We start from the raw sequence: 56,970 nt of genomic DNA on the forward strand, positions 1-56,970 counted from the left end.
AGGCGCAGCCGATCTTCGATCGGACATGTCAAATCGAGGCCGCGTTGGCCGCGCCCACTTCCTATGCCCGAATGGATGGCAGCAATGGCCACATCGACCGTTTGGGCATTGCCGGGCCAATGCGACAAGTCCGGTGAGCGTCGCCGAACTTTCCTTCTCGATGGCGGCTCCGGTTTTCAATCTGGCACATGTCGCCCATGCTTGCTCGTATCCGCAAGAATGACCTGTTGCTGATGCAGGACGCATAAGGGCCAGTCGCAGCAAAACTGGCTCGCGCCCGCACGGAACAAGATCGCCTTCGCTTTCCTCCCGAACGGTCAATCCGCGCTGCCCGGATTCAGATTTTGGGAGCAGTACCAAAGGACGCTCTAAAAAGAGAGGGGCGCTATTACACTGCCTCCCTCGTCGCGCAGGCATCCGCCCTTGGCTGAAGACCGTGGAGATAATTGACCGCCCGCTGCGCATGCGCGGCCGCCTGGAAAATTGCCCGTTTGTCGTTGGCCAGCACCGAGATCCATGACTGCAGATAGGACGCGTGATCCGGCCGCGGCTCAAGTTCCGGCGCGATACCGAGGTCAGCGCAGAGGAAGCAACTGCCAAGTTCGGCAATGAGTTCTTCCCGCGCCCGCTCCGTCCGGTCCTTGGCATAGCGCGACAGGTCACGTCCCACGCGATGTTCTGCCGCCGTCCAGTGGGTCGCCTCATGGCTGAGGACTGCCGCATACCCGGCGGCATCGCGGAAGGCTTCGAACGGTGGCATCTGGATATAGTCCATGGCCGGAGAATAGTATGCCTGGTTGCCGCCGTGCCGAATGACTGCGCCGGTATTGCGGAAGAACTCGTCGGCGTGACCGATGCGCTCGATCGGGCTCAGGAGCGGTTCGGGTACGCCATGATAGTGGTCAGGCAGGCCGTCGATCTGCGCTACGTTGAACACCGTGTACGATTTAAGGAACGGAATATCGCGCTCCACCTCGCCGCCATTACTGTCGGTCTCCGACTTGGTGAAGCGGCTTGCATAGATGACCGTCGTTCCGGTCTCGCCCTTGCGAACAGCTCCATCCAGCTGCAAGGCCTGTTTGAACGTCATCCATGTCGGCGAGACATAGCCCCTCGCTGTGCTCTCCGACCACAACAGCAGCACGTTGAGACCGCTATAGGCTTCGCCGTTGTGGCGCAGCGGCCGGGTGATCCGTCCGGTCGTATTTGCGGCCGACCAGGGCTTCATCCACGGACGGACGCCTTTTTCCAGATCCGCAACGATCATGTCGGTGATCCGCGCATAGAGATCGGCGCGCTCGCCCTGCCCTTTTCTTTTCATATCCTTCAACCTCCGTTTTCGGAGGTCGCGACCATCGCGACCCCGTCACGTCGGTCAAAAGCCGGGGAGATCAGGGATGAGCGCACGCGGAACGCGCCGTAACAACGTGAAGGAGGGCGAAGCCCTTGCGCGAGACCCTCGGCCCGGCAGACCGAAGGCGGGACGGGGTAGCAATGGACAGATTACCGATCTTCATCCGCAGCCAATGCAGGGGCTTCGCCAGCAAGACCACTTTCTGCCGCACGGCAGCCGACGGAATCTTAGCAACGGCGCGGTTGAGGTTGGGACCTTCTGTCGACGCATTGAAGTCGCGTCCCGTCGTTGATCCGAGGCGGTGGCCGGCACAGGCCCTCGTGACTTCGAGCTGACGAGAACAGGGCACCTTCGTCTACGTGAACAAAGGCGGGGCAGGAGCCCCGCCGTGATGGATGTTATTCGAAGGCTGACAGCTGGATTGCTGCTGCCTTGCGGTCGAGCGTCTGGCCGGGATTTTCGACCGGCCGGTCGAAGGGCTTCCATGTTTCGCCGACCACCTGCTCATAGGCTGCGACAGCGCCGACGGCCGCCATTCTGAGCGCATGTGCCTGGATGCCCATGTCGGCTGCGAATTCGCGCTTGCGCTGGGCGACGCTCTCATAGCCGACCGGACCGTCGAGATCCTCGTCGCGGGCATCCGCAGCGCTCTTGGCGGTGGCGTCCCGCGCCTCGGTGACGGCGCGGGAGTAGAACTGGCCGGCGCCATGGGCCGATCCGACATAGGCCCCGACGATGCGCTGCAGATGGATCTGCATCGCCCGGTCGCCAAGGCCATCGGAAAGTGCGGTGGCGGTTTCGACGATCAGGCGCTCGTGCATGTCACGGATGCCGTCGCCGTCGACAATGGCGGTCCCGAAGCTTTCGGCGATCCGAAGCGCCTGTGTTTCATCGGGGCATGAAAGGCGGACCATTTCGAGGGTGGCGCCTCTGCGCAGCGGCACGACGCGGGCGGATTGGCGGATTGATTGACGGAATTGGGTTGCTGACTTTGCCATGGTGGTCTCCATTGCTTCGCCGAAGTGTCGGCCCCCTGGCCGTTCTGTCCTTCGGTGCGGTCGAAAGGAACAGGCGCAATCCGGGCGGATCATGGCCCGGGCAGGCCAGATCGAGCGAAGCAGGCAGGCGGTCAAGCAGGGGTGACAAGCCCTTGCGAAGCCCGCGTGCCTGCTTTGTCGAGAGCGGCATGACCGGCCGCCCCGCGGCGCGACAGCGGCCTTGAACCGAACGGGCGCCGGTTCAGACACCACGAAACCGAAGGACAGAACGGCCAGAGGCAAACCTCGGATGCCGAAGCTGAGAGGAAACCACGCCAGACCCGCGCCAGGCCGCGCCGATCCAACGTCCAAGCCGCAGCTTGCCCAGTCGTCACAACCGCCGACGTCACTATCGGCTCGTGGTCCCGTTTGGCCTGAGCCACCCGGCAGATGTGCACGGGCACGCAATGATGCGATTGCATCCTCCTGTCGCGCGAGCTTTCACGAAAGTCCATCGACGGAGGGATTATGCCGCAGAAACGCGATAATCGTCCGCAGTGCTCGACCAGATATGTTCCAGCTTCTCGTCGTGCGTCATCGCTCGGGAGGGCCTGGATTCGCGTTCAATGATAGCGCTTCGCATGCGTTCGGGCGAGCTCTTGTCGGCCAGGTCGCAATAACCGCGGAGGTGCCGGAGGCACCCGTCGACCGACAGAGAGAAGAGGATGCTGGTGACCAAACCGGTCGGGAATTCGCGCATAGCGAATATCCCGGCCTTGATCGAGAGCAGCGGCAGTATCTCAAACGTGTAGTCGTGGGATGCATCGGCGATCTTGAACCATTCGCCGCTGTAGAGCGCGCTGTCGTCCCACTCCCATACATGCTCAGCCTCATTCGGTAATGATCGCGCTGATGTGGCACCCATGGCTGCACGCCAACTCTACTGTTTTCCCAAAAAAATGCTGCGGGGGGCCCTCGAGGGACGCCAAGCGGTGCGGCTCCCGGGATAGCGAAAAATCACTGAAAATTCCTACTCTTCACCTTCAGCGTATCGATATGGAGATCGGGTGTGAACATGTCCCGCGGGACAACAGGCTTTTGTCGATCGCGAGAATCCGGCCCGCCGCCGCCGTGGGCAAACTCATCGCCCCGCCCGGCCGGCAGCCTGAATTCGACATCCCGATCAGCCAGACCGACAAGGTCCGCTGACAGGTCGAAGAGTTGCTGCGAGACAAGATGCACGACCTCCCCTTCCCGCTGAATCCGCCCATTGATTGCCATCATCGAAGATCCGAGCACCACGCTCCTGCGCTTCTCGAACAGTGACGGCCAGACGACGATGTTGGCAGGGCCTGTTTCGTCCTCGATGGTGATGAACATGACACCCTTGGCAGACCCGGGCTTCTGGCGCACCAGCACCAAACCTGCAGTATAAACCCATCGCCCATCCCGAGCATTCATCGCCTCCGCACAAGGGATGATGTTGCGTGCCGACAGGTCCCTGCGCAGGAACGCAACTGGATGCTGCCGTAGCGTCAAGCCCGTATGGCTGTAATCCTCGATGACGTTGTGCCCGTCCGTCATCTGCCGAAGGGCGACCTCCGGCTCCTGCTGCTCAGCAATTGCCGCCATCTCGCGCTCAGTCGCGGCGGCAAACAACGGCAATGGCTCATCACGCAGCGCCTTGATGGCCCAGAGCGCGTCGCGCCTCTCGAGTTTGAGCGATGGCAGAAAGGCATCGGCCTCTGCCAGCTGGACAAGGGCCTCCGTCGGCACGCTGGACCGGCGCCACATGTCATCGACGGATAAGAAAGGACTATTCATGCGTGCCGTCACGATCCGCGCTGCGTCAGCGACAGCCAGTCCCTTTACCTGCCGAAATCCAAGCCGGACAGCATGCCGATCGGTGCTGCCGATCTTTTCAAGAGTGCAGTCCCAGCGCGAGCGGTTGACGCACACAGGTCGCACCTCGACGCCATGCTTGATCGCATCGCCGACGATCTGGGCGGGCGCATAAAAGCCCATCGGCTGACTGTTCAAAAGCGCCGCGCAAAAGACATCCGGATAGTGGCATTTGATGTAGTTCGATGCATAGGCGATCAGCGCGAAAGATGCCGCGTGACTTTCCGGAAAACCGTAGCTGCCGAAACCTTCGAGCTGGGAAAAGGTCTTTTCGGCGAACTCCGCCGAATAACCGTTCTTGACCATGCCGGAGACGAGTTTTTCCTTGAAGCGGGAGACCCCGCCGGTGAACTTGAAGGTGGCCATCGACTTGCGCAGCTGGTCGGCCTCGCCACCGGTAAAACCGGCGCAGACCATGGCGACGCGCATGGCGCTCTCCTGAAACAGCGGCACGCCCAGCGTCTTGCCGAGCACGGCCTCAAGCTCGGGTGTGGGATATTCGACCGGCTCCTTTCCCTCTCGGCGGCGAAGATAGGGATGCACCATGTCGCCCTGGATAGGACCGGGCCGGACGATCGCCACCTGCACGACCAGATCGTAGAAGGTGCGGGGTTTCAGGCGCGGCAACATCGCCATCTGCGCGCGGCTTTCGATCTGGAACGTCCCGAGCGTATCGGCTTTTCGGATCATTGCGTAGGTGGCTGCGTCTTCCTGCTGGATCGTAGACAGATCGAGATCCTCGCCCTTATCCTCACGGATGAGATGAAACGCCTTTGCCATGCAGGTGAGCATGCCGAGTGCGAGCACATCCACCTTCATGAACTTCAACGCCTCGACGTCATCCTTGTCCCACTCGATGATCTGGCGGTCCTTCATCGTTGCCGGCTCGATCGGCACGAGATCGTCCAGCCGGTCATGGGTGAGGACAAATCCTCCTGGATGCTGGCCCAGATGGCGCGGAGCGCCCATCAGCTGCTGCGCCAGTTTGAGGGTGAGCGCCAAACGGCGGTCGTCAGGATTGAGATTGAGTTCGCGGATATTCCGATCCGGGACCTCCTCCGACCAGGACCACATGCCAGATGATAGGGCCTTGATCACGTCCTCCGGCAGACCGAGTGCCTTGCCGACATCGCGGATCGCTCCCTTGGCACGATACCGCGTAACGGTGGCGCAGAGGGCTGCCTTGTCATGTCGGTAGGTCTTGTAGATCCATTGGATGACCTCCTCGCGCCGTTCATGCTCGAAGTCGACATCGATATCCGGCGGTTCGTCGCGCTCCTGGCTGACGAAACGCTCGAACAGTAGATCATTGGTCGACGGATCGATCGAGGTAATGCCGAGAATGTAGCAGACGGCACTGTTGGCCGCCGATCCCCTGCCCTGACAGAGAATGCCCTGGCTTCGAGCAAAGCGCACGATCGAAAACACAGTCAGGAAATAGGGAGCATATTTCATTGTGCGGATGAGATCGAGCTCGTGCCGCACGGTTTTCAGGACATCCGATGGCGGTCCCTCTGGATAGCGGTCGGGCACACATTCCCAGACGTAGTGCTCCAGCGAGGCCTGGGCGTCCTTGCCCGGCACGATTGCTTCCTCCGGATATTGATAGGTCAGCTCCTCAAGTGAAAACGTGCAGCGGCGAACGATCTCCAACGTTCGTGCCAATGCCTCCGGGTATCGGGGAAACAATCGCTGCATCTCCTCCGGCGGCTTCAGAAATCGGTCGGCATGCCTCTCGCGCTCGAAGCCGACATCATCGATCGTGGTGTTGTGCCTGATGCAGGTGACGATGTCCTGCAACTGCCGCCGGCCCGGCTCATGAAACAGCACGTCATTGGTGACGACGGTTTTGACCCTGAACCGTGCCGCCATGTTGGAAATCTCATGCAGCCGCATCTGGTCATTCGGTCGCCTGCGGAGGGAGAGCGACACGTAAGCACGATCACCAAACAGCTGCGCCATCTTTCGAAGCTGCGCGGCGCATGTCGCGTCCGGCAAATCTGGCACGAGAATGCCGATCATGCCTTCCGAATAAGCGATGACGTCATCCCAATGCAGGATGCAGTTGTTCTTGCCGCCGCGCGATTTGCCGAGCGTGATGAGGCGCGTCAACCGCGAATAGGCAGCGCGATCGATCGGATAGACCAGCACCGACATGCCGTCGGCGAGATCGAGACGGCAGCCGACAACGAGCCGAATGCCTGTTGAACGTGATGCTTCAAGCGCCCGGACGATGCCTGCAAGAGAATTGCGATCAACGACGCCGATCGCACTGATCCCAAGGAGTTTTGCAGTATCAAACAACTCCTGCGCCGACGAGGCACCACGCAGAAACGAAAAATGTGTCGTGACCTGAAGCTCGGCATAGCTCATGCGAATATCCCGTGGCAGAACCAGCGGTGTGACCCGGTTTCCGGATCAATACCGTCGCCGGAGCGGAACACCCACAAGCGCTCGCCTGCTTCATCCTCAATGACGAAATAGTCGCGCACGGCGTCCATTTCGGCATCTCGCTGCCACCATTCCCCGAAAATGCGTTCCGGGCCGTCGGCACATTTGACCTTGCGGCGTTTGCCACGCCAGACGATGGAGACTGGGGGCCGGTCCGGCATCAGCGCGATCGCCTCGATCAACTCAGGTCTCGGCAAGAGACGAACGGGGCGGCGCCAATGGCTGACCCAGGCAACGGCGATCGGTTCGGCGACGGGGCTGATGCGCTGGACAGAGCGTTCCGGCACATCGGAGGCGACCGGTGCGACGCGATAGACCCTCTGCCCCCGGTTTCCATAGAGGTCGATCAGCGGCGTGACATCAGTGACCTCATCCTCGACCAGAGCAGAGGCTTTCTGAGCCTCCTCGAGAGGCTCGGCTATCACGGCGAGCAGGATCAGCTTTTCGATCCCGAAGCCCGGCTCGATCTTTTCCGTCCGGTCCCGAAACAGTTTTGTCAGCCAGGCGACATCGCGGGCGGGCCTGGCGGTTCCGGCGCGGATGGCCTGCCTCGTGCCATCGACCTTCTCGACGATCAGGTCGGCACGGCGAACGCCAAGCCCGCGCTTCTGGAGTTCGTCAACGAGTTGGACGACCAGACGGCCAACATATTTATTGATTGTTTCCGCAGCCCCGATCGGTTCGGCGAAGGCCTTGGAGACTTCAACCAGCTCTGCGGTCCGGATCGGTTCGACCGGCTCGGCGACACGACAGAGCATCTGGTCGAGACGGCGGCCGACCTCCGGACCGAGGCGCAATGTCAGCGGGGCCCGCGGGGTGTTGGCAAGCTCGCCGATTGTCTGGAAACCGAGAATGCGCAGATCAGAGACGATCTTTGACGGCAGGCGCAGAAGCGAGATCGGCAGTTTTTCGACGGCACGGGCCGTCTCGCCCGGAGGAACGACAATCGTTTCGCGATTGATTGCGCGGGCGCAAGCATGGGCAGCACCCCAGCTGTCGGCAACCGCCACGCGCGCCGTCAGTTTTCGGGCAAGAAACTGGTTGGCGATCTTCGTCACCATCGGCAGTTCACCACCCTGCAGATGATCGGCGCCTTCCGTATCCATGACGATACCATCAATCCCGTCGACGGCGACGATCGGCGAATAGATCGTCAGCGCCCAGAGCGTGATGCGCTCGAGCGCGGCTCGATCGGCTTGCGGATCTGCGTCAACCAGCATCAGGCCGCGAAACAGCGACTGCGCCTTTGCCGCCGCCATGCCGGCATGCACGCCCGCCTTTCTGGCAGCCGGATCGGCGGCAGACACCCATCGCTTCGAACCGCTTCTCGCGATCACGGCGATTGGCTGTTCAGGCGGAATAGACGGATCGGCCCGACGAATGCGATCCGTCGGCAGATCCGGAAGATAGACCGAGACGACCCTTGTCATCGCACGCCCTCACGAGAAACTCAGCACACTCACCCGCTTTCACGCGCATCAATTCCAGAAACCATTGAGGCCTGCCCACCCCCGGTACCGGCAACTCCTCTGACGGCATCACGCTGACACGCCATCGTGTGGTCGAGGCCGTCGGCTGCCCAAAGTCATTGGCCTCCGTCTGTCGCCGCCATCGGCGGACCGCGAGCGCCATGGTCCCGGTTCGCTCGGCTGCAAGCTGCAGGCGGCGGGAACTGACCATAGGCAGGCGAACAAGTTCACCGACGACGGCGCCAAGTCCGCCGAAGGAAAGGCCCTCCTCCATATTGGCCAGCACATCCTCTTCCTTGTCGGATTCAACAAAGATGACGCGGTCGGGATGCAGACCCACATGGGCAAGAGCTGGAAAAAAAAGATCCGGCCGCGTCAGACACCAGATGACGGGGCCTTTTGTTCGTGCGGCAATGCCGGCAACACAAAGGGCGGCCGCTGCACCATCGACAGTACCGGAGCCACCGCCTGCAAACTCGTGCAGCGCGCCATAGGCGAGGCCCCCGCCAGGCAAGGCCGCATCGATCTCGGAAACGCCAAAAGAAAGTGTTCCGGCCCGCTTCGCGGATACCCCTTCCATCGACGCGATGCGGTCTCGCAAGTCGCAAATCACCCTCTGACGGGCAGCAGTCATCGTTCACGGCTCCCTTCAAGGTCGTGTTCAAAGGATCGACATTATGTCGTACGGGCATGTCGTACGGGCTATATGTTCATTGTTTGTTCTCGTAATACAAAAGAGTCAAGCACCACAAAGTTGAGGAATATTATCCCAGTATTAGCAAAGTCGAAGATTCGAAAAGGATTCAAGGAGGTAAGGGGAAACAGAAATTTTTGCAGCCCTTGCGTCCGTCGGGTTCAAAATGGTGGATAGCGGGGATAGATGAACGGCGTCACAATCTTCTTAAGGTTTTCGTGCTGAACTCGTTTGCATGACGAAGCCACCGAGATCAAAGCCCCTCCTTCGTGATACCGAAGCTCCGCTACGGTCAAAGCCGCGTCGGAAGCGCAATCCCGCACAGCCACAGCTGCTGTTTGATCCGATGCCCGATCGCGTCGAGCCGGCACTCGCCCAATTGAAGGCGCGTCCTCCACAAGGCGACCAATGGAGCTGGGAGCTGAAATGGGATGGCTATCGCCTGGCTATCCATATCGAGCCGACAGGGGTCCGCATCCTCACGCGTAGCGGCCATGACTGGACGCACCGGTTTCCGGCGATCGAGCAGGCTGCCCGGGCGCTTGGTCCGGCAACGATGATCATTGATGGCGAGGCGGTTGTGCTTGACGATGAAGGGCGGCCGGATTTCGGACTACTGCAGAAATCGTTGGGTGCGTCTGGAAAGACGGCTGGCAACCGAGCTTCGGACGCCATCCTCTACGCGTTCGATCTTATCTATCTCGACGGCCATGACCTGCGCAACGTGGAGCACCGTTCGCGCCGGCATCTTCTCGAGGATACGCTGAAGGGGCACGACGGCGCGATCCGCCTTTCGGAAACCATTGACGCCGATCCCGCGATCCTGCTGGAACACGTTGGCAGCCTTGGTCTCGAGGGCATCGTCGGCAAGCAATTGGATCAACCCTATCGCTCCGGCCGGACCGGCGACTGGGTCAAGATCAAGTGCGTTAAGAGCGAAGCCTTCATGGTTGTTGGCTACGAGCCATCGGCGGCATCTCCCGACGGCTTCGGCTCTCTGGTGCTTGCTGCCTATCGCGGTGACGAGCTCGTTCATGTCGGGAACGTCGGGACGGGCTTCACGCAAGCCGAGATGAACAGGCTGCGCAAGATGATCGACAAGCTGCGCTGGAATCGGAAACAGCCGCCTGTTCCCTATGCCGAAAAGGCAGACATCATTTGGGTCGAGCCGACTTTGATTGCCGAGATCGAGTTTCGGGCCTGGACGGCCGACGGCAAGCTACGCCATGCTTCCTATAAGGGCTTGCGGGAACGGCAAGACAATGCCGACGTTTACAAGCTCGACTAGCGACGCAGGCGGAACTCACCACACAACTGCATTCGGTCGCAAAGGAGGAATTGCTGCCATGTGCAATCTATATCGGATGGAAGACAAGGACTGGGTCTCGAAATGGGCTCAGGACGCCGAAAGCTTGATCAACCTGATGCCAGCCTATCAGATGAACCCCGACCAGATGGGGCCGATCGTCCGCAACACGGCTGACGGAAAGAAGCAGCTTGTGCATGCGCGATGGGGCCTGCCCTCGCCGATTTTCGTCCAGAAGAAGGCCGCCGAAGCTCGAGCAGATAAACTCAAGGCCAAGGGCAAAGCCGTCGATATCAACGAACTCATTCGCATGGAGCCGGACCGTGGCGTAACCAATGTCCGCAAGCTCAACCTGCCTCCCTGGACGAGATGGTTCGGCGTCGAGCACAGGTGCCTCGTCCCGGTCACAAGTTTTGCCGAACCGGATCCGGCAAGCAAAGAGGACGGTGGCAATGTGCCTAACGCCTGGTTCGCTCGCGACGAGGCAAAGTCGCTGATGTTCTTCGCCGGTATCCACGTGCCGCAATGGAAAAGCGTTCGCAAGGTGAAGGATGGAATGACCACGGACGATCTCTATGGCTTCCTGACCACGGATCCCAACGATCTCGTGAAGCCGATCCACGAAAAGGCCATGCCTGTTCTGCTGCTGACAAAGGAAGAGACCGACGTTTGGATGCAAGCACCTTGGGATGAGGCTAAACATCTCGCCCGCCCACTTCCAAACAATGCGCTCATCATCCTGTCACGTGAGCCTTATGGCTCATCGATCATGTCGAAATCTGGCGAGCCGGTGGAGCAAGGCAGCCTGCTGTAACCCGCCTGCGCTCCCGAAGGGCGTCGGCTACTTCGTCTTCCGCTTCTTCACCCGCTCGTCCTGCAGCTCTATCCAGACGGGCGCATGGTCGCTGGTGTGCTCCCATCCGCGCACATGCCTGTCGACCTCTCCATTAGAGAGCCTTGCCGCGGCTTCGGGACTCAGCAGGAAGTGGTCGATCCGCAACCCCGCATCGCGTGCATAGGCATTGCGGAAATAGTCCCAGAACGTGTAGATACGTTCGTTCGGATGAAGATGCCGCAGCGCATCGGTCCAGCCTTGATTGAGCAGCTTCCTATAAGCCTTCCGAACTTCCACACGAAACAGCGCGTCGTTCATCCAGCGCTCCGGCTTGTAGACGTCGATCTCTGTCGGCATGACGTTGTAGTCGCCTGCGAGCACGACCGGAACTTCCAGTTCGAGCAGTTCAGCCGCATAGTCATGTAGCCTCTTGAACCACCGGAGTTTGTAATCGAATTTCGGCCCGGGGTAAGGATTGCCGTTAGGGAGATAGAGCCCGCCGATTACGATGCCGTTGACGATTGCCTCGATATAGCGGCTGTGTTCGTCTTCCGGCTCACCGGGCAGACCTTTTCTCGTGAGGTGAGGCTCCTGATCCTTGGCAAGGATTGCGACGCCGTTCCAGGATTTCTGGCCCTGCCAGACAGCACCATAACCGGCGGCTTCGATCGCTTTGATCGGGAACTTATTCTGGGGCGCCTTCAGTTCCTGCAGGCAAACGACGTCCGGCTCGGCTTCATCCATCCACCTGAGCAGGACTTCAAGCCGGCCGTTGACGCCGTTGACGTTATAGGTCGCGAGCTTCACCGATCACTGCCGGCCGATTTCCGCTTCCACCTTTTTGCGAGAATTACCGGCGCTCTTCACGGCTTTCTTTACCGTGTCCTTCGAAACGCCCTCCTTCTTCGCCTCATAGCGGACTTCATGCTCCTGTCCGGCTGCGACCTTGGCTCGATCCTGAGCTCTGCCTCGCGATGTGGTTGCCATTGTCGTTCTCCTTATGGTTTCGGTCACCGGAAAACGGACGCTGATTCAAGAAGTTCCATTCTATTTGTTGCGCGTGATCCTCAGACGAGCGCGTTGCTGAGAGCCACTGGGCACCCGCTGGAGCAACACACCTCGTCACATTTCTCTTAAGGCGAGCATGCTTGATTGTACGACAGCGAGGGTCAATCCCCCGCTCGCCCTGGGAGACCGGTCAGGTCCTGAGCCCACACCAACGCCGAGGAGCACCAGATCTGCGAGCGGGGCCTAAGCTCCTGGCGCTGATTAACCGTCCCCAGTCTGATCCCAACCTGCTCGGCATCTTCATCCTCTCCCGTCGTATAGATGGGCGATCCGCAATCGGAACAGAAAAACTGCAGCCGTCGGCGACCGTTGTCCGCGGTCTTGACATAAAGCCTGGGCTCGCCGGACGTTATCTGAAACTGGCTACGTTGCGTGCTGACGGTCACCCTGTAGGCGGTTCCCGTCAATCTCTGGCAGTCGGTGCAGTGGCAGATCGAGACGTCTTGTGGATCGATCTCGGCTTCATAGGTGATCTTTTTGCATTGGCATGCGCCATCGATGTGCATGTCAGCCCTCCATCCGTGTTGCTGTTTCCGTAAGGGTGCCCCTCTCAAGACGACGTCACTTCTGCCGGCCCTGCACCCCCTGAACCAGTTCTTGATTTCTACTTTTGCGCCTTTCGCGGGATTTTGCCTGCCGTCTTGTCTCGCGCAGTTCGTTCAATGTCGCCTGCCACCATCCGCAGTCATTTTCGTATTCGGACGGCTCTTGGCGCGCGGGCCACGTGTGAACCAACTCCTCCAGCGTCGGTAGACGCCATCCCGCCCAAACATGCTCGTCGCTGGTGTCAGGATAGTGTTCGGCGACCTCCGTCGGGTCGACAAGTTCACCCGTGATTTCGGTGATGACCACGACCCCATAGGCGGTTGTGCCAATCGGCCGATCGAGAGGCGGTAGATTATCGCTCGGGACCGGAAGCCTCTTCTTCCTTCGCTCCAACGTCCGGCGTTTTGCTTCGGCCTCTTCCTCGGTGCCCCTCCTCGCTTCGGCCCTTTTGCGTCGCTCCGAGGGTTCGGCCCACTTGGCAGCATCCTCGATGGCTTCCCACCGCTGCTGCAGCTCGTCATAGGAAGAATAAGGAACCTCCCAGACCTTGTCGTCTCCGTTCCAGCGGGCGAATGGAATCTGCCGGAGTTCGTCGACGACGGTGCGGGAATAGGGGGTTCGGACGCGCAGGCCGCGGTCATGGACCTCAAGGTATGGACTGAGGATCGGCTCGAATTCGAAAGCGTCGCGTCCCTTCGCCTCCTCGAACGGAGTTTTGCGGTCCGCCTCCGACGCCAGCCACCGGTCGATGCGGCGCCGCGCTGTGCTGCCAGGAACCGTCCAGGCCTGAAGGCGGTCGCTCCACCGCGCATTCGGGAAGGTCTCGCGAAACCGCGCCACGGTCATGCGGTCGAATGGAAACGAGACCGTTTCCGACGCCGCGCTGTCCTCGTGATCCTCATCATGTTCGTCGTCCATGGCAAGAAACGATCTAGGATCGACCGAAGTTGCAACTAAGCCAGCGCCTCCGTGAGGAACCTGGGTGCCTTAACCGCGAAGACATAGACAAGATCGAAGAACAGCTCGGCGTAGCTGACCTTCGCATGGTGACCGTCACGGCGGCGAAACAGCGGATGATGGTGAGAAGTGTGATCGGACATGATCCCTCCTCAGCGTGCCAAACGCCAGGCGATGCCGCCCGCAATCACCGCTGGTACCAGGAAGACGACCGCCAGGATTGGCAGTTCGTCACGCACCGAGTGACCGGCCTTCGCCACTCCCACCCACATATTGACGAGCGAGACGATGAGCCACGCCGGGATGAAGAGTTTGGCGGCCATGGCGAGGTCGGGAACGGGCCCGCCCCATAGTCTGCCAAACAGGAAAAACAGGCCGAGCAGCACGAGCCCGGCCCCGATTACCATCGCCGTGTGCATGAATTGGTCTCCCTATGAGAACGCGTGGTTGGGTTATTTCCAGTCTTTGGCTGCGGGGGGCGAGATGCAGCTCGACATCGGACGTATAAACCGACGCCCCGTTTGCGTCGAAAAGCGCCCCGGCAGTCTCGCGATTGCCGGGGCCGATGTCTTATTTCGTGGTGTAGCCGCCGTTGACGAGGATGGTCTGACCGGTCATCCACCAACCTTCCGAGACCATAAAGCGAATGTAGGGCACAATGTCCTCGATATCGGTGAGGCCGGTCTTGGAAAACTTCGACAATGCCGCGGCCGTCTTGTGATAGGCGACAGCATCCGAGCCTTCTGCCGGATAGAAGAATGGCGTGTCCATCGGGCCTGGACCAATCGCCGTTACCGAGATGCCTCGCTGGCCGAACTCCTTTGATGCCGCGCGCGTGAAATGCTCGACCGGCGCTTTGGTGCCCGCATAGGCGGCATAGAATGGCGTAAAGGCACCAAGGAGCGACGTCACGAGCGTGCAAATCTTGCCGTTGTCATTCAGATGCTTGCCGGCCTCCTTGATAAAGAAGAAAGCCGTCTTGGCATTGACTGCGGTCATCTCGTCATATTCGGCCTCGCTGATGTCGATCATCGGCTTTTTCAGAACCTTGCCGACCGTGTTGATGGCGATGTCCGGTTTTCCAATCGCGGCGATCGTGTCGGCAAACAGCTTCTCGACGGCTCCGGCCGTTGTTAGGTCTGCTTGAAACGTGACTGCTTCGCCTCCGGCAGCCTTGACGGCCGCCACCGTTGCCTCGGCTTCCGCCTTGGTGCCTGCGCTGTTGTAGTGGATCGCAATAGCCTTTGCACCATGGGCGGCGAGATCGCGGGCAATCAGCCCGCCAAGGTTTTTCGCTCCGCCCGCGATAATGACGGTTTTTCCTTTGATGCTGTGGTCGGTCATGGTTGGCCTCCTTGCCGAATTTGCGACTACAACCGCGGCCGCTTGAATTCCGGAAGCTTACCGTCTCGAATTTTGTGATAAAGACGATCATTCTGACATCACTTGTCAGAAATTCAGTGCAATGGAGGTTGTCGCCGAGTGGACCGCATTGATCTTTTTCGCATCTTCACACGCGTCGTTGAATGCGCGAGTTTCACCAAAGCTGCCGCTACACTTGGCGTTCCTAGATCCTCGGTATCGGCCGCCGTTATCGAACTGGAGGCGCGTGTTGGCGCAAGGCTGCTTCATCGCACGACGCGTAAGGTATCGCTAACACAAGACGGCGCTGCCTTTTACGAGCGCTGTGGACGCGTCATCGCGGACGTTGAGGATACGGAGAACCTGTTTCGGCAGACTTCGGCAAAACCATCCGGGAGGTTACGAATAGACGTGCCGGGTCGCATCGGCCGACTGGTCATCGCGCCCTCCTTACCCGGCTTCCTCGAACGTTATCCCGAAATCGACATCGAACTCGGCGTCACCGATCGCGCTGTCGATTTGGTGCAGGATGGTGTCGACTGTGTCCTTCGTGTCGGACCGCTTTCAGATTCGGGGTTGATCGCTCGACAAATTGGCAAGTTGCCGCTGATCAATGTCGCCAGCCCCGCATATATCGGCAAGCACGGGACGCCGAAATCACCGAACGGACTCGGCGATCACTGGGCGGTGAACTATGCCTCACCGTCCAGCGGCCGTATCGAGCAATGGGAATGGATGGAAGATGGCGACCTTCGTACAACCACGATGCGCAGTCGCGTGACGGTCAACAGCGCCGAAGCTTATATCGCCTGCTGTCTTGCTGGTCTTGGACTGATCCAAATCCCCGCTTACGACGTGAAGGAGCATCTGGAAGCCGGTGAACTGGTAGAGGTGATGCCGGAGCACCGTGCGGACGACATGCCTCTGACGTTGCTTTACCCGCATCGCCAGCATGTTTCCAGACGACTTCAGGTCTTCGCGGATTGGCTCGAAGTACTCCTCAAACAGCAGATTCTGTGATGTGATATTGCGCGAAGGCGCTACATCTTTTTTTCGGCACAAGTTGAGAAGTCTTGTTCAGATAACGAGTCACCATGGTCCAAACCGGAGCAAAGCGGGCGGCGCCAACGCGTGTTGCAAAGGTCGCCGCCTTGAGCATAACGTGTAGTGGTTTTGTTGAGCAATAGCAGGTGCTTTCAGTGGATGCATACGGTCACTTGCGTGTCTTGGTTAGCCTTATCCTTGGCCTGTCCATCACCCGCGTACTTTCCGGCCTCTCCAGAAGGCTTCAGGGGCCGCTGAAAACCGACCGCATGCATGCGCAGATCGTCTGGTCGATTGCTCTGCTTCTTGGGGCAGTTCATTTCTGGTGGTGGGAGTTCGCACTACGGGAGATTCACAACTGGCATTTCTGGATCTACATTTTTGTTCTGGTCTACACGTCACTGTTCTTTTTAATGTCGACGCTGCTTTATCCCGACCACATTCAGGAATTGTCGGAACGGGAAAGTTTCTTCTTGCGCAGGCGACATGCCTTTTTTGCACTGTTTGCCGCTTCCTTCGTGTTCGATTTGATGGACACCTATATCAAAGGAAAGGAACACTTCGAACAGCTTGGGCCATGGTATCTGGCACGGATAGCGGCAGGGCTCTTCATCGCGCTTGTGGCTATGAGGACTGATAACAGCCGCACAATCATGTGGCTGGGTGTATTATGGCTCTTGCTCGACGCGATCTGGATAACAGCAATCTACAGTGACTTGCTGTAGCCAAAACTTTGTAGAGGCAAATATGCCAACAGGGGTCGGAATCCGCACCGTACAGTCCGCAGACGCGGTCGCGACCTATCGGTTACTAATCTAAGGCGAGCAATCTCGACGCACCTCGGTGCAGACAGGATCAAGGCATCAGTCACTCATCACGACCTGCGAAAAGCACGACGCAATTTCCTTGTTAGCACCCAGTTTACGAGCCCACTTTATCAAAACAGGCCCGTCTCCGTCTTCAGCCATACCACCCCAAACGTCCTTGAACACTGGTGCCCCGGAGGAACTGTCAAAGAAAAAATAGCCTGGGTCAGCAATAGGCGTCGATGCGTATATGACGGTCCAGGTTCCAGAACGAAGGGCCGCATCAATTTCAATGCTCGCGGGCTTCACCTTCTTATCCAGGCTCTTGGCGATAAGCTTGGCATATTCAGCCTTGTTCTGTTTCGTGAGGCTTTGATCGACACCGGCGCAAGGATCAGCAGCAGCCGCAAGCTGGCTGAAGCCAGAAACTGCAAAGAGAACCACTCCGATGGCATATGTTGGCATTCTGTTCATTTAGAACTCCTCGCCGCTGGCTAATGTTAGCAAAGTTATTTGGTTCAGCAACCTTATAGGGATCTAGGCTCGCTAATGCGCTCGGAAACAAAGCCGTCTTTGGACGGGGCTTGAAGCTGGAGCTAGATGGCGTTGTCGCGCAAAGATTTCGAGGAGGCGTCATTCTGGGTCGAATACTCGTATCCTATCGGAGATTGGTCCTAGGGAGGCGCGGAGGATATGGATGCATTGGTGGTCTCTCGCCGCCTGCCGTGACCTTCGAGCGTCATGGCCCCTGTGATGCTTGTGTTCAAGCAATGACCGTAGGTCTTGAAGGTCGCGCTGCTTCGCAAAGTAAGATGGCTTCCCTTGACCCATAAAGGCCAAATTCATTCTCTTTGCCGACGAGGCGGTACGTATCCTCGAAACCCTCCGGCATCTCGGCTATCGCCATGACCGGCGCTACGGCGAAGACCTCTATGACGTTGTCACACGATCGCAACCGCGAAGTTTCAAGCCGACATGTCATTATATCCAACTCACGGGTTCTGCGTCGGGAATTCTGCTATCCAGAGCTCCCTTTTTGAATAGCGTGACCGTTTTCTCATCACCTTCATTATTGTCAAACCCGACCAGTGCGAGGCCTATTTGTGGAGCATAAACAGAATAGTCGTCTTTAAACAATTCTTTTGCGATCTCGTTTAGCCGTTTCAAAACACTTTCTGGGTCCATTTCGAATAACGAGACATCATCGAGTATAAGCGGGTCTCCATGCTTGCTGAAGATAAGTTCTTTCAGTTTATTATCAGCATCAAACGTCAGGACTGGAAATTTTAGGTCTCTATATTCTTGGCGATTGCCGCTGGGTCTAATGATAAAAGTTTCATTTGGGCCAATCCTGCTTTCAGCGTCTTCCGAGCTCATGTCAAAGCTAAGTGGGCCGGCGCCTTCGAAAGGTTTAATAATCCAATCCATATCATTCTCCCGGTAAACTACGGTTACGAAACAGGGGGCTGGGCTGGTGGACCGTCCCCAGGTAACGTCCCTGTATCAGGCTCAAATAACAAGCCGTGTTTTTCCATGCATTTTCTGCAAGCTCCGGCGTCCTTAAAGTATTCAGTGACCCCGATTTCACTTCCTAGGGTCAGGACTCGTTGATCACAGCCAGAAGATGACGGTTGCGGCCAGAGCGAGGGCGGAGAAGAAGACAGTCGGACATCGGTCGTACCGGGTGGCGACGCGGCGCCAATCCTTGAGGCGACCGAACATGATCTCGATGCGGTTGCGGCGCGTGTATCGACGCTTGTCGTATTTGACCGGCAGGGACCGGGATTTGCGCCCGGGAATGCAGGGTTTAATACCCTTCTGCTGCAGGGCATCCCTGAACCAGTCGGCGTCATATCCACGGTCGGCCAGCATCCACTGCGCCTTGGGCAGATCATCGAGCAGGGCAGCTGCGCCGGTATAATCGCTTATCTGACCGGCGGTTATGAAGAAGCTGAGCGGTCGACCATTCGCATCGGCGAAAGCATGCAACTTCGTGTTCATGCCGCCCTTGGTGCGCCCGATTAACCGCCCAAGCCCCCCTTTTTTAATCGCAGGCTTGAGGCCGTGCGATGCGCCTTCAAATAGGTTGCGTCAATCATGACGGTCTTCGGATCTGCGCTCTCGACGGCAAGACCTTCCATCACCCGGCCAAACACGCCCATAACACCCCAACGCTTCCAACGGTTATAGAGCGTCTTGTGCGGCCCGTACTCCCGGGGTGCATCCCGCCACCGCAAGCCATTGCGATTGACAAAAATGATCCCGCTCAGAACACGGCGGTCATCAACCCGAGGCTTGCCGTGGCTCTTGGGAAAATACGGCGCAAGCCGCGCCATTTGCTCATCTGTCAGCCAATAAAGGTCGCTCATGATCAGTCTCCTTGCGGGGCCTGAATCACATCCGACGCATCAAATCAACGGGTCCTGACCCTAGGGGATTGACAACATACCCGATGAACCCAGTGCACCCGTCAGGGTCTGTCTCGTCGGTCCAACTGAGTGTTGCAGGACGGATGTCCGGGTGGGAAAGAAAAGCAACAATCCGCCTGCTGCCATCCGCATAGATGATTGGTCGTCAAGGATGGACGCCGACAATCTCGGCGAGGCGCGCTGCCGTTCCCATGGAGAGCGTCCATCCAAGGGAGCCATGGCCGCAATTCAAAAACAAGCCATCGACCTTGCTGCGGATGACGATTGGCTGGCTGTCGGGGGTCATCGGCCGGAAGCCTGTCCATGCCTTGGGATCCGCGGCATATTTCCGGACAGCTCCCGGATCTTGCCCCGGTTACCTTGTTTCATGCCGACATTCTGCGCGCGGACCCTGAGTTCGAGGATTGGATCGTGTCGCTTGCCCCTTTCGACGCAATTACGTTGTGGTTTACTGGAGCTCATGGCGCTCGTCAGTTCGACACTCTCATGAGTGAGCTGGACATCAACAGCGATCGCGCTCACCGAATGGCTATAGATCTCGCCGCACTCGATCTTGCTGGAGGAGTTTTAGCGGCCGACGGCCGGCTTCACGTCGTCCAGCGCGGAAACACAAACCATCTTCCGACGCTGATGGAGGAAACGAGGGGCGAAATGGAAGCTCTTGCTTCACACGGCCAATTTTCTCTGGTCGATTTGAGAGCTTTCCCATATCGCGAGCCCACAACCGGGCCACGTATTGGATTGGGCAGGGGCGTGAGAGAAGGGTTTGCCTTGTCTGCCATTTTTCGGCGTCAATAAGGCCAGAATTTATGCCATCGCTTCCCACCTTTCTGCAGTTTGACAGCAACCGGCGCCGTATCTACGAGATCATGTGCCCCATACTCGAACATGCTGGCTTGGCACCTCCAGACACTCGAGAGCTTATACTAACCGAGAATTCGATTAGGGAGACGTCCAATTATGAGGACCTCTCACAGGCCATTCTTGGACACGATATCCCCAAAATCAAGACGCCCATTCGGCTTGATCACTACACGGAAGGGCCGGCATTCTGGAACATCGTCAACACCGGGGAGCTGCATTTGCATGCACTTTCGGGTCGTCTCCACGAGGGGGAGTTCTCACCGTTTGCACTGGAGCATGGGCTTCATGGATACGTCGAACCGAGCGGAGAGCCGAAACAGTCCTTATTAGATGCAAGTACCGATTTGTTCTTTGCGTCGTTCAGTTCACCACCGCCGAGCGAGCGCCTATGGGATCGGTTCGGCAATTCGGGAAACGGATTTCGGTTGGGTTTCGAAGTCACCGCAAATTCCGCTGCCGATCTGTGTGCTATTCGATATCCCAAAGGCCCAACGCTTTTAAAGCGGCTTAACGATGCGCTGTCGGAAGAGGGTTGTCCACCGTTTATTCTGAAAGGAGTTTCGCGGATCGGTGCATAGGCATTGCCAAGTTGTTTGATCGACCGGTTGCAGCTATCAGTTCGGCATGAAGATGCCTTGCTCATTACCCCGGCTGAAGGGGTTTCGCTTTCCGCGTGAGATCGTCGCCTATGCGGTCTGGGCCTACCAACGCTTTGCCCTGAGCACGGCCGATGTTGAGGATCTGCTCTCCGAGCGCGGGGTGATCGTCAGCCGGGAGACCGTTCGCCTCTGGGTCAACCGCTTTGGTCGTCATTTTGCCAATTGCATCCGTAGGGATCGACCAAAGGCTGGTGACAAGTGGCACATGGATGAGGCCGTCATCACGATTGGCGGCAGGAAGTTCTGGCTCTGGCGCGCCATCGATGCCAATGGCGATGTTCTCGATATCCTGGTTCAGGCTCGCCGCAATAGCAGGGCTGCGAGGCGCTTCTTCTCCAGGCTGGTCAGGCAGTTTGGTCAGCCGCGGGTGGTCGTGACGGACAAACTGGGCAGCTACGTGGGGCCGATCCAGGCTATCGCTCCGGATGCCGATCATCGGGCGCACAAGGGGCTGAACAACCGAATTGAAAATTCCCACCGGCAGACCCGAAAACGCGAGAAGATCATGGGTCGGTTCAAGTCGACGCGACAGGCACAGCGCTTCCTGTCGGCCCACGATCAAATCAACACGATCTTTCGTCCCCGCCGCTACACTCTGACCGCCATTTCATACCGCCATGCACGGGCTGACGCGTTCAGCCTGTGGGCGCAGTATGCCGCTGAAATGACAGTCTGAAACTGGCGACATGGCGTCGATCGCACCCAACGCCGAACAACTTGGCAATGCCCCCTGTTTGCCATCGAGCGCGACATCAACGGCCTGAGCGCGGCCGAGCGGCTTGCGGTCCGGCAGGAGAAGAGCAAGCCGCTACTGGGCGATATGGAGGAATGGTTGCACACCGAGCGGGCCAGCCTATCGCGCTCATCGCCGGTGGCCGGACCGATCGACTATATGCTGTCGCGCTGGGCTGACTTTGCCCGCTATGCCGACGACGGCAGAACCTGCATGACGAACAACGCCGCGGAAAGAGCGCTGCGCGGTGTGGCTTGCGGAAGAAAAGCTTGGCTCTTCGCCGGTTCCGACCGCGGCGCAGATCGCGCTGCCATCATGCTCACCCTGATCATGACCGCACGGCTGAACGACGTAGACCCGAAGGCTTGGCTCGCCAACGTCCTTGCTCGCATCGCCGACCTGCCGGCCTCGCGTCTGCCGGAACTGCTTCCCTGGGAGTGGAAGCGGATGCGCCAGGCCGAAAGCTCCGCCCTCATGCTGGCAGCTTGACAATGGCAGCTTCTCTGGTCCGTCTGAAGGTCACCCTTGATCATGTCGAACCGATTGTGATGCGGCGCATTGTCGTGCCGTGGCGCATCCGGCTCAGCCGGTTGCATGAGGTATTGCAGGCCGCGATGGGGTGGACGAACACCCACCTCTACGAATTCCAGATCCGTGACGTTGGCTTTGGTTTGCCCGACCAGGAATGGGGGGATGGTCCGCTCGATGCACGCAAGGTCTCGCTCCTGTCGGCAATCCAGGACACCGGTGCGAAATCCTTCAAATACCACTACGACTTCGGCGACGGCTGGACGCACAGCATCAAGATCGAGCGCACGTTCCCCATCGTCGCGCTTGCAGATCCAATGCTGATCGAGGCAACGGGGCGCTGCCCGCCTGAAGACGTCGGCGGTCCGTGGGGATACCAGGAATTCCGCGAGGCGCTCGCCGATCCCGCTCATGAACGGCACGCCGAGCTTGCCGAATGGTCGGGCGCCAAAGACTTCGACCCAAACAATGCAGCCTTCGCTGATCTCAACAGAGCCGTGGAAAACCTGGCTGCGAAATGGGCGCGTAGATCACGCCGGAAAAACTGACCCCCGCTACGCCAAGCATTCCACTCTGAACCAACCTCATAATTATAGGCGATTTGACGTAACTCACGCGTGCTAATGCCGCGGGGCTGCTCGGATGCTTACCGGTGGGCTGCTACCAGGGAATTTTTACTGCATAAGCTCGGTCAATGATAACCTCGCAAATGTGGAGCGCGCCTATGACTCGCCCAACAAAGTCTTGTAGCACGGGAATCTGAGCACGATCAGAACTCCAAGGCAAATCTCGCCTCGTCGTAGTATGCCTTGGCACGAGAAACGGCTTGCGCTCTTGTGTTCAGAAAAGGCATTGCCCGAAATATCCAGTAGTTGGCGCGCCGCCGCAAACCATTATGCTCCGATCCCATATCTATCGTCGTCAATGAAACGAATCTGGCCGAGTCGATGTTGTCAAAGCCTGCGATGCATATGTCTTTCGGCACGCGGATACGAAGCGCACGCGCCTGCATCAAAAGCCCGGTAGCTACATAGGTCGTTGCAACTGGTCGCTGCGTCCAGGCCTCGGTGCGTATGGTAAATCTCCGCCGCTGCTCCCTCCCCTGCCTCAGGAGTTACAGCGTCCGCATCAAATGCAACGACCTCCCCTCCCACGGCCTCGATCGCCAATTTGAGCCCTTGTAGCGTTCGGCGCTTCAAGCCGCCGAGGCTCTAATCGCAGCCGGATGAAAATCCAGTCGCAGGTGAGGTAGACAAAGTAGAATCGCTTGTCACCGGTTTGTAAACGAGTGGCCTCGAAAAAAAATGACCCTGAATATGCGTCGCTCCAGTGATCCTTATTGCATCAGCATGCCATGCGGTTTCTACACCTTCAACTACAATAATTGGGACGAAGCTGGAGGCCAGATCCACAATGTTCTGCAGACTATTGCGTCCATCAATTGATGATCGGATATCGTGCAGGAACGCTTTATCAATTTTAACAATATCAAAATTGATCAACTGGAGGAGACGCGGCGTCGAAAATCCCACCCCAAAATCGTCCAACGCAACCCGGCATCCGACTTTTTGTACCTCTGCAATTGCGTCAACACAAAATGACATGCAACTTATTTCTCGCCCCTCCGTCAACTCCAACACAAGCCTGTGTGCAAGATGAGATCGCTGCCGAATCTGGTTTAGAATTGGGCTCCACGTGTGCCTATTTTCGAGATTATCTGCGGAAATATTACACCCAAGAACTGCAAGCGGATCCGCTTCCAGTAAGTTGAGAACGATTTTTAGCATATGCCGGTCCAGCTCTGGCATTTCACGCGACGCATCAACATCAGGAAGAAATTCACCCGCTGTAAGAACCCGTCCGTCGGGCGCAAATAGTCGCGCAAGGCACTCACCATAAAGTGCTTCGTCGGGATCGAAAACGGATCGAACATCCTGAATTGCACAGCCAACACAATCAGCTTCAATGGCCTTGACAACACTCTTCGCCTGCATCTTGTCCAAATTGCCCTCATGCACGATCATTATGGCTCCTCATATCAGGAGAGATAAACAGGATAATATTCCTAGCCGCTGGAACGCGATCATCTGCGGTGAACGTGTTCGCGGCCTTCCGTCGCTCTGGGATGAGGTCATCCCAGAGTCGCAATAAATCCGTCGGAAGACCATCAACTGAAGAAGAGTGTCGACGCAGCCGGAAGTTCCAGAGGCGCACGTTGCGCACATAACTCAAGCCCTTAGGTTGTTTCATAAATAACATTGTAACCTCAAGTTGGCATCGACACGAAGCATTAGCGGCCAATTCCACGAAGGTTTATTTTCAGGTATGACGCTGGGTATGGGTCAAGAGGTAGGTGAAGATAAAATTTAAAAAATCTTTCGTGCTGGTCTCTAAGTGCGACGAATGTGTCGTCCACGCACTAACCGGAGCAGATCAAGCTATTTATGGAGAAGGTCGATGGGCCAGCGCGAAACCTCGAGAAGCCAGTGAGACGAATAAAGAAAATACGTCGACTTTACACCGTTCCCGGCCCCTGTCTATTTACCGCCAGCGCGATCCTTGCGCTTACGCCCGGCCTCCGAACCTCCGAAAGTGGCAGGACTTCTGCTGCCTAGCTCGGCCTTGTGCCCACGCCGCAGAGCAGTGGCTGCGCGTCGCGCCGGCTCCATCCTGAATACGCGCAAGCTTACCGGCGTCAACGCAAACGACCTTCAGTTGGAACGGTCGCACCCGCAAGTGCTGCTGCGCGGCAAAGGGCGCAGAAACCGCGTCCTCCCCATTCCTCAGGACCGAGCGCGAGCACTGGCAGCCTTGTTGGGCGAACACGGAATCGCGAACCACGAGCCGCGACCGATATTCGTCGGCGCCCGCAACGAGCGCCTGACGCGCTTCGGAGCAACCCACATCGTGCGGCGAGCGGTGGCCCAGGCCGTGACCATCAGGCCGGTCTTGGCCCAAAAGCCTATATCGCCGCACATCTTCCGACGCTCACTGGCCATGAAGCTCCTCCAGTCGGGCGTTGACCTTATGACGATCCAAGCCTGGCTCGGGCACGCACAGGTCGCTACAACCCATCGCTATGCCGCCGCCGATGTCGAGATGATGCGTAAAGGTCTCGAGAAGGCTGGAGCGCCGGCGATCTTGGCGTCCGTTTCCGACCAAATGACGCCGTGCTGCAACTACTGAACAGCATCTGAGTATTATGTGGCGGAGAATTCCAGATTAGACGGGCCTCGGCTGGCGCAGGGACGGATCCGCCACATAATCTCGCCCGGCACATAAGAAGGGATCGAGCCCGCCATCCCGCACCACCATATCGGCAATGGCAATAACGACCGAGCCGCTGCTTACCGTTTCAACGCGCGTGAACTTGATCTGCTTGCCTTTTCCTTCCGTCAGGGGCGCAACAACTCCCGATGCCAGTGCCTTGCAACGCCACCCATAAAGCTGCGAGGGATCCAGGCCTTCAGACCGGGCAACCGCCGAGACATTCGCCCCAGGCTGCAGCGTCGCGGCGACGATCCGTGCCTTTTCGTCATCCGACCAGGCACGCGGCCTGCTCCGTCTTCGCACGGGCTCCGCAGTCAAAATCTCAAAGGTTCGGGGGTGATTCACACTGTCGCTCATAGAATTCTCCGCATGACTCATGCAGAAAATCGCCGATCAGCAGTCCGAAAGATACGTGGGATGGCCTACGCGCTTACTAGATATCACTTTCGCGATCGCCTACGTGAATGCATCGGTCTGGCTGACCGAGAAGCCCGACGGATTGGCGCAGATTTTCGAGCCAGCGGACGCTTTCCCTGGTTTCGATCGGAACACGTGTCGGTTTGATCTTGCGTTTGAGCTGAGCTGTACCCTTGAACTTGTCGCGGCTCCAGAGCTTGACGGCTGCCAACCCCAAGGATAGCCCATCCAAGGTCACCGCCAGGCTCGAATGCATCAATATCCCGCAGACCGTATGGTGGCGCAGCCGCTCCTGTTTGTTACGGCCACTGTTGACGCTCTTCGTAAAGCCGACGACATGTGGATTGCGGCGCTGATAGGTAAATTCAGTCGTGTCCTGCAGCACCAGGATGGGACCTTTGGCAGCATCATAACGCTGAGCGGTCGCGGCGAAATGGCCGTTGAGGATATCGCCCCCCTCAACATTTTGGCTTGGGAAAAACCGATAGGCGGCTTTTGTGTTGGCCCAGTCCTGACAGGCGAAAAGAATAGAGCCGCCCATGTGTCTCCAAGCTGTCGTAATAGTTCGCAGCGTCGGCCAAGGCGAGCATCCTTGAAAGACCCTGCGTCAATTTCCTGCTTGCTCCAATGGCCGCCATTATCAGCCATCACATCATCTCTAATCGACACAAAATACCGCTTAATGCGCGGCGACAATCAAGGTGAGACTCGTCTCATCCTGATCGTCGCGCTATAAGTGATTCTTTCGATTCAAGATTTCAGCGAAAACCTTTCGTAAACGAGTCAGCGACTTATGGATAATTGCAAGCTTCACCGTGGGCTTACACAATACGGTAAACGCAGCGGGAAACAAATTGGTTCTTGCGCCGAACCTAACGTCATAGTCCACCGTTGCGAATCGTGAGGGTCTGTAAGTTGCAGATTTTTTCTCGGACTTGGTTGCTTGTTCGAGTTAGTAAAGTCGGGCAACTACAGATTACAACTAGGTTTGTGCGGTTCCGTCGACCAGCCTCACCTTCCTCCCCTGTCGGGACCGCCGTTCCAGATAGGGGAGGAATGTTCTCAATGCACCGCTCCAGTCGGCATAAGCAGAAAGGCTCAAGCGCAGGCTTGAGGACATGTGTGAACCGCGCCGGGTTTGCCGGAGGCCGTTTGGTTTAAGTTATGCGGCCATGGCTGGTTCGTCCAGCATGGCGTAGTAGCGTTCTTCAGCCTCGGCTGGCGGTATGTTTCCGGTGGGCTCCAGAAGTCGTCGGTGGTTGAACCAGTCGACCCATTCAAGAGTGGCGAATTCCACCGCTTCGAAACTCCGCCATGGTCCGCGCCGATGAATGACCTCGGCCTTGTAGAGACCGTTGATCGTTTCGGCGAGGGCGTTGTCGTAAGAGTCACCGACGCTTCTGACAGAAGGCTCGATGCCCGCCTCGGCCAGTCGCTCCGAATACTTGATCGAGACGTATTGGACACCGCGATCGCTGTGATGGACGAGGCCGCCGCCATGAACGGGACGCCGCTCATGAAGGGCCTGCTCCAGGGCATCGAGGACGAACCCGGCATGCGCCGTCCGGCTCACCCGCCAGCCGACAATCCGGCGCGCGAAGGCGTCGATGACGAACGCCACGTAGACGAAACCCTGCCAGGTGGCGACATAGGTGAAATCCGAAACCCAGAGTCTGTTCGGCCCGGGAGCCTTGAACTGGCGGTTCACCCGATCGAGCGGGCTCTGGGCTGCCTTGTCCGAGAATGTCGTGCGGACCGACTTTCCTCGAATAATCCCCTGCAGGCTCATCGACCTCATAAGCCGAGCGACCGTGCAGCGGGCGATGTCGTAGCCTTCGCGTTGTAACTGCCGCCAGACTTTACGCACGCCGTAGACCTGGAAGTTCTCATTGAACACCCGGCGTATCTCGATCTTCATGCCGATATCGCTGCGGGCGCGAACCGACAGACGATCCACATCCAGGCGCTTGGCGACGTTCTCGTAGTAGGTTGATGGGGCAATCGGCAAAAGCCTGCAGATCGGCTCGACCCCGAACACGCTACGGTGTTCGTCAATGAACGAGATCATCGTTTGAAGGGGCGGTCGAGCTCCGCCATCGCGAAATAAGCAGACGCCTTGCGCAAAATCTCGTTGGCCTGACGAAGCTCGCGGTTCTCCCGTTCCAGAGCCTTCATCTTCTCGGCCGCGTCGCTCGGCAAGCCTGCTCGTTTGCCGCTGTCGACCTCGGTCTTCTTCACCCATTCATGCAGCGTGGCTGGCGAGCAACCGTAACCGATGTTCTATCCCCACATTGCTCGCTTCCGCCTGATCTGTGATCGACATTCCATGGATGAAGAACGGGAGTTTCTCCATGGAGAGTACATTGGAGTTTCTCACAACCAAGAAGCCTGTGCGTGAGGTTCATCGTCAATGGCCTGACGAGATCAAAGCGAAGATCGTTTCGGAAAGCCTGAGGCCTGGCACGACGGTCAATGAAGTTGCGCAGCGCTATGGATTGCGGGCGAACAGTCTTTCCACCTGGCGGACGATGGCGCGGCAGGGCAAGTTGATCCTGCCAGCACCAGAGGATGCGGTAGAGTTCGCGGCGGTGATCGTCGATCCACCTGTTTCGGACCCTCCGTCTAAAGCGGTTGGTCACGCCGAGATTGTCGTGGGCCCTGTCACGATCCGTCTTGAGGAAGGTGCGTCTGCTGCCCGGATCGCCGCCATCGCGCGTGCCTTGGTGGCGGCGACATGATCTTCCCCTCGAACCGCGTGCGGATCATGGTGGCAACCAAACCCGTGGATTTCCGCAAGGGTCATGACGGCTTGGCGGCGCTGGTGAAGAACGAGCTGCACAAGGACCCGTTTACCGGAGCAGTCTTCGTGTTTCGATCTCGCAAGGCAGATCGGCTGAAGCTGATCTACTGGGATGGTTCCGGCATCGTGCTGGCGTACAAGAGGCTGGAAGAGCATAGCTTCACCTGGCCTGGCATCAAGGACGGCCTGATGACATTGAGCCACGCTCAGTTCGAGGCACTGTTCGCCGGGCTTGATTGGAGGCGGGTTCGGGCTGTCGAAACGAGAGCGCCGGTCGCCATCGAATAGCTGCGACACGATGACTCAGCACGATAGATTCCGGAAGCAAAACGGATTTGGTTTTGGTAGGCTCTGGCCATGTTGGACGTTGCTAATCTTCCCGATGATGTTGCTGCCCTGAAGGCGATGCTGATCGCAGCCCAGGCACGCGAGACGGCCAAGGACGTCGCGATAGCCAGTAAGGACGAGCATATCGCTCGCAAGGACGAGCGGATCGAACGGCTTGAGAAGCTGGTCGCAGCCTTCAAGCAGGCAGCATTTGGGCGCAAATCCGAGAAGACCGATCCCGACCAGTTCGATCTGGCATTGGAGGACCTGGAAACGGCCATGGCCGCCATCCATGCCGAGGATGAGGCGGACACTCCTGCTGGAACTAGGACGACCAAGCCACGCACGACCAATCGTGGTTCTCTTCCAAAACATCTTCCCCGAGTGGAAGAGGTGATCGAGCCAGCAAGCCTGATCTGCGCCTGCGGCGGTTGCCTGCATTGCATTGGGGAGGATGTCTCCGAACGGTTGGACGTGGTCCCGGCGCAGTTCCGAGTCTTGGTCACCCGCCGTCCCAAATATGCCTGCCGTTCCTGCACCGACGGCGTCGTTCAGGCTCCTGCTCCAGCGCGATTAATCCAGGCTGGATTGCCGACGGAGGCGACCGTCGCCCATGTTCTGGTCTCTAAATATGCCGATCACCTTCCGCTGTATCGGCAGGCTCAGATCATGAGTCGCCAGGGCGTCGATCTCGACCGGTCCACGCTCGCCGACTGGGTCGGTCGAGCAGCCTATGAGCTGCGTCCCGTCTTCGATGCGTTGATCGCCGACCTGAAGCGCTCAACCAAGCTGTTCATGGACGAGACCCGTGCTCCGGTCCTCGATCCCGGCTCGCGCAAGACCAAAACTGGATACTTCTGGGCGCTGGCGCGGGATGACCGACCGTGGGGCGGCGGTGCTCCGCCCGGCGTCGCCTTCACCTATACGCCTGGTCGCGGGGGTATTCATGCCGAACGGATATTGCAGGGCTTCTCCGGCATCCTGCAGGTCGATGGATATGCCGGATACAACAGGCTGATCGCTCCTGACCGTGTCGGCCCGGACATTCGGCTTGCCTATTGTTGGGCACATGCTCGTCGCAAGCTGGTGGAGATAACTCGCAACGGTTCAGGACCGATTGCCGAGGACGGCGTCAAACGGATCGGCGAGCTGTATCGGATAGAGACCGAATTGCGCGGTTTTGATCCGGAGGCTCGCGTGACCGGACGGAAGGAACGGTCTGCACCGCTCGTCGCCGACATGCAGGTTTGGCTCACGCATAACAGAGCCCGTGTCGCTGCAAAATCCCCGCTCGGCGAAGCCTTGGCCTACATCGCCAAATACTGGGATGGTCTCCAACTATTCCTGACCGACGGGCGCATCGAGATCGACAACAATAGCGTCGAGCGGACCATTCGGCCAATTGCCCTGAGCCGGAAGAACGCGCTCTTCGCAGGCCATGACGCTGGAGCAGAGAACTGGGCGACCATCGCCTCGCTCATCGAGACCTGCAAACTCAATGCCGTCGATCCGCAGGCTTATCTGACCGCAACGCTCGCCGCCATCGTCAACGGCCATAAGCAGAACCGGATCGATGAGCTGCTGCCGTGGAACTATGCTGATAAATAGGCCATCTCGCCGAGACAGCCTACATTTATCATTCTGCTGTCGACTGATTTCTTGTTGAAATATAGTTATGAATGAAAAACGCGAAATGCAGCACAATTGCGAAGCATATCGCGCCCCAGGCGTTGTAGGAAGCATTTTTCCATCCGACAACTGTGTACAAGCCGTTTACGACCTGTTCCCCTTGGCTTCCCCCTACAGAAACACTACTCGCGCTCTGCATCAAAAAAAGCCACGAAGAGCTCAATATAAATGCGTACGAGAAAACTGTATCAGCCAGCATTACAGTGTGGAAGTTCAAAGGAAAATTGTTCTTCGAAGTGATTATTGTGGCTAGAAATGACGCCAGAAAAAGAACGATGAAATAGGCGATTGACCCCGAAATACTGTAGAATAAAACATTGAATATAACCCCATCAGGATTCGTTTTAACGCCCTCCAAGCCGTGAGCCCAGACAGCCGTCAGTGAAATTAAAGAGGCAAATATCAAGAATCTGATGAAAAAAAACTGCATGCGAGGCCGTTTCGTCTAAGCATAACCAGTACGTTTAGTTAGCAGTGCTTGTATGACATGAACATAGGTTATCAATGAAACCGTTAACACCTTCATGAGGTGAGATGTCGGTACTTCATAAAAAACACCGTGGTCTCAGAACGCCGCTTACGAGCAACCGATCTTGCCCGCAATAGATGAAACGGCTGCCCACCGCGACGGGTGCTCTGCCTCGTGATCAAGCACCATACGGATGGCGCGTTGGCGGACTTCAGGTGAAAACTTGTTCGTTGTCTTGCTCATATCGGCTCCACTCTCTCAGAAGTTGGAGCCTCCGGCAAACCCGGCGCGGTTCAAGGCCTTCCGCCCCGCACGACCAGCGAACTCGATCAGCCTACATCTTCGGCGCGATCTGCCCCAAGTTTGGCAAGGCGGCAGCACTCGTAATGCCATGGTGCGACACCCACGCCATGACCCAGCATCTCGCCGAGATATCGCGTCATGTGGCCCATGATGCGCATGCTATCCTCATCATGGATCAAGCAGGGTGGCACATGTCCAACACTCTCATTGTGCCCGAGAACATCACCATCCTCCCATTGCCGCCGAAGTCGCCCGAACTCAACCCGGTCGAAAACCTCTGGCAGTTCATGCGCGACAACTGGCTCTCAAACCGCGTCTTCAAATCCTACGACGACATCGTCGACCATTGCTGCGATGCCTGGCGAAAGCTCGAAAACCAACCATGGCGCGTCATGTCCATCGGGCGACGAGAATGGGCAAGTGGGTTCTGATCATTGAGGGTGCGTATAACAAATATATTCGCCAATTACTCACCCTTCGCTAACGCACTTGCACGATCGAATGCTGCGCCAAATCCCTTTAGAGATACAGTAAACGGGATAACCTGTAGATCGATGGAAACGGCAACGAGCCTTAGAGTTGTAGCTTTACGCATCTCATCAAATGTGTTCCTGTGGAAATTGATCGGGACAATACAGCCCGCCGGAAGACATGTTTTGAAAGCGAACGACTTACTGTTCTGGCCATCATCCAGCTGAACTGTCACGCCCCGAGTAAATTCGAGACCAAATGGCAATGTAAGGTCGCCATTATATACTTCACCTTGCTGCACTGGGCCAAATCGAAGATCGAGTACATGCTGGCCGCTCTGCTCCTGCGTTTGGGTTTGCCACACTACACACTGCGGTTTATCATATGTCGAAGCGCAAAAAACTGTCCAATCCTCAAAAGTTTCGGTTAGCGACGATGCTCCAGAAGGAAGTACTGATCGCCTATCACTTTTCGCATCTTGTGCTCTCGCCAATGTGGCGAGAACAACGAAAATGATTAGATTGAGGATCACAATTCGAACCAAGGTTCGCCCTTTGACGTTCTCTCGAAAAAATATAATGTTCATCATATGCTCCAATTTCATTTCACAATTGCAGCGAAATGCTGACAAACTCCCTTCGGTGCTGACCTCGACAGCACTTGCGATAATGCGCGAGAGATGGGCTATCCTCGCTTATCCCTAATGCGCAACTTAAAGCAGTAAATCTCCCTTGGCGCTTTTGTCGTCATTCGGAAGCGCATAGCGATAATTGAGGTGGTCAATAGCGCGACCATTTATGGATCAGGGGAACTTTATACAGTTCGCTGATGCCTATTATCTGGAGGGGTCACCACTCAGGCCATCCTCACGTGAAGTCGGAAAGTGCGCTGTTTTAAGCTTGATCTTCGATGACTTATGACAGGCCTTCCAAAGCAACCAAATCAAAGTGTAATCTATATTCCCCTCGTAAAGCGGACGGCGTTGCATTTGGAAAAAATAATCGACAAATAGATCTGATCACTTCGCTCCACCGAACCGCCGCCTCCCTTTTCAATCAAGTAATTATTTCGTACACTTTGGGGAAACCTTCTTGGTACGCTTTAATTACATTATTGGACGAAAATGAATATTTACGAAGCGTCCATCTTGTCCGATCCTAATTCCGCACTCCATGCAACCGTGTTCAAAGGAGGCATCATATATATCCAATCCATTTGAACTCACTCCTTTGAAGTCAACTTTTTTTACTGACCCAAACGCCTTCAGGTTTGCATGCAGAGCATCGAAATACACGATCAAGCTCGCTATAAGGGCAGGATGAAACCGGTCATGATCTAAAAAACCCTGCTGACAACTTATTATAAGGCCCTCAACTAATACCGCGCTGTTTTCGATGGGAATTCTGTTCTCTGCTCGCCATGCAATGTGCCTCTCTGTTTCCTTCAAATAAGCTTCATCTACCTTAGGGAGACGCCACTCATGGCCGCTACTGTGTACAGTGACCTCTGAAATGTCATCGTTGGGCAAGCGCGAAAACGTTATTTGAAAGGGCAAATTTTTCGCAAAAAACTTATCGACACTCTCTGGAAACATCGGTAGTTCAGGTGACCCAGTAAGCTGTATGAAAAGCATTCCATTTCTAACAAACACCGATAACACAAGGTCATCAAAGTTGCGGTAGAACCCGGCGTAATCACTAAAGGTCGCAGGATCCAAAGGGACTTCCGTTCTGGGGCGGGATTGTTCATAGCGTTTCCACATTGAACTGGCCTCTATGCCGCTCCCATTGTGTGTATCACGAGCCAACTCTAGGAGATCATCAACCGACAGACTCATTCTATTGTTGATTTTCGCCCTTAAAGAATCAATCATGACAAGGCTTTTATCCGCTTGCTTTCGCGTTTCGGATAAAGAGAAACGTTGAATATCCAACAATTCCTGCAGGTCAGTCGATTTCCCCGTCAGTATTTTCCCAATTTGAGACAGGCCCAACCCCAGGCGTTTTAGAGCGAGAATCTCATTGAGCCTCGCGACCTCTTCCAACCCATAAACTCGCCAATTCTTTTCTGTTCGCCTAGGTCGAACCAAACCGTACTCTTCATAAACTCGAAGTGCACGTACAGTAAGTCCAAGACGCTTTGCACATTGACTCGCGCTAATCCACAATTCTCGCTTCATCTCAAAATGCATACTCCGAAGACTGTGAAGGATCTCTGGGTTTCTGAGGATTTCTATCTAGTAACATCAGGGAAACATCAATTTTGAGATCAGAGATTATCAATCGCTTCGCTGAGGCCTGCCAATGGTGCGCGAATCCGTGTCGGCTTGGACAGTCCCCCAATGTAGAAAATCCCAATTTCTCCTCCCTCATAAATTGCCTTTTTCAATCTCGGCCCCACTTTCTGGTATCCAATGCAGATAGTGCTATCGCAACCGCTAATAGCCAGTTCGACTTTCTGGTGGCCATCAGCAATCTCCAAGAAAATTTGACCAGCATTGCTTACGCCTAAGGGAACTCGAAGGATAAAAAAAGGTCGTCCGTCCTCCGTGGCGGCCAATGTCCAGCTAAATATAGTATTACCAGATGTATCTTCAATGGATTGTGATATATTACAGGTCTTTCTCTTATGGAGCAGATTTTCATCACAAATCATTGTCCAGCTCCGAAACGGCTGTATTATTCTACGATATTGACCGTCGGGAACACCTTCCGGAAGAGTGACTTCGGAGGTGTTCACGACAGTTGCCTGAGTATCAAGTTCACTGTCCCCCGTCTCCCCAAAAACAGCGCCGTGACTTCCGAAAAAGCCCACGACAGCCAGAATGAGGAGGAGTGAAAGGTCGCTTTTACTGGCCTTAAAAAACATGATTAGCGCCCTTAGTTAAGTGTAAAGCTCATCCCGACACCTACGCCCCAATCACCACCACCAGTGGTTGCGGAAACATTGAAGCGCATTTGCTGATCTGGGCTCGTGTATCCTAGACCAAACGCAGCTGCCCCTGCCCCACGCCACATACCTCCTCCTATAGCTGCGCTAAGCTTACCCGGACGGTCGTCGAAACGCAAAGACGCAGCAGCGAGTCCGATAGCTGCCGCCTGATGGGCCTCACGGCGAACGCCGCTGATCTCACCACTTAGCAAGTTGAATCTATCGTTGGTATGCTTCTTAGCTTCGTCTAATATTCCTGTTGATGCATTTTCGACATAGCCTTTAACGTGGGTCTGTACCTGCGATACAATTTGTTGCGACCTTGCATCAGTGTATTCATTTGCAGACGATAAGGTGTCTTTGGAAGAATCTCGCATCTGGCTAAGATTGACAGCGTCGGTATCTTTGCTGCCAACTGCGACATTAGACAGCACGACAGGATTGTTAACGTCTCCGCCTTGGAGGGTTACTGAGTTTCGTCTAGTTCCTCGTTGATCGATATCGTATTGGATCGTGTTGTTCGTTGCGTTCACGACTTGATCTATCTTGCTCCCTACAGCTTCGACCGCCTGATTGGTGGAGAACAGCTGGCTTCCATTTATCGCGTCCGTCGAGGTGGCCGCAACTACACCCGTCGCTACACCGGAAACGGTTCTGTTGCCGGAGGTGCCTGCCATATTGACGTTCGTGCCACCCGTTTCTGCCCCGACTGTCAACTGCGCGTCTGCACCATTCTGGCGGACAAGGCCGATCGCCCCGCTGCCAATAGTCTGGCTCAGATTAGTGACCCGATCATCAACCGTCGTGACCCGGTTACCCAAATTGGTCACGTTGGTGTTTGTGGTGGCAAGGCCGGTTTGCAGGCTCGATATGTCGCCTTCGTTCTTCGTAACCCGGTTGCCTACAGCTTCGACCGCCTGATTGGTGGAGAACAGCTGGCTTCCATTTATCGCGTCCGTCGAGGTGGCCGCAACTACACCCGTCGCTACACCGGAAACGGTTCTGTTGCCGGAGGTGCCTGCCATATTGACGTTCGTGCCACCCGTTTCTGCCCCGACTGTCAACTGCGCGTCTGCACCATTCTGGCGGACAAGGCCGATCGCCCCGCTGCCAATAGTCTGGCTCAGATTAGTGACCCGATCATCAACCGTCGTGACCCGGTTACCCAAATTGGTCACGTTGGTGTTTGTGGTGGCAAGGCCGGTTTGCAGGCTCGATATGTCGCCTTCGTTCTTCGTAACCCGGTTGCCTACAGCTTCGACCGCCTGATTGGTGGAGAACAGCTGGCTTCCATTTATCGCGTCCGTCGAGGTGGCCGCAACTACACCCGTCGCTACACCGGAAACGGTTCTGTTGCCGGAGGTGCCTGCCATATTGACGTTCGTGCCACCCGTTTCTGCCCCGACTGTCAACTGCGCGTCTGCACCATTCTGGCGGACAAGGCCGATCGCCCCGCTGCCAATAGTCTGGCTCAGATTAGTGACCCGATCATCAACCGTCGTGACCCGGTTACCCAAATTGGTCACGTTGGTGTTTGTGGTGGCAAGGCCGGTTTGCAGGCTCGATATGTCGCCTTCGTTCTTCGTAACCCGGTTGCCTACAGCTTCGACCGCCTGATTGGTGGAGAACAGCTGGCTTCCATTTATCGCGTCCGTCGAGGTGGCCGCAACTACACCCGTCGCTACACCGGAAACGGTTCTGTTGCCGGAGGTGCCTGCCATATTGACGTTCGTGCCACCCGTTTCTGCCCCGACTGTCAACTGCGCGTCTGCACCATTCTGGCGGACAAGGCCGATCGCCCCGCTGCCAATAGTCTGGCTCAGATTAGTGACCCGATCATCAACCGTCGTGACCCGGTTACCCAAATTGGTCACGTTGGTGTTTGTGGTGGCAAGGCCGGTTTGCAGGCTCGATATGTCGCCTTCGTTCTTCGTAACCCGGTTGCCTACAGCTTCGACCGCCTGATTGGTGGAGAACAGCTGGCTTCCATTTATCGCGTCCGTCGAGGTGGCCGCAACTACACCCGTCGCTACACCGGAAACGGTTCTGTTGCCGGAGGTGCCTGCCATATTGACGTTCGTGCCACCCGTTTCTGCCCCGACTGTCAACTGCGCGTCTGCACCATTCTGGCGGACAAGGCCGATCGCCCCGCTGCCAATAGTCTGGCTCAGATTAGTGACCCGATCATCAACCGTCGTGACCCGGTTACCCAAATTGGTCACGTTGGTGTTTGTGGTGGCAAGGCCGGTTTGCAGGCTCGATATGTCGCCTTCGTTCTTCGTAACCCGGTTGCCTACAGCTTCGACCGCCTGATTGGTGGAGAACAGCTGGCTTCCATTTATCGCGTCCGTCGAGGTGGCCGCAACTACACCCGTCGCTACACCGGAAACGGTTCTGTTGCCGGAGGTGCCTGCCATATTGACGTTCGTGCCACCCGTTTCTGCCCCGACTGTCAACTGCGCGTCTGCACCATTCTGGCGGACAAGGCCGATCGCCCCGCTGCCAATAGTCTGGCTCAGATTAGTGACCCGATCATCAACCGTCGTGACCCGGTTACCCAAATTGGTCACGTTGGTGTTTGTGGTGGCAAGGCCGGTTTGCAGGCTCGATATGTCGCCTTCGTTCTTCGTAACCCGGTTGCCTACAGCTTCGACCGCCTGATTGGTGGAGAACAGCTGGCTTCCATTTATCGCGTCCGTCGAGGTGGCCGCAACTACACCCGTCGCTACACCGGAAACGGTTCTGTTGCCGGAGGTGCCTGCCATATTGACGTTCGTGCCACCCGTTTCTGCCCCGACTGTCAACTGCGCGTCTGCACCATTCTGGCGGACAAGGCCGATCGCCCCGCTGCCAATAGTCTGGCTCAGATTAGTGACCCGATCATCAACCGTCGTGACCCGGTTACCCAAATTGGTCACGTTGGTGTTTGTGGTGGCAAGGCCGGTTTGCAGGCTCGATATGTCGCCTTCGTTCTTCGTAACCCGGTTGCCTACAGCTTCGACCGCCTGATTGGTGGAGAACAGCTGGCTTCCATTTATCGCGTCCGTCGAGGTGGCCGCAACTACACCCGTCGCTACACCGGAAACGGTTCTGTTGCCGGAGGTGCCTGCCATATTGACGTTCGTGCCACCCGTTTCTGCCCCGACTGTCAACTGCGCGTCTGCACCATTCTGGCGGACAAGGCCGATCGCCCCGCTGCCAATAGTCTGGCTCAGATTAGTGACCCGATCATCAACCGTCGTGACCCGGTTACCCAAATTGGTCACGTTGGTGTTTGTGGTGGCAAGGCCGGTTTGCAGGCTCGATATGTCGCCTTCGTTCTTCGTAACCCGGTTGCCTACAGCTTCGACCGCCTGATTGGTGGAGAACAGCTGGCTTCCATTTATCGCGTCCGTCGAGGTGGCCGCAAGCCTGCCGGCGGCGAGATTGGTCATTGTGCGCGGGGCAGTACTGCTACCGATACTTACCGTACTCGTCGCATTTGAACCCGCGAAACTGTAAGATGCACCGTTTATATTTGTCCCTGTAGTGTTCACCACCAATTGCGTCGTAGAATTGGAGCCGAGAGCAATGTCGCCCACATTGCCATTTGCTGCAGCCGCCAGCCCAATAGCGACTGCACCGTCCCTCGCAGCTAGCGATTGGGGCCCCAACGCAATTGCATTCACAGCTGTGGCAGCGGCTCCAGAGGTATCATTGACGCCAATTGCTATCGCGCCGTTTGCGGTTGCTCGTGTGGAAAGATTGGCTCCTAATTTGGCCGCGCCGCCCCCACCAATTGAAATCGCATTATTGGCGGAAGCAATGCTACCTGTACCGTAAGCGGAACTGGCTTCTCCCGTAGCAACCGACTCGACGCCAACTGCCGTGGCAAAATTCGCGCCCGCTCTCGCACCCAGTCCAATTGCGGTAACACCTGTGAAATTTCCACCATTGGCGAAACTTCCCAAGACAGTATATCCAAGACCGGTACCAATAGTGGCACAACCCGACACCCATCCGTAGGTCCCGGGTCCGCTTCCAGGCATAATACCTCCCGCTGTCGCATTGTTTGTATTGCCATGATTTACGCGGTACACAGTGCCACTCGCTTGGCTAATGCAAGTATTCAAGACCCCAGCTGGAAATGACACGTCAACTTTCGCGGCCCGAACCTCCTCAGGACGGATGATAATACTAGCACAGAAGAGGCTTATAACCGACGAGAAGTGAATGCTGCGCGTAACTAACGGCAGCACCACCCTCGCGCGGTCTGAAACTTTTAATGCAGCACTCGGACCAAAGAGACCTACGCCAAGATGCCTCCTCACCAATCCGATCACACGATGAGCCATTCTGAGCAGTGCAAATAAGCGGCGACGTTGAGATTTACTGACAGCCGGCTCCAATCCCCCATCCAGAACGAATGGTGCGCCGCGATCAAATAATCTGACAGGAAATGCTGGTTTTTTATCAAACATCTAACTCTCCAATTCGCTACTTGACAGCCACAGTCGTGTCACTTCTTTTTGGCTGCTAAGGTATTACGTAGGGTCATAGTCAAGTCTTTTTTGTTCGTTTGGATCTCGCGTTAACGTGGGTGCGGGCGTACCCGTCGTCGCTTTTACTTTGCGATTTCAAACAGCAAAACGTCATATGTCTGTTAGAGTTAGAGAGGTGGCTCGGTTTGTTTGAACAGTTTCGGCGTTTAGTTAAGTAGATTTCCGCCTAGAGCAGATCCTGTGATCGATGAATCGATTGTGAAGTGACGGGGCGAGCGGAAGCTGATTCAATATCCACAGCGAAAGAGGTGGCTGATGGGACGAGCACTGAGCGATGATCTTCGACTACGCGTGTTAAAAGCGTCTGCGGCGGGCATGTCTGCGCGCCAGTCGGCGGCGCGGTTCGGGGTTGGGATTTCGACGGCGATCCGGTGGATCGCACGAGCGAGTGACGGTGAACCTACGTCCCGGCCGCAAGGCTGGCGACGGCCATCGGTCCTTGATGCACATGAGACGTTTGTCGTGGTCATGATCGACGACCGGAAGGACGTGACGCTCGATGAAATGGTCGAGCGTCTGTCTGTTGAGCGGCAGGTAGGTATCAGCCGAAGCGCGCTCGGCGCCTGGCTGCGGGGCCGCGGCTGGACGTTTAAAAAAAGTCCGCACATGCATTGGAGCAAGACCGGCCGGACGTCCTGAAACGGCGGCGAGCCTGGTTTGAAGGGCAGCTCGACCTCGATCCGGAGAAGCTGATCTTTATAGACGAAACCGGCCTCTCGACGAAGATGGCGCGTCTGCGAGGGCGTGCCATTCGAGGTGAGCGTTGCCGAGCTGGCGTGCCGCATGGCCACTGGAAAACAACGACATTCACCGGCGCGCTCCGCCTCACAGGCATGACCGCACCCTTCGTTTATGATGGAGCGATGAACGGCAATGTCTTCCTGGCCTATGTCGAGCAAGTGCTCTCGCCGACCCTTCAGACCGGCGACGTCGTCGTTATGGATAACCTGCCGGCCCACAAGGCAGCCGGGGTGCGCGACGCCATCGAGCGCGCGGGCGCCAAACTCATGTTCCTGCCACCCTATAGTCCCGACTTTAATCCCATCGAAAACGCATTCTCGAAATTGAAAGCTATGCTACGGGCTCGGGCGGAGCGGAAAATCGACGCCCTATGGGATGCCGTCGGCACATTGATCCCCCGATTCACATCGGAGGAATGCGCAAACTACTTCAGGGCTGCAGGCTATGACCCGGATTGAACAGGATCTGCTCTAGATTATGCCGCCACCATCATCGGTGCCAGCGCTTTGAAGTAAGCCTGATCCGGCGTCTGCCGGTCAAGAGATGAATGTGGACGTCGAGTGTTGTACAACACGACGACAGAACACCCACGGGACCGAGGTTCGCGAGCTTTTGTATCCGTGGCATCCCTGGTCGGGGCGGCTCGTTCACGTCCATGAGGCGCTGTCCAAAGGGACGCATATTTTCCGCTGCAGTCTTTCTGGTGCTTCCTCTGATCGACTTCTTGAAGTCCCGTCGTGGATGTTCGACCGATCTGTGAGTGGATCCTGGCGCAGCCTGTCGGTTCCGCACGTCGATCTCGCAGCCTGCATATTTTGGCAAGATTGTTGAAGGACGCTGATGCCTCATCGCAATCTTCGATAATGGGCGCAGCATTGGTCTCTCACGAAACGAGTCGGAGAGATGTCCATGCCTCACCAGCCCATGACATACCAGTTCGATCTGTTCTCGGCCCCGCAGCGGGGAAAGACGGCAGGGATGCCGCAATGGCCGGAGTTGCCGGAGGAAACCCGTCAGGCACTGACGGTTCTCATCGTGCGACTGTTCGTCGATCATGCAAGGTGCGAGCCGGTCTCCCAACAGAAGGAGACCGGCCATGATGCATGAGAAGATCGGGCCGCATCATCTGGAGCGGAAGGCCATCCTGTATGTTCGGCAGTCATCAGCTCATCAGGTTCTGCACAATCGAGAAAGCAGCGCCCTGCAGTACGCCATGCGGGACCGGCTGGCAGCGCTTGGATGGTAACAAATAGACACGGTGGATGACGACCTTGGTCGTTCGGCCGTCGGCGGCGTGACCCGCGCTGGATTTGACCGGATGGTGGCGGAAGTCTGCCTTGGCAAGGTTGGCGCCGTGGCCGCGCGTGAGGTATCGCGCTTCGCCCGCAACAGCCGGGACTGGCAGCAACTTATCGAGATGTGCCGTGTTGTTGATACCATCCTGATCGACCAGGAAGCGGTTTATGCGCCCCGCCAGAGCAACGACCGTCTGCTCTTGGGTTTGAAGGGCAGCCTCAACGAGTATGAGCTCGATCTCTTGCGTCAGCGTTCCCTTTCCGCCCGCTATGAGAAGGCTCGCCGCGGTGAACTCATCGTCAGCGTCCCGGCCGGATTCGTGAAGGCGGGTGACAGGATCGAGAAGGATCCCGACCGACGCATCCAGGAAGCCATCGCACTTGTCTTCGACAAGGTTGCCGAACTCGGCAGTGCGCGGCAGGCTCTGCTATGGTTCCTCGAGCAGGGGCTGGACCTGCCGGTCAGGTACGCCAATGGTGACGTCATCTGGCGCAGGCCAAATTATGCTACCATCCACCGGATGATTGTGAACCCGATCTACGGCGGAGCATACGCTTATGGTAAGAGTCGCTCCGTGCCGGGATATGATGGCCGATCTGGAATTCGCCGCAAGACGCGTGATGAATGGCTTGCCCTGATCCCGGATGCACATGAAGGTTACGTCAGTTGGGAACGGGCGGAGGAGATCCGCAAGATGTTGAGCGACAATGTGCCAGCCAGCCGCCACCACGGGGCGCCGAAGCACGGCGACGCTCTGCTTGCCGGCCTTTTCCGCTGCAAGAGGTGTGGTCGAAAGCTGACCGTCCGCTACACCGGAAACAAGCATAGCATTCCGCGCTATTCCTGCTGGCGTGGTCTGCTCGATAATGGTGAGCCTCGCTGCATTGCTTTCGGCGGTCTGCAGGTCGATGACGCGATCGAAGAGGCACTGCTCGGCGTGGTGGAACCAGGCGCTATTGCCGCCGCAGTCGAGGCGGAACGTACTATGGCCAGCCAACGCGATCAGGTTCAGGATGCCTTTCTGCGTGACCTCCAGGCGGCGCGCTACGCCGCCGATAGGGCATTCCGGCAATATGACGCGGCCGATCCGGAGAACAGGCTGGTGACCTCGGAGCTCGAAGCACGCTGGAACAAGGCGCTCGCTCGCGTCGGGGAGATCGAGGCCAGGATTGCCAAACATCGGACGGTTACACCGCAGCCATTCCCCATGTCCGCCTCACAGGTAAATGCCCTTGCGGGGAACCTTCGCACCGTCTGGACAGCACCGACAACAGATACAAGGCTACTCATCCGCTACCCGATGGCCCATGGATCTTCAGAAACTCGCGACCTCACAAGCACGTCAGATCCTCGATCGCGTCTGGCAGAACCCCCGACACCCCACAGGATCGCATCCAGATCAGGAAAGCTTATTCCCTTCAACAACATAGAAAGATGGGCGTTATGAAACAGGATTGTAAAAGTTCAGATAACGACCGATCCCCGCGCGGGCCTCGGACACGGTCTTGTAGGCGTGAAGGTAGACCTCCTCGTATTTGATCGACCGCCAAAGCCGTTCGACGAAGACGTTGTCCCGCCACGCACCCTTGCCATCCATCGAGATGGCGATTTCCGCCTTCTTCAGCACGGCGGTGAAGTCGATGGAGGTGAACTGCGATCCCTGATCGGTGTTGAATATGTCCGGCTTTCCATAGCGAGCCAGCGCTTCCTCGACCGCTTCGATACAGAAGCCCGCCTCCATCGTGATCGATAATCGCCACGACAGAACCCGATGGCTGAACCAGTCCACGACGGCGCAGAGGTAGACAAAACCACGCGCCATGGGGATATAGGTCAGGTCCATCGCCCATACCTGATTGGGCCGGGTAACCTAACTGGCGAATGGTCGCCTTAACCCGCTTGCCAAGCGTGATGTAAAGCTCAACGGCTCGAAGTCTGTCTGCGTAGGAATACATGAACTACCTCCTGGTGGTCCAAGTTTTCGTCCGCATCCCCGCTCGATGCACGCAGGCAGCCAAATTGACAAACAAAACAAATGACATCAGCCAGGAGCAAGTCTCATTCGGCTCGCGCTTCCTTGACACGAAGCATTGAGCAGAAGCCGAGGTTTCAGCCGCGGCGGCCCGCCTGAAACTCGAAAGGCCAAGATCCTGGGCCGATCTTGAGGAACTGGAGCGGAATCCAGGATATCTTCGCGGCACAGAGGCTATGATCTGGGAGTTTGCAGCATTGTCCAGGTTGCATCCGGACTGCAGTCCGGACGAAATCATGGATCTCGCCTGGCATGTTCGCATAAAGCGGCGCGCGGCATTGAATCTGATGTGAACATTGCTGGCGACGACTATGAGGTACAGCGTCTACCGGATGACACCGGGGTAATGATTGGGCGCTAAACTGGCATTTGCGAGATATCCAGGGTTCCAAGCGGCAGAGTACCACCTGCCGTCGCCGGTCGCAGTCCCCTTCCCTTGCTGCGACCGGCTCTCTCCTGGACGGGCTGCCGACGCTGTTCTTGTTGCGAAGAAAGATTGTGTCGCTGATGAACAGGAAATCAGCCTTAGGTCTTATACAGGGGCCCAATAAAATTGAAGGCCACTGTGAAGGCTAAGGAGCCTGGGTCGAAGCGGCAGGTATGCTTTTCAACATGCTGACGAGAGCGCTCTGCTGGTTTGTGCCGGTTTTGGAAAATATTGCATTCAGATATGCCCGGGCAGTCCCGAACGTTATCCGTTGATTTGCCGCGGAATCGCGAAGCGAGAGCCCGGATGTCAAGGCAAGCGCCAGCCGGGACTCAGCTTTTGTCAGACCGAACAGCCCAGCGACATGTTCGGGAGACGGCAGCCCTCGCGAGGTTGCAACCGGTGTCAGGATCAATATTGCACCCTGTCCGGAGAATATGTGCCGTGCCTCCCGGTGGAGTGGCATCATCTGGATCACGGCCGCGTCGCGGTTCTCGTCTGCCGGTACAGGAATACTGACAGCTTTGGTCCAGGCGAGATCCAGCGCCTGTGAGAAGGCTTTGCGCAAGGCGTCATTGCCCCTCAACTCAATGCGACCAGATGAACCCGAGAAAAGATATCTGTCAGCCTCGCTGAACAGCTCGTTCCTTGAAACCAGCTCGCGGTTGCGGGAGACAAATGCGGCGGCTATCCCTGCGTTGTTGAGCATTTCGATACCGTCACGGATTCTTTCAAAATACAGACGTGACGCAAACAGAACCGATTGTGTAAACGGACGACTTAAGGTGTTCAGTCCGGCAATCAGCTCCCCTCCATAGGCAGGCTTGCCCCGTTCACGTGTGAATTCCAACGTAATGATCTCACCGTTGAAGAGCTCGACGATCGTGCCTGTCTGCACGCCATAGCCCCGCTCGATATGACCAGCTATCCGCTCGTGGAAATCAACAATGTCGGACCAGTCCCCTGCCAGCGGATCAAGCTCTGTAAAACCTGCATTGATCAAGCCTTTGGCACGCACGAAGTTCGTCCACCGCTCCAGGCTTTCGGCTGTCTGATGCCAGTCCGCCCGGTTGGGAAAGTAGCTGGTTGTTATCCCTCTCGGATACGGCCAGTAGACGCCAATGCCGCCGCAGCTCGAGCCGGTCTCCGCCGCCAGTTCATCAAGCAACGACACCCATAGCTCCGGAAACAGCGCTGCTTCATACATCTTCTCGGAAAAATGGATCGTGTCCACGCCAGTGTCTCCTGCTTTTCAGCTGACTACATCTTTCCAAACATTCCTGACTTGCGGCCACGACCATCGTCGGGCCCGACGGGCATAGATTCCATTCCACTTTTGAACCGTCCCACGCTCCCTGAACCCGCAGAGGCTGGGGTTCTCCAGCTTCATTGAGAAGGCGCTGGTACTCTTTCCGGGGTCGTTGTGAGACCGGCACGTTGTTTGTGACACACCATATCATGAACATTCATTGCCGATGTCGATTTGCATTCTGACGAACATCCGCAAGGGGCAGGTGACAATCAGGGCCGGCTGTGTGCCAGCCGGAGGGGTACCAGGCGGAGGAAGCGGTCGACCTTGCGAACCGCGTTTCATCGTGTCGCACAAGTCGAGATATCCAGATGAAATAACTTGCCCAGTGTCCATCGCGTCCTCCCCTACGCCAGAATATATAATCACAGCCATTTTTGCTAAACTCTAACCCATTGAAAACATGGTTAACAAACAACTAAATGAAAGCTATACAGAAGTTAAAATTCATTACTGCGTATGGATCTGGGCTGGGTTCATAACCATCGATAAGTACCAATTATCGATGGTAGTTGATTTCGCGGCGCAAATCGAGGAAAATCGGGGCAAATCACGGTGCCAGCGGCCGCCGAAACCCGCGATTCCGGAGCCTCTCGTGACGAAAGCGAAGACATCACACACGTCCGTCGAGCAGCGCGCCGAAGAGCTCGATACCATCGCGTCCGTTTTGCCGCTCGAACGTCGCGACGAGCTTGCCGAGCTGTTGACCGATGATGACATCGAGACGCTGCGGCATCTCGTCAATCAGGGCATGGGCGACAATACGCTCCGGGCCCTGACGTCTGATCTTGCCTATCTCGAGGCCTGGGGTCTCGCTGCCACCGGACAGTCCCTGCCCTGGCCGGCGCCCGAGGCGTTGCTGCTCAAATTCGTCGCCCATCATCTGTGGGATCCGGAAAAGCGCGCCAGCGACCCCAACCACGGCATGCCTGATGATGTCGACGAAAATCTAAGGCGTCAGGGTTTCCTGAAATCCGTCGGCCCGCACGCGCCTGACACGGTGCGACGCCGGCTGGCCAGCTGGTCAACATTGACTAAGTGGCGCGGCCTTTCGGGTGCCTTCGCCTCCCCTGCCCTTAAATCAGCCATTCGACTGGCCGTGCGCGCCGTTCCGCGAACCCGTGCGCGCAAGAGCGCAAAGGCCGTCACTGGCGACGTTCTGGCAAAGCTGCTGGCGACGTGCGAGGCAGACAGCCTGCGCGATCTACGCGACAAGGCAATCCTGATGGTCGCCTTTGCTTCCGGCGGCCGTCGACGCAGCGAGATCGCCGGGCTACGCGTCGAGCAGCTGACAGTCGAGCCACCGATCGAGGTGACCGACGGTCCTCCCCTCCCCTCACTTGCCATCCATCTTGGTCGAACCAAAACAACGACCGGCGAGCAGGACGACGTCGTTTATCTCACCGGGCGGCCGGTCGAGGCGTTGAATGCCTGGCTGGCGGCGGCCAGGATCGACAAGGGTAGCGTCTTCAGGGGAATCGGGCGCTGGGGTACTGTGTCCCGGCGGGCGCTCGATCCGCAATCGGTCAATGCGATCCTCAAGCAGCGGGCGGAGATGGCGGGGTTGGACAGTGGGGAGTTTTCGGCGCACGGACTGCGTTCGGGTTACCTGACCGAGGCCGCCAATCGCGGCATCCCTCTGCCAGAGGCCATGGAGCAGTCACGGCATCGATCGGTTCAGCAGGCTTCCAGTTACTACAACAGTGCCGCGCGCCGGACCGGCAAGGCCGCCCGCATGCTGTAAGGCCATACACACTCATCTCGTCGGTTGTGTCCGTGCGGTGAGTTTATTCCCGTCCGGATCGCGGAGGTAGGCGACAAAGGCGCCGTTCGGACGTTCCGCAGGCAGGCTCTCGATCGCTGTGCCGCCATACGTGACACCAGCCTTGTGCCACGCTAAAACATGATCCTGGCTCGCCGCGGCGATACCTATCGTCCCACCGTTTGCCGCAGTCGCCGGCTCACCGTCTATTGGCTTCGTGACCATTAGCCGCCCGCCCTCGTGAACGTAGATCAGCCTGCCTCTTGCGTCCATTTTGCCGGGCTCGCCGCCCAGTGCAGCAAACGTGGCATCGTAGAAGGCTTTGCTTCGCTCCAAGTCGTTGCTACCGATCATCACGTGGGTAAACATGCTAAATCTCCAATAAAGTTTCCCTGGTCATCAACCGTGTAGTTTTCGCTGGCTGCTACAACCAACTTCTAAATTCAGATCTCGGCAATTGCGGTCATGGGCAAAACCCGACCCGTACCGCCGAGAAACCAAGGTTCACCGTTTCGCCTCCACCGTTGGTGGCAAATAGGTCGGATATCCCGGGTCCCGCTCTGGGCCCCCAAAATAAACCCGCCGTCCTGCAGGATCGTTCAATCGACCATTTCAGTCGTCAAATAACGGTTGGACTGCTCCGACGATGCACGCAATTCGAAGATGCGGTCAATCGCGCATGTTTTGAAGGACGGAAAGCGTTTGATCAACAGCAGCTGCCGACAGTAAAGGAGAAATCTTTGGCGACGATTCCATCGGACTCTCTCAGGAACCTTACCTCGAATCCGGCAGGCAGAAATTCGCCGGCCGCTCAGACCAGCGGTGCCCAGCCAGTCTTGGCTGTCGACAATGCCGCGGGCCAACTGCCGATACTCGGTTTCAGCACGGAGATTGGGGACTGACGCCGCCCGAGTTGGTAGAGACACATGATGATATCAGGGACTGATCCACGCTCGAATTGCAAATAAGCCTCGCGAACAGAGGCAGAGAGTCGAGCCGTATTGCAAATGTCCTCAAAGATAAGGTCTGCAATGGCCGTTATAGTCACGCCTCGCCATGCCGGTGGAAGGCTGATCAACGTTGCGGTACCTGCAGTGGCCGGTGGCCGTTACCCATAAGGCAGTGGTAGACCAAGCGTGGCGATGTATGGCATGCCTTCCTGACCTCGTAACCAGAGGAAGCGGCTTGCCGTCTCGATTCGTTCAAACTCCGACCCGCCCTTGCCGATGGCCTCGCCCCTCAAGGAGGCGGTCTGCAGCAAGTCTGTGATCGCGCCGAGACAACCGCATCGCAGTTGCAGCAAAACAGTCTGCGACGCCATCAGACGTAAACCGGAACTGAAATAGTCCACTGCGGAAACAATCATCGCAGTTGATCTCGAGGCCAGTCTCGTGCCGGGGGCAGACCACGACTTCTACGCATGCCCAGGACCGTCGGCAGCAGTGATCCCTCCCCTCCTCGGCATCCTCGTCCAGACATGCCGGACAAGTGCCTCAATGCACGGGATCGCTCACGAATGACGCCCTGCTGCACCCGGTATTTGGCAGAGACAGTTGCTCCACATCTGCGTGCCTCAGGCGACAGGCAAGGGCCCCTAAACGGGTTGCGGACTGTTCGGTTGGGACGTCATGGCTAAGGAGATGCGGCTTCGAGGCTCCCGAAGCGCCGCATATCCAGTTCTCAACCTGTCGGAGCGGGCTGGAGTAATGGCTCGCCATCCGCCAACGCCAACAACCGAGAAATTCATCCTCAAATGGTCGTGGGGCGACGGCAGGGAGCCGGACAGGTCGCTGCAGGCACCCTTCAATGCGACGCGCCATCCGCACCAAGCGGCAGGAGAAGGTTGTCACCGTCGAAACTGTGCAAGGTGATCCTCTCCTTCCCATTCCGGACGGCTTCGACCGCAACCGTCTCGAAAAGGCGAAAAATTCGCATCGTACGTCATCGGTCATATCTAACCCTGCGGCGGACCGCAGCGGTGCCAATGGTGCCAAACAATTGCCCCACCGATCGAGGCAACAGCCATCCAACCGAGACAGGAGCGGGGTGCCTCAATGCGCTGGGGCAGAGCAGCGATCACTGAAAGCTGCTGGATCACGGCCTTGAGGCGCCAATGAAAGCGGTGGGGCCGGCGCATTTCCCCGCCCTCAGCGTGGGAATGCCTCAGAGCTGCGTTGATTTGATGGTATCGACACGGACTTCGCCGTCCATCACTCCACTCAACAAACCTTGTCTGCCGTGTTCCACCTCAATCACCGTATAGAGCTTCTCATTTCTGAAGGCACTCGCATTCAACGTCAAAACGTCTTCTGCGAGAAGCGAGTCGACTTCCATAAAATCCAGTTCGGCACCTGCCGCGACACCTCTTGCGTCGCCCGCAGTCCGTGCGGCGACAACGACGGTTCCGGGGGCGGGGGCATTCTGCCAACGTGGGTCGTCCGGTGCAGCGATAGGTTCAAGACGATAAACGTTGAGGCTTTCATCGATGTCCGTTCTGCGCGCTATCTCGGTTGCATTGTCAAACTGGGCCCGGCTTTTAACCGAATAGCCAAGGCGGTTATCGGTCGTGCCGGTGTTTTCGACACGCTCACCGCCCGTTGATTTCGCGTTAGACATGACATCCTCTCCCTTCACGGCTTCACCTGCCTTTCAAATCATGGACCTTGCCGAAATGTTCCAGTGTGGCCCAAAGTTCACGCACCGGCATAACCGCCACGAGTTGTTGTTGCTCATCCTCGTGAGAGATAAACTACGCCTGCCTGCTCGGCGCCATCTTTACATTCGAGAACGGTTGGCTGCCAAGGATGGCTGCGTAACAGGAAATAAAGTGATAAATGGCGGGCGGCACGCCGGTCTGCCATGACCCCCTGCCATAGACGGTGGCGGTCGCAGATCGGATGCGGGAAATGCGCAGCACTAAAACCTTGTCAGCTGACAAGGTTTTTCCGGATCGGAGCATCCACCGATTCCTAGTGACGCGACATTTTGATAATCCACCTGACTTAGGGACCAGATTACCGCGGTGGAACCTTGTCAGCTGACAAGGTTTCCAAGTGAACATAGCTGAAACTGATTTCGAGCTGAGCCTAGGCTCCTCATCAATTGAACTGGACCCAGCAACGCAAGGCAGAGAAGACGCGATTTGCTGACAATCGCAGTCGCTACGGCAGCCTGGTTCATACCCAGGAAGGCGGCGGAAAGGTTCCCGGGGGAGGGGGTAGCTCTTCAACGGTACGCCTGCAACCTTGACGGCGTCGAAATCAGCTCCACTTTCTACCGTCCGCACAAAGCGTCGACTTTAGCCCGACGGGCTGACGCTGTGCCCGGACCTTTCAATCCTCCGCAAAGGTGCTCAGAGAGATTTCGCATCTGCCCGTAATGAAGGACATCTCAGAACCGTTTGAGACTCTCACAGACGACCCTGGGCCACCAGGCCAAAAGCGCGGACCCGCTCTTGCATCAACTTCCGCCATCGTTGACTTTCCATGTCCGAACGTTGGATCACGCACTCAGGACAATGCTTGTGGCCGATAAAGGCAAGATTATCATTGAAGCTTAACACCGAAGCTGGTCGTCGCAAGAGGCAGTTGATCTGCTGGAGACACACAAGATTGACCACGTTTTCGCCGATCCCGCGCCCGTGTAGCCTGCTGAAACCTTCAGCGTGCCCCCACGATGTGTTCGTCTACACGGAAATCCTGAAAGCTACTATTGCGCCTATGGTGACGATGAGATCAGATTCTTTTCCAAACTCGTGGCGCCTGAGGGCTGGTGCGTCTCCGACAACACTGCCTCGAGTGCGGCGATCGAAAATGCTCTAACGATGAAATGCATGCCCGCAGGCCATCCTGTGCGAAAGACACCGGGATGAGGCAGACACACTTGCGATGCCGTTTCCGCGGAAGAGGGGAGGGGAGGGGAGGGGAGGGGAGGGGCGACCTCACGTGCTTGATCATTAAGTACAGAGTTTCCGCAAATCCGTTGCAATGCGAAGCATCACTTCCCGGCACCAAAAAGCTCGCGGTCATCCTCCCGCTCTCACGGGGAGCCAGCCGAGGGCCCAAGCGCGGCAGCCGCCGGTAATGGCAACCTTCAACTCCGGTTCCGCGTATTCGATTATCTGGCCTGGTGAAGAGATCGAAGCTCACCAGCCGTCTGTTCCAAGCGGTTCGCCATCGGTCCAATATATGAGCTCCGACTGTGCTGGACCCTCCTCCAAGGGGCGGCTCGTCACCAGGACCCGGGTATTGTCTTCCGGGGCACTTGCCGTATGACGCCACGGCTGGCCCGTTCTCTTTTTCCCTTTCGACTGCCTCAAGTTTGGCCTCGCCTTGAAAAGCGGTCTTTTTCAAACTTTTGAGATTCCCAACACGGAGCGCTTCGCTTCCAATCCCCGCTGTGATGCGGCGCTCAAGTCTCTCCAGGAAACGAAACAGGACGCAGTTTAAGCAGCTGATCCCGGATGGACCCGACACGACGAACTTGATGGAGCTCCCAAGGGGGAGGGGCACGGCGGATAGCAAAAAACGGTCCAGGCAGCGAATATTAAACGGCCTGTATTGAGGCGCGCTCAACGACTTCGGTTTTCAGGACGACTTTGCGGGCCGCTTGATCTCCTCCATTCAACCGATCCACAAGAAGTTTGGCCGCACTCGCTCCCAGTTCATACACGGGCTGCCTAACAACGGTTATCGGAGGCGTGGTTACGGATGTCCAGTCTGCATCGTGGAACGACACCAATGACACATCGCCCGGAATATTTACTCCCAAATCGCGATGAGCCTTGAATACCTCGATACCGATGATGCTGTCTGATGCGATAATCGCGGTCGGACGGTTTGGCGATTGGAGCATTTCGGTGACTATCCCGTGTGTGCGTTCCGGCGTCACAGCGCCAACCTTCACCCATTTCTCCATGCCCGGGAGGCCCGCCTTACGGCAGGCATCAAGATATCCCTCGATACGACGCCGGACTGAGCCGGTGTTGATGTCCTTTGACGTGTGAAAGCAATGATCCGGCGTGTCGCAGGCGGTGATATAGGCAATGCGCCGGTGGCCAAGCCCGATCAGTCGGCGGGTGACGTTCTCTGCAGCATGACGGTCATCTGCAAGGACCGTGTCCACTTCGAGGGTGTCACTCCCACGATCAAGCAGGGCTAGCGGCAATCCTGAACGAATAACCTCGTGCAGGTGCTCGACATCATTTTCCTTAGCTGGAGAAACAATGAAGCCGTCTACACGCCTGGCAAGCAAGTTACGGATGGCCGCTTTTTCGACCAAAACATCTTCACCCGAATTGATGAGGATGACAGTAAATCCCGCTTGTCGGGCGACATCCGTGATACCGCGAACGCCAAGGCTGAAGAACGGGTTTTCGATATCGCCCACCACGACACCAATTGTGCCGGAGCGGCCCGTCGTCATGCTGCGGGCAAGCTCATTGGGACGATAATCCAGGAAAGCTGCGGCGGCTGTGACGGCCTCACGCACCCGGTCGCTAACGGTTCCGTAGCCGCCGAGCACACGTGCTGCGGTGGCCTTTGAGACGCCCGCCCTGCGCGCAACGTCAGCCACGGTCACGGAAGGAGTTTTTGATAGGCTCTTGTCCATAAACGATAGGCTTACAAGAGAACTTGACGACTGGCAAACGCGAAGATAACAATTGTCAAAATCAAAAGAGACCGGTCTCATACCAAATTGAGACCGGTCTCATTTAAAGAAAAAGACTTCCGACATGCGAACTGCATGGGCCGGGCGGGTGAGGTCATGCCGCCGTCCGGATGGGACCCGTGCGCCTTGAATACATCGCAGACAACGACACCAGAGGAGACGAAACCAATGCGATTTACCGAAGCCTTCACTTGCCCCTTTGCCAAAATCCGCGCCACCGCCATCGCGGTCACGCTCGGTGTCCTTGCAGGCGCGGCGACGCCGGCACTTGCCGACAATCCGCTTGGCCTCATTGATCCCGCCACCATCAGTGTCGGTACGATGGGCGATGCCAAGCCCTATGCCTTCACCACCGCTGACGGTAACTTCACCGGCTTCGACATCGAGCTTTTCCTTGATGTCGCCGGACGTCTAGGCTTCAAGAAGGAACAGGTAGTTTTCACCGGCCAGGAATTCTCGGCCCTGATGCCCTCGGTCGCCAACGGCCGCTTCGATGTGGCAGCGGCTGCAATCGGTACGACGGCCAAGCGTAAGGAGACCGTTGATTTCTCCGACGGTTATCTCGCAGGTTTCCTCAGCGTCCTTACTTCGGAGGCTGGCATCACCGATGCAGCGGGCCTCAAGGGCAAGCGTCTCGGCGTCGTGCAGGGCACGCTACAGGAAATCTATGCCGAAAAGAACTTTGCCGGCACCGATCTCGTGAAGTTCCCGGACAACAACTCTGCCGTTTCCGCCCTCAACAACGGCACGGTCGATGCCCATTTCCTCGATTTCGAGGCGGCAAAGGACTATTCCGCCCGTTACCCGGCGTTGAAGGTTGCAGTCAATATTCCGAGCTTCGATGCACCGGCCGGCTTCGTCATTCGCAAGGGTAACGATGCATTGCGCGAGGCGCTCAACAAGAGCCTGAAAGAGGCTATGCAGGACGGCACCTGGAAAAAGCTGCACGAAAAATGGTTCCCCGGCACGCCGATGCCGCAGGCATATCTTCCCAAGCAGTGATGCCGCCTTCCGGTCCGGCCCTCACCGGTCGGACCGGCCTTTCTTTCAAGGGATATCCTGATGAACTGGCTTGAAAACCTGCGCCGCAGCTTCCTCGACTGGAACGCCATGGCCGAAGTGCTGCCGACCATGATCACGGTCGGTCTGAAGAATACGCTGATCCTGGCTGCGACCTCGACGGTGCTTGGCGTCGCCATTGGCATGATGCTCGCCATCATGGGCATTTCCCGCTCGCCCTGGCTACGCATCCCCGCCCGCCTTTATACCGATATTTTCCGTGGCCTGCCGGCCATCGTTACAATCCTCCTGATCGGTCAGGGCTTTGCCCGCATCGGCCGCGAACTCTTTGGCCCGTCGCCTTATCCCCTCGGCATTCTGGCGCTCAGCCTGATAGCCGGCGCCTATATCGGCGAAATTTTCCGCTCTGGTATCCAGAGCGTCGACCGTGGCCAGATGGAGGCCTGCCGGGCTCTGTCTATGAGCTACGGCCAGGGCATGCGCCTTATCGTCGTGCCACAGGGCGTGCGCCGCGTGCTGCCGGCCCTCGTCAACCAGTTCATCGGCAACGTCAAGGATTCGAGCCTTGTTTATTTCCTTGGGCTTCTGGCCTCCGAGCGTGAGATTTTTCGCGTAGGGCAGGACCAGGCGGTGGTGACGGGTAATCTTTCACCGCTACTGCTGGCGGGCGTATTTTATCTCATCGTCACCGTGCCGCTCACCCATGTCGTCAATGCGATCGACAATCGCCTGCGGATTGGCAAGCAGCGCCCCTCCGTCATCACCAGTGGGCTGGAGGAGGTTAGCGAACTCGACAGTGCAGCCCGCGCCACCGGTGTCTCCTTCAAGGGCGGCAGCCTCGACGTGCGTCGTCTCGGCATGGCCTATGGCGATCTAGACGTGCTGAAGGGTGTCGACCTCTCGGTGAAACCGGGCAGCGTCACCTGCATCATCGGCCCGTCCGGTTCCGGAAAATCGACCCTGTTGCGTGGGCTAAACCGTCTGGTCGAGCCGAAGAGTGGCGATATTCTCATCGATGGTGAAAGCATTCTCGCCATGAAGCCGGAAACGCTGCGCCGCCGGGTCGGCATGGTCTTCCAGCATTTCAACCTCTTTCCGGATCACACGGCGCTGGAAAACGTCATGCTGTCACTGACGAAGATCAAGGGCCTGCCGGCAGCCGAGGCCGAGCGCATTGCCAAGGCAAGGCTTGCCGATGTTGGTCTTGCGAGCCGCCAGCATCACCGTCCGGGCGGTCTTTCCGGCGGGCAGCAGCAGCGCGTCGCCATTGCCCGTGCGCTTGCGATGGAACCGGAAGTCATCCTTTTCGATGAGGTAACGAGTGCGCTTGATCCGGAATTGGTCAAGGGCGTGCTCAACCTCATGGCCGAACTCGGCACGCGCGGCATGACCATGGTCGTCGTCACGCATGAAATGGGCTTCGCCCGCCGGGTCGCCGATCAGGTTGTCTTCATGGACGAGGGGCGCGTGGTGGAAGCTGGCACGCCAGAGGCGATATTCGACAATCCGCAGAGCCCGCGTCTTCAGCGCTTCCTTGCGGAAGTGCTCTGAGCGTCGGGAGGAGAAAAAGATGACAAGAACGATACGATGGGGCGTGCTCGGTTGCGCGGGCATCGCCGCCAAGGCGGTCATTCCCGCCATCCAGTCCAGCCGCCTGGGACATGTTGCGGCGATCGCCTCGCGCGATGCCGCCAAGGCGAAGGAAATGGCGGCCCGCTTCGGCATCGCCAAGTCCTATGGCAGCTACGAGGATCTGCTTGCCGATCCGGAAATAGATGCGATCTACAACCCTTTGCCCAATCACCTGCATGTTCCCTTGACGATCAAGGCGCTGGAGCAGGGCAAACCCGTGCTCTGCGAGAAGCCGGTCGCGCTTGATGCTGCGCAGGCGATGGAGCTGGCGGTCGTACAAAAGGCAGCGGGCCTGCCGGTTGCGGAGGCCTTCATGGTGCGCCACCATCCGCAATGGAAGAAGGCGCGTGCGATGATCGCCGAGGGGCACCTTGGCGAGGTCAGAGTCATCCAGACGATCTTTTCCTATTATCTCGATGACCCCGGGAATGTGCGCAACCAGGCCGATATTGGCGGCGGCGGTCTGTTCGACGTTGGTTGTTATGCCATCAACACGGCGCGCTTCCTGTTCGCCGCGGAACCGGTGCGGGCGATCGCGCTCATGGAGCGCGATCCCGTCTTCGGCACGGACCGGCTGACCAGCGGGTTGCTGGCATTTCCGGAGGGGAGGCAGCTTGCCTTTACCTGTTCCACGCAACTCTCCCTCACGCAGAAGGTCACGGTGCTTGGAACGCGCGGGCGTCTGGAAATCCCCATTCCCTTCAATGCACCGACCGATGAGCCGACCGTCCTTATCTTCGATGATGGCCGCGATCTGGCCGGCGGCGGTCGTGAGGAAATTACGATCGGGCCGGTCGATCAGTATCGCGAACAGGTCGATGCATTTGCCGAGGCTGTTCTCTCCGGCAAGCCACTCGAGACGGGGCTGGAAGATTCGATCGCGAACATGAAGGCGATCGACGCACTTTTCCGCTCCACCACCAGCGGCCACTGGGAAGAGCCCTGATCGCTTCACCCAATCCGTATGACAATTGATTGAAAGCCAACCCCATGACCGACAACACCATCTCTTCGACCGTCATCATCGGTGCCGGTATCTTCGGCGTTTCCACTGGCGTGCAGCTTGCGCGGCGCGGCATCCAGGTCACGATCCTCAATGACGGCCCGCCCGCCAACGGTGCTTCCGGCCGCTCGCTCTCCTGGCTGAACTCGGCGCGCATGCGCTCTGAACCCTATCATCGGCTGCGTATGGCCGGCATCGATCGTTACCGCACGCTCGCGGCGCAGAACCCTGATGCGGAATGGCTGCGCTTCGATGGCGGCCTGACCTGGGATGCGGATGACGAGCGCAACGAGATCGACGCGGCCTATCGCCACGAGGTTTCGCTCGCCTATGACGCGCAGCGGCTTTCCGCAGCCGAAGTCGCCCGTGTCGCGCCGGGTCTCGACGCAGGCGCAATCACCCCGCAGGGTGCGATCTTCAATGCCGGGGAGGGCTGGGTCGATCTGCCGACACTGATCGGTGTGCTTCTCAAGGAATTTTCCGGGCTCGGGGGCGTTCTGGTGACGGACCAGGGGGCTGCGCGGGTCGTGATCGAGGGCGGTCGCGCCGTTGGCGCCGAAACCGCGAAGGGTTACCTCCATCGGGCCGATGCTGTCGTGCTCGCGACTGGTCCGGCCGTGCCGAAGATGGCTGCGGAAAGCGGACAGACCATCGGCGATGGAACACCGATTGCCCTTCTCGTGCAGACCAAGCCGCTCGCTCATCCACTGCGTGCTGTCCTCAACACGCCACGTGTCGCTATCCGACCAGCGCCGGGCGGTACTTTTTCGCTGGATGCTGACTGGGCAGCAGAGGAGGGCGTGACAGTGCGCGCCGACGGCACTTGTGAGATCGATGACGAAATTGTTGCCGAACTTCTGACGGAGGCTGCCAAGG

General features: G+C 57.4%; 51 protein-coding genes, 5 pseudogenes and 1 other annotated feature (1 of these 57 cut by a window edge). Of the genes and pseudogenes, 22 read left to right on the top strand and 34 right to left on the bottom strand.

Translation table 11 applies throughout. The features are described 5' to 3' along the window. Positions 1-388 precede the first annotated feature (388 nt). The 6 genes from MRBLRC7O_RS24630 to MRBLRC7O_RS24655 all read right to left on the bottom strand — a co-directional run bounded on the left by MRBLRC7O_RS24630 (position 389) and on the right by MRBLRC7O_RS24655 (position 8,787). Positions 389-1,321: an ArdC family protein gene (locus MRBLRC7O_RS24630; RefSeq protein WP_112540323.1), complete on the bottom strand. Its 933-nt coding sequence runs from the start codon at positions 1,319-1,321 to the stop codon at positions 389-391. 431 nt (positions 1,322-1,752) lie between these two features. Beyond that, the gene (locus tag MRBLRC7O_RS24635; RefSeq protein ID WP_111835041.1) at positions 1,753-2,352 is read right to left on the bottom strand and encodes a hypothetical protein; all 600 of its coding nucleotides are present in this window, start codon (positions 2,350-2,352) and stop codon (positions 1,753-1,755) included. 505 nt (positions 2,353-2,857) lie between these two features. Beyond that, complete coding sequence (locus tag MRBLRC7O_RS24640) at positions 2,858-3,256, bottom strand: DUF1419 domain-containing protein (protein ID WP_020811906.1); 399 nt, start codon at positions 3,254-3,256, stop codon at positions 2,858-2,860. Positions 3,257-3,348: 92 nt separating this feature from the next. Then, positions 3,349-6,606 carry an error-prone DNA polymerase gene (locus tag MRBLRC7O_RS24645; RefSeq protein ID WP_060726754.1) on the bottom strand — a complete coding sequence of 1,086 codons (3,258 nt, stop codon included), beginning with the start codon at positions 6,604-6,606 and terminating at the stop codon, positions 3,349-3,351. Further along, positions 6,603-8,114 (bottom strand): Y-family DNA polymerase, encoded by a 1,512-nt coding sequence (locus MRBLRC7O_RS24650; RefSeq protein ID WP_020811907.1) that lies wholly within the window; start codon positions 8,112-8,114, stop codon positions 6,603-6,605. The genes MRBLRC7O_RS24645 and MRBLRC7O_RS24650 overlap by 4 nt, the downstream gene beginning before the upstream one ends. After that, positions 8,035-8,787 (bottom strand): ImuA family protein, encoded by a 753-nt coding sequence (locus MRBLRC7O_RS24655; protein WP_031234214.1) that lies wholly within the window; start codon positions 8,785-8,787, stop codon positions 8,035-8,037. The genes MRBLRC7O_RS24650 and MRBLRC7O_RS24655 overlap by 80 nt, the downstream gene beginning before the upstream one ends. Before the next feature lie 295 nt (positions 8,788-9,082). Between MRBLRC7O_RS24655 and ligD the strand changes: the two genes are divergently transcribed. Further along, on the top strand, positions 9,083-10,135 hold the full coding sequence (gene ligD / locus MRBLRC7O_RS24660) for a non-homologous end-joining DNA ligase (RefSeq protein ID WP_111820943.1): 1,053 nt from the start codon (positions 9,083-9,085) through the stop codon (positions 10,133-10,135). 58 nt (positions 10,136-10,193) lie between these two features. Further along, the gene (locus MRBLRC7O_RS24665) at positions 10,194-10,967 is read left to right on the top strand and encodes an SOS response-associated peptidase family protein (RefSeq protein ID WP_112495509.1); all 774 of its coding nucleotides are present in this window, start codon (positions 10,194-10,196) and stop codon (positions 10,965-10,967) included. A gap of 27 nt (positions 10,968-10,994) precedes the next feature. Here the strand turns inward: MRBLRC7O_RS24665 and xth are convergent, their stop codons facing one another. The 7 genes from xth to MRBLRC7O_RS24700 all read right to left on the bottom strand — a co-directional run bounded on the left by xth (position 10,995) and on the right by MRBLRC7O_RS24700 (position 14,903). Then, positions 10,995-11,795, bottom strand: coding sequence for an exodeoxyribonuclease III (gene xth / locus MRBLRC7O_RS24670; RefSeq protein ID WP_111820941.1), 801 nt, complete (start codon positions 11,793-11,795; stop codon positions 10,995-10,997). A gap of 3 nt (positions 11,796-11,798) precedes the next feature. Next, positions 11,799-11,975: a DUF3606 domain-containing protein gene (locus MRBLRC7O_RS24675; protein WP_020811912.1), complete on the bottom strand. Its 177-nt coding sequence runs from the start codon at positions 11,973-11,975 to the stop codon at positions 11,799-11,801. A gap of 182 nt (positions 11,976-12,157) precedes the next feature. Continuing rightward, the gene (locus MRBLRC7O_RS24680; RefSeq protein ID WP_111820940.1) at positions 12,158-12,562 is read right to left on the bottom strand and encodes a GFA family protein; all 405 of its coding nucleotides are present in this window, start codon (positions 12,560-12,562) and stop codon (positions 12,158-12,160) included. A 55-nt stretch (positions 12,563-12,617) separates the two neighbouring features. Further along, entirely contained in the window at positions 12,618-13,520 is a 903-nt protein-coding gene (locus tag MRBLRC7O_RS24685; RefSeq protein ID WP_080865283.1) for a hypothetical protein, read from the bottom strand. A 35-nt stretch (positions 13,521-13,555) separates the two neighbouring features. Next, a complete protein-coding gene (locus MRBLRC7O_RS24690) occupies positions 13,556-13,702 on the bottom strand; it encodes a hypothetical protein (protein WP_020811915.1) in 147 nt (48 codons plus the stop codon). Between the two features lie 9 nt (positions 13,703-13,711). Continuing rightward, positions 13,712-13,978 carry a hypothetical protein gene (locus MRBLRC7O_RS24695; RefSeq protein ID WP_112540304.1) on the bottom strand — a complete coding sequence of 89 codons (267 nt, stop codon included), beginning with the start codon at positions 13,976-13,978 and terminating at the stop codon, positions 13,712-13,714. A 151-nt stretch (positions 13,979-14,129) separates the two neighbouring features. After that, positions 14,130-14,903, bottom strand: coding sequence for an SDR family oxidoreductase (locus tag MRBLRC7O_RS24700; RefSeq protein ID WP_020811917.1), 774 nt, complete (start codon positions 14,901-14,903; stop codon positions 14,130-14,132). Between the two features lie 138 nt (positions 14,904-15,041). On the opposite strand from MRBLRC7O_RS24700, the gene MRBLRC7O_RS24705 reads away from it, so the two are divergent. Further along, the gene (locus MRBLRC7O_RS24705; RefSeq protein ID WP_020811918.1) at positions 15,042-15,941 is read left to right on the top strand and encodes a LysR family transcriptional regulator; all 900 of its coding nucleotides are present in this window, start codon (positions 15,042-15,044) and stop codon (positions 15,939-15,941) included. A gap of 170 nt (positions 15,942-16,111) precedes the next feature. Then, the gene (locus MRBLRC7O_RS24710) at positions 16,112-16,690 is read left to right on the top strand and encodes a hypothetical protein (protein WP_367727724.1); all 579 of its coding nucleotides are present in this window, start codon (positions 16,112-16,114) and stop codon (positions 16,688-16,690) included. Between the two features lie 138 nt (positions 16,691-16,828). Here MRBLRC7O_RS24710 and MRBLRC7O_RS24715 read toward each other — a convergent pair whose 3' ends face one another. From MRBLRC7O_RS24715 to MRBLRC7O_RS24730, 4 genes are all read right to left on the bottom strand, one after another. After that, positions 16,829-17,236: a hypothetical protein gene (locus tag MRBLRC7O_RS24715; protein WP_236772974.1), complete on the bottom strand. Its 408-nt coding sequence runs from the start codon at positions 17,234-17,236 to the stop codon at positions 16,829-16,831. A gap of 516 nt (positions 17,237-17,752) precedes the next feature. Next, positions 17,753-18,199 carry a hypothetical protein gene (locus MRBLRC7O_RS24720; RefSeq protein ID WP_080865286.1) on the bottom strand — a complete coding sequence of 149 codons (447 nt, stop codon included), beginning with the start codon at positions 18,197-18,199 and terminating at the stop codon, positions 17,753-17,755. Positions 18,200-18,382: 183 nt separating this feature from the next. Beyond that, a protein-coding gene (locus MRBLRC7O_RS24725) for an IS5 family transposase (RefSeq protein ID WP_112540299.1) occupies positions 18,383-19,140 on the bottom strand; the annotation gives its coding sequence in 2 pieces (ribosomal slippage) (positions 18,383-18,804 and positions 18,804-19,140; 759 coding nt in all). Positions 19,141-19,345: 205 nt separating this feature from the next. Next, positions 19,346-19,486, bottom strand: a complete 141-nt coding sequence (locus tag MRBLRC7O_RS24730) for an FAD-dependent oxidoreductase (protein ID WP_112540297.1) — start codon at positions 19,484-19,486, stop codon at positions 19,346-19,348. A 17-nt stretch (positions 19,487-19,503) separates the two neighbouring features. Between MRBLRC7O_RS24730 and MRBLRC7O_RS24735 the strand changes: the two genes are divergently transcribed. From MRBLRC7O_RS24735 to MRBLRC7O_RS24750, 4 genes and pseudogenes are all read left to right on the top strand, one after another. Further along, complete coding sequence (locus MRBLRC7O_RS24735; RefSeq protein WP_112540295.1) at positions 19,504-19,998, top strand: hypothetical protein; 495 nt, start codon at positions 19,504-19,506, stop codon at positions 19,996-19,998. Positions 19,999-20,688: 690 nt separating this feature from the next. Continuing rightward, entirely contained in the window at positions 20,689-21,399 is a 711-nt protein-coding gene (locus tag MRBLRC7O_RS24740; protein ID WP_112540291.1) for an IS6 family transposase, read from the top strand. A 54-nt stretch (positions 21,400-21,453) separates the two neighbouring features. Beyond that, a pseudogene (locus tag MRBLRC7O_RS24745) lies at positions 21,454-21,945 on the top strand (IS66 family transposase); the annotation flags it as partial. Between the two features lie 2 nt (positions 21,946-21,947). Next, positions 21,948-22,532 (top strand): plasmid pRiA4b ORF-3 family protein, encoded by a 585-nt coding sequence (locus tag MRBLRC7O_RS24750; RefSeq protein WP_112540289.1) that lies wholly within the window; start codon positions 21,948-21,950, stop codon positions 22,530-22,532. Between the two features lie 221 nt (positions 22,533-22,753). On the opposite strand, the gene MRBLRC7O_RS24755 is transcribed toward MRBLRC7O_RS24750, so the two are convergent. Both MRBLRC7O_RS24755 and MRBLRC7O_RS24760 read right to left on the bottom strand, forming a co-directional pair. Then, positions 22,754-23,095 (bottom strand): substrate-binding domain-containing protein, encoded by a 342-nt coding sequence (locus MRBLRC7O_RS24755; protein WP_367727733.1) that lies wholly within the window; start codon positions 23,093-23,095, stop codon positions 22,754-22,756. A 100-nt stretch (positions 23,096-23,195) separates the two neighbouring features. Further along, on the bottom strand, positions 23,196-24,008 hold the full coding sequence (locus MRBLRC7O_RS24760) for an EAL domain-containing protein (RefSeq protein ID WP_112540286.1): 813 nt from the start codon (positions 24,006-24,008) through the stop codon (positions 23,196-23,198). Positions 24,009-24,627: 619 nt separating this feature from the next. On the opposite strand from MRBLRC7O_RS24760, the gene MRBLRC7O_RS24765 reads away from it, so the two are divergent. Next, positions 24,628-25,170, top strand: coding sequence for a tyrosine-type recombinase/integrase (locus MRBLRC7O_RS24765; protein ID WP_367727725.1), 543 nt, complete (start codon positions 24,628-24,630; stop codon positions 25,168-25,170). Between the two features lie 36 nt (positions 25,171-25,206). On the opposite strand, the gene MRBLRC7O_RS25540 is transcribed toward MRBLRC7O_RS24765, so the two are convergent. From MRBLRC7O_RS25540 to MRBLRC7O_RS24780, 3 genes are all read right to left on the bottom strand, one after another. Continuing rightward, a complete protein-coding gene (locus tag MRBLRC7O_RS25540; RefSeq protein WP_112540284.1) occupies positions 25,207-25,611 on the bottom strand; it encodes a transposase in 405 nt (134 codons plus the stop codon). Between the two features lie 76 nt (positions 25,612-25,687). Continuing rightward, entirely contained in the window at positions 25,688-26,212 is a 525-nt protein-coding gene (locus MRBLRC7O_RS24775; protein WP_367727726.1) for a transposase DNA-binding-containing protein, read from the bottom strand. Positions 26,213-26,833: 621 nt separating this feature from the next. Continuing rightward, a protein-coding gene (locus MRBLRC7O_RS24780) for an IS3 family transposase (protein WP_367727734.1) occupies positions 26,834-27,948 on the bottom strand; the annotation gives its coding sequence in 2 pieces (ribosomal slippage) (positions 26,834-27,768 and positions 27,768-27,948; 1,116 coding nt in all). Beyond that, positions 27,665-27,781, bottom strand: a sequence feature (AL1L pseudoknot). It overlaps the preceding gene by 117 nt. A 74-nt stretch (positions 27,949-28,022) precedes the next feature. Here MRBLRC7O_RS24780 and tnpA point away from each other — a divergent pair. The 3 genes from tnpA to tnpC all read left to right on the top strand — a co-directional run bounded on the left by tnpA (position 28,023) and on the right by tnpC (position 30,406). Continuing rightward, a complete protein-coding gene (gene tnpA, locus MRBLRC7O_RS24785; RefSeq protein ID WP_112295772.1) occupies positions 28,023-28,409 on the top strand; it encodes an IS66-like element accessory protein TnpA in 387 nt (128 codons plus the stop codon). Beyond that, complete coding sequence (tnpB, locus tag MRBLRC7O_RS24790) at positions 28,406-28,759, top strand: IS66 family insertion sequence element accessory protein TnpB (RefSeq protein ID WP_135522033.1); 354 nt, start codon at positions 28,406-28,408, stop codon at positions 28,757-28,759. Before tnpA ends, tnpB begins: the two co-directional genes overlap by 4 nt. A 69-nt stretch (positions 28,760-28,828) precedes the next feature. Further along, positions 28,829-30,406 (top strand): IS66 family transposase, encoded by a 1,578-nt coding sequence (tnpC, locus tag MRBLRC7O_RS24795; RefSeq protein ID WP_111797203.1) that lies wholly within the window; start codon positions 28,829-28,831, stop codon positions 30,404-30,406. A gap of 661 nt (positions 30,407-31,067) precedes the next feature. Here tnpC and MRBLRC7O_RS24800 read toward each other — a convergent pair. Beyond that, positions 31,068-31,199 (bottom strand): annotated as a pseudogene (locus tag MRBLRC7O_RS24800) (transposase); the annotation flags it as partial. 32 nt (positions 31,200-31,231) lie between these two features. On the opposite strand from MRBLRC7O_RS24800, the pseudogene MRBLRC7O_RS24805 reads away from it, so the two are divergent. After that, positions 31,232-31,690: pseudogene (locus tag MRBLRC7O_RS24805) on the top strand (IS630 family transposase); the annotation flags it as partial. A 35-nt stretch (positions 31,691-31,725) separates the two neighbouring features. Here MRBLRC7O_RS24805 and MRBLRC7O_RS24810 read toward each other — a convergent pair. From MRBLRC7O_RS24810 to MRBLRC7O_RS24825, 4 genes are all read right to left on the bottom strand, one after another. Next, positions 31,726-32,316: an invasion associated locus B family protein gene (locus tag MRBLRC7O_RS24810; RefSeq protein WP_162706284.1), complete on the bottom strand. Its 591-nt coding sequence runs from the start codon at positions 32,314-32,316 to the stop codon at positions 31,726-31,728. Between the two features lie 519 nt (positions 32,317-32,835). Then, entirely contained in the window at positions 32,836-33,909 is a 1,074-nt protein-coding gene (locus tag MRBLRC7O_RS24815) for a MerR family transcriptional regulator (RefSeq protein WP_162729621.1), read from the bottom strand. Positions 33,910-33,998: 89 nt separating this feature from the next. Further along, positions 33,999-34,598, bottom strand: a complete 600-nt coding sequence (locus MRBLRC7O_RS24820) for an invasion associated locus B family protein (RefSeq protein ID WP_112540378.1) — start codon at positions 34,596-34,598, stop codon at positions 33,999-34,001. A gap of 11 nt (positions 34,599-34,609) precedes the next feature. Beyond that, positions 34,610-39,121 (bottom strand): beta strand repeat-containing protein, encoded by a 4,512-nt coding sequence (locus MRBLRC7O_RS24825; protein ID WP_367727727.1) that lies wholly within the window; start codon positions 39,119-39,121, stop codon positions 34,610-34,612. Positions 39,122-39,457: 336 nt separating this feature from the next. Here MRBLRC7O_RS24825 and MRBLRC7O_RS24830 point away from each other — a divergent pair. The 4 genes from MRBLRC7O_RS24830 (at position 39,458) to MRBLRC7O_RS24845 (ending at position 42,686) form a co-directional block, all read left to right on the top strand. Beyond that, positions 39,458-40,401, top strand: a protein-coding gene (locus tag MRBLRC7O_RS24830) for an IS630 family transposase (protein WP_367727728.1) whose coding sequence is annotated in 2 segments (ribosomal slippage) — positions 39,458-39,794 and positions 39,794-40,401 — 945 coding nt in all. Because the reading frame shifts where the segments join, the coding sequence is not laid out codon by codon here. A 451-nt stretch (positions 40,402-40,852) separates the two neighbouring features. Further along, the gene (locus MRBLRC7O_RS24835) at positions 40,853-41,050 is read left to right on the top strand and encodes a hypothetical protein (RefSeq protein ID WP_034498060.1); all 198 of its coding nucleotides are present in this window, start codon (positions 40,853-40,855) and stop codon (positions 41,048-41,050) included. Then, positions 41,040-41,189, top strand: a complete 150-nt coding sequence (locus MRBLRC7O_RS24840; RefSeq protein ID WP_246726104.1) for a hypothetical protein — start codon at positions 41,040-41,042, stop codon at positions 41,187-41,189. The genes MRBLRC7O_RS24835 and MRBLRC7O_RS24840 overlap by 11 nt, the downstream gene beginning before the upstream one ends. A gap of 12 nt (positions 41,190-41,201) precedes the next feature. Beyond that, on the top strand, positions 41,202-42,686 hold the full coding sequence (locus MRBLRC7O_RS24845) for a recombinase family protein (RefSeq protein ID WP_367727729.1): 1,485 nt from the start codon (positions 41,202-41,204) through the stop codon (positions 42,684-42,686). 6 nt (positions 42,687-42,692) lie between these two features. Here MRBLRC7O_RS24845 and MRBLRC7O_RS24850 read toward each other — a convergent pair. Both MRBLRC7O_RS24850 and MRBLRC7O_RS24855 read right to left on the bottom strand, forming a co-directional pair. After that, positions 42,693-43,109: pseudogene (locus MRBLRC7O_RS24850) on the bottom strand (IS3 family transposase); the annotation flags it as partial. 734 nt (positions 43,110-43,843) lie between these two features. Continuing rightward, positions 43,844-44,932 (bottom strand): helix-turn-helix transcriptional regulator, encoded by a 1,089-nt coding sequence (locus MRBLRC7O_RS24855; protein WP_112540374.1) that lies wholly within the window; start codon positions 44,930-44,932, stop codon positions 43,844-43,846. 670 nt (positions 44,933-45,602) lie between these two features. On the opposite strand from MRBLRC7O_RS24855, the gene MRBLRC7O_RS24860 reads away from it, so the two are divergent. Continuing rightward, positions 45,603-46,751 (top strand): site-specific integrase, encoded by a 1,149-nt coding sequence (locus MRBLRC7O_RS24860; protein WP_162697699.1) that lies wholly within the window; start codon positions 45,603-45,605, stop codon positions 46,749-46,751. A 12-nt stretch (positions 46,752-46,763) separates the two neighbouring features. Here the strand turns inward: MRBLRC7O_RS24860 and MRBLRC7O_RS24865 are convergent, their stop codons facing one another. The 5 genes and pseudogenes from MRBLRC7O_RS24865 to MRBLRC7O_RS24885 form a co-directional block, all read right to left on the bottom strand. Further along, positions 46,764-47,138: a VOC family protein gene (locus MRBLRC7O_RS24865; protein WP_080865324.1), complete on the bottom strand. Its 375-nt coding sequence runs from the start codon at positions 47,136-47,138 to the stop codon at positions 46,764-46,766. 739 nt (positions 47,139-47,877) lie between these two features. After that, positions 47,878-48,135 (bottom strand): hypothetical protein, encoded by a 258-nt coding sequence (locus MRBLRC7O_RS24870; RefSeq protein ID WP_112540372.1) that lies wholly within the window; start codon positions 48,133-48,135, stop codon positions 47,878-47,880. Positions 48,136-48,932: 797 nt separating this feature from the next. Beyond that, complete coding sequence (locus MRBLRC7O_RS24875) at positions 48,933-49,385, bottom strand: hypothetical protein (RefSeq protein ID WP_020808216.1); 453 nt, start codon at positions 49,383-49,385, stop codon at positions 48,933-48,935. A 1,422-nt stretch (positions 49,386-50,807) separates the two neighbouring features. Then, positions 50,808-51,087: pseudogene (locus tag MRBLRC7O_RS24880) on the bottom strand (hypothetical protein). Between the two features lie 227 nt (positions 51,088-51,314). Continuing rightward, the gene (locus MRBLRC7O_RS24885; RefSeq protein ID WP_031233251.1) at positions 51,315-52,379 is read right to left on the bottom strand and encodes a LacI family DNA-binding transcriptional regulator; all 1,065 of its coding nucleotides are present in this window, start codon (positions 52,377-52,379) and stop codon (positions 51,315-51,317) included. 228 nt (positions 52,380-52,607) lie between these two features. Here MRBLRC7O_RS24885 and MRBLRC7O_RS24890 point away from each other — a divergent pair, with 228 nt between their 5' ends. The 4 genes in view from MRBLRC7O_RS24890 to MRBLRC7O_RS24905 are tightly spaced (at most 60 nt apart) and all read left to right on the top strand, a layout consistent with a single transcriptional unit that may run on beyond the window. Further along, positions 52,608-53,441, top strand: coding sequence for an ABC transporter substrate-binding protein (locus MRBLRC7O_RS24890; RefSeq protein ID WP_020808214.1), 834 nt, complete (start codon positions 52,608-52,610; stop codon positions 53,439-53,441). 60 nt (positions 53,442-53,501) lie between these two features. Further along, positions 53,502-55,010: an amino acid ABC transporter permease/ATP-binding protein gene (locus MRBLRC7O_RS24895; protein WP_020808213.1), complete on the top strand. Its 1,509-nt coding sequence runs from the start codon at positions 53,502-53,504 to the stop codon at positions 55,008-55,010. Positions 55,011-55,029: 19 nt separating this feature from the next. After that, a complete protein-coding gene (locus MRBLRC7O_RS24900; protein ID WP_031233250.1) occupies positions 55,030-56,037 on the top strand; it encodes a Gfo/Idh/MocA family protein in 1,008 nt (335 codons plus the stop codon). Between the two features lie 44 nt (positions 56,038-56,081). Then, positions 56,082-56,970, top strand: partial view of an NAD(P)/FAD-dependent oxidoreductase gene (locus tag MRBLRC7O_RS24905; RefSeq protein WP_020808212.1) — the 5' portion only. The gene runs 239 nt beyond the window's last position; the window shows 889 of its 1,128 coding nt (coding positions 1-889); its start codon is at positions 56,082-56,084; its stop codon lies beyond the right edge, outside the window.

It is taken from the genome of Agrobacterium radiobacter (genome assembly GCF_040801995.1).
Taxonomy (GTDB): Bacteria; Pseudomonadota; Alphaproteobacteria; order Rhizobiales; family Rhizobiaceae; genus Agrobacterium; species Agrobacterium radiobacter.

Bases quoted from the DNA above. Each gene is read 5' to 3' on its own strand.
- MRBLRC7O_RS24630 (WP_112540323.1), bottom strand. From the start codon at position 1,321: ATGAAAAGAAAAGGGCAGGGCGAGCGCGCCGATCTCTATGCGCGGATC.
- MRBLRC7O_RS24635 (WP_111835041.1), bottom strand. From the start codon at position 2,352: ATGGCAAAGTCAGCAACCCAATTCCGTCAATCAATCCGCCAATCCGCC.
- MRBLRC7O_RS24640 (WP_020811906.1), bottom strand. From the start codon at position 3,256: ATGGGTGCCACATCAGCGCGATCATTACCGAATGAGGCTGAGCATGTA.
- MRBLRC7O_RS24645 (WP_060726754.1), bottom strand. From the start codon at position 6,606: ATGAGCTATGCCGAGCTTCAGGTCACGACACATTTTTCGTTTCTGCGT.
- MRBLRC7O_RS24650 (WP_020811907.1), bottom strand. From the start codon at position 8,114: ATGACAAGGGTCGTCTCGGTCTATCTTCCGGATCTGCCGACGGATCGC.
- MRBLRC7O_RS24655 (WP_031234214.1), bottom strand. From the start codon at position 8,787: ATGACTGCTGCCCGTCAGAGGGTGATTTGCGACTTGCGAGACCGCATC.
- ligD (WP_111820943.1), top strand. From the start codon at position 9,083: ATGACGAAGCCACCGAGATCAAAGCCCCTCCTTCGTGATACCGAAGCT.
- MRBLRC7O_RS24665 (WP_112495509.1), top strand. From the start codon at position 10,194: ATGTGCAATCTATATCGGATGGAAGACAAGGACTGGGTCTCGAAATGG.
- MRBLRC7O_RS24675 (WP_020811912.1), bottom strand. From the start codon at position 11,975: ATGGCAACCACATCGCGAGGCAGAGCTCAGGATCGAGCCAAGGTCGCA.
- MRBLRC7O_RS24680 (WP_111820940.1), bottom strand. From the start codon at position 12,562: ATGCACATCGATGGCGCATGCCAATGCAAAAAGATCACCTATGAAGCC.
- MRBLRC7O_RS24685 (WP_080865283.1), bottom strand. From the start codon at position 13,520: ATGGACGACGAACATGATGAGGATCACGAGGACAGCGCGGCGTCGGAA.
- MRBLRC7O_RS24690 (WP_020811915.1), bottom strand. From the start codon at position 13,702: ATGTCCGATCACACTTCTCACCATCATCCGCTGTTTCGCCGCCGTGAC.
- MRBLRC7O_RS24695 (WP_112540304.1), bottom strand. From the start codon at position 13,978: ATGCACACGGCGATGGTAATCGGGGCCGGGCTCGTGCTGCTCGGCCTG.
- MRBLRC7O_RS24700 (WP_020811917.1), bottom strand. From the start codon at position 14,903: ATGACCGACCACAGCATCAAAGGAAAAACCGTCATTATCGCGGGCGGA.
- MRBLRC7O_RS24715 (WP_236772974.1), bottom strand. From the start codon at position 17,236: ATGCCAACATATGCCATCGGAGTGGTTCTCTTTGCAGTTTCTGGCTTC.
- MRBLRC7O_RS24720 (WP_080865286.1), bottom strand. From the start codon at position 18,199: ATGGATTGGATTATTAAACCTTTCGAAGGCGCCGGCCCACTTAGCTTT.
- MRBLRC7O_RS24730 (WP_112540297.1), bottom strand. From the start codon at position 19,486: ATGACCCCCGACAGCCAGCCAATCGTCATCCGCAGCAAGGTCGATGGC.
- MRBLRC7O_RS24735 (WP_112540295.1), top strand. From the start codon at position 19,504: ATGCCTTGGGATCCGCGGCATATTTCCGGACAGCTCCCGGATCTTGCC.
- MRBLRC7O_RS24740 (WP_112540291.1), top strand. From the start codon at position 20,689: ATGAAGATGCCTTGCTCATTACCCCGGCTGAAGGGGTTTCGCTTTCCG.
- MRBLRC7O_RS24750 (WP_112540289.1), top strand. From the start codon at position 21,948: ATGGCAGCTTCTCTGGTCCGTCTGAAGGTCACCCTTGATCATGTCGAA.
- MRBLRC7O_RS24760 (WP_112540286.1), bottom strand. From the start codon at position 24,008: ATGATCGTGCATGAGGGCAATTTGGACAAGATGCAGGCGAAGAGTGTT.
- MRBLRC7O_RS25540 (WP_112540284.1), bottom strand. From the start codon at position 25,611: ATGAGCGACAGTGTGAATCACCCCCGAACCTTTGAGATTTTGACTGCG.
- MRBLRC7O_RS24775 (WP_367727726.1), bottom strand. From the start codon at position 26,212: ATGGGCGGCTCTATTCTTTTCGCCTGTCAGGACTGGGCCAACACAAAA.
- tnpA (WP_112295772.1), top strand. From the start codon at position 28,023: ATGGAGAGTACATTGGAGTTTCTCACAACCAAGAAGCCTGTGCGTGAG.
- tnpB (WP_135522033.1), top strand. From the start codon at position 28,406: ATGATCTTCCCCTCGAACCGCGTGCGGATCATGGTGGCAACCAAACCC.
- tnpC (WP_111797203.1), top strand. From the start codon at position 28,829: ATGTTGGACGTTGCTAATCTTCCCGATGATGTTGCTGCCCTGAAGGCG.
- MRBLRC7O_RS24810 (WP_162706284.1), bottom strand. From the start codon at position 32,316: ATGAACATTATATTTTTTCGAGAGAACGTCAAAGGGCGAACCTTGGTT.
- MRBLRC7O_RS24815 (WP_162729621.1), bottom strand. From the start codon at position 33,909: ATGAAGCGAGAATTGTGGATTAGCGCGAGTCAATGTGCAAAGCGTCTT.
- MRBLRC7O_RS24820 (WP_112540378.1), bottom strand. From the start codon at position 34,598: ATGTTTTTTAAGGCCAGTAAAAGCGACCTTTCACTCCTCCTCATTCTG.
- MRBLRC7O_RS24825 (WP_367727727.1), bottom strand. From the start codon at position 39,121: ATGTTTGATAAAAAACCAGCATTTCCTGTCAGATTATTTGATCGCGGC.
- MRBLRC7O_RS24835 (WP_034498060.1), top strand. From the start codon at position 40,853: ATGCCTCACCAGCCCATGACATACCAGTTCGATCTGTTCTCGGCCCCG.
- MRBLRC7O_RS24840 (WP_246726104.1), top strand. From the start codon at position 41,040: ATGATGCATGAGAAGATCGGGCCGCATCATCTGGAGCGGAAGGCCATC.
- MRBLRC7O_RS24865 (WP_080865324.1), bottom strand. From the start codon at position 47,138: ATGTTTACCCACGTGATGATCGGTAGCAACGACTTGGAGCGAAGCAAA.
- MRBLRC7O_RS24870 (WP_112540372.1), bottom strand. From the start codon at position 48,135: ATGATTGTTTCCGCAGTGGACTATTTCAGTTCCGGTTTACGTCTGATG.
- MRBLRC7O_RS24875 (WP_020808216.1), bottom strand. From the start codon at position 49,385: ATGTCTAACGCGAAATCAACGGGCGGTGAGCGTGTCGAAAACACCGGC.
- MRBLRC7O_RS24885 (WP_031233251.1), bottom strand. From the start codon at position 52,379: ATGGACAAGAGCCTATCAAAAACTCCTTCCGTGACCGTGGCTGACGTT.
- MRBLRC7O_RS24890 (WP_020808214.1), top strand. From the start codon at position 52,608: ATGCGATTTACCGAAGCCTTCACTTGCCCCTTTGCCAAAATCCGCGCC.
- MRBLRC7O_RS24895 (WP_020808213.1), top strand. From the start codon at position 53,502: ATGAACTGGCTTGAAAACCTGCGCCGCAGCTTCCTCGACTGGAACGCC.
- MRBLRC7O_RS24900 (WP_031233250.1), top strand. From the start codon at position 55,030: ATGACAAGAACGATACGATGGGGCGTGCTCGGTTGCGCGGGCATCGCC.